Genomic DNA, 46,726 nt, shown 5'->3' on the forward strand with positions numbered 1-46,726 from the left:
TCTATCCCTTTTATAAAGGAATAACCAATTGCTAGACACAATCACGGCATTCTTTTACAGTTGAGCTTACTAATAAGGGATACAAAAAACATATCTAGTTTTATACTTACAGAGGTTAGCTTCAAAAATAAATTCTTAAGTTTAACATAATCAAAAAAAAAAAAAAAAAAAAAAGAAAAACCTTAACTAAAAAAAAACACCTATGAAATTATTATTAAGAGTACTTCTTAGCGCAATTGCCGTAGTTATTTTAGCTAATATTCTACCTGGAGTAGGTGTAAGCAGTTACGGAACCGCTATAATTGTTGCCATAGTACTAGGACTTTTAAACTACATTGTAAAACCCATCCTAGTCATTTTCACCCTACCTGTAACAATCCTTACCCTTGGGCTTTTCCTTCTTATAATCAACGCCATAATAATACTTTTGGCAGACAGTTTAGTACAAGGTTTTACAGTAGACAATATATGGTGGGCACTCCTTTTTAGCCTATTACTATCTTTTCTTCAATCGCTATTTTACAGCCTCCTTAACGACGACAAATAGCTTTATGATACCTTTATGACAATCAGTGGTTTAAAAACTTGTTGAAGATTATAAAATATAGTACTTTTGCGTCCCATTTTATTTTAGCAAAATACAGATAACAAATGAATATCACTAAAGAGCAGATAGACGAACTAAATGCAGTAGTTACAGTTGCGGTAACCAAGGAGGATTATTTCGACAAGGTTGAGTCCATCTTAAAGGATTACAGAAAGCAAGCCAACATCCCTGGTTTCAGAAAAGGTCAGGTTCCTATGGGACTAATCAAAAAGCAATACGGAAAAGCTGTTTTGGTAGATGAGGTGAACAAACTTTTGCAAGACAATTTGAACAAATATCTTACAGAAGAAAAGCTTGATGTCTTAGGAAATCCTATCCCCAAACAACAAGACAATTTTGATTGGGATGCGGAAAATTTTGCATTCGAATTTGAATTGGGACTTGCCCCTAAATTTGAGGTGGACCTAAAAACCAAAGAGGCCATCACACATTACAAAATCACTGCAGACGAAAAGATGATTAACGAGCAAGTTGAGCGTCTTCAGAAGCAATACGGAAAATTGATCAGCAAAAGCGAGGTAAGCGAAAAAGACGAGGTTAATGGAATTTTTGCTAACGAAGCTGAAGAAATTGACAATAAGACCGTTATAGAGATTGAAAATATCAAAAATAAAAAAGCTTTAGAAAGCCTTTTAGGTAAAAAAGTTGGTGATGTAGTTACCCTTAGCACTAAAGACCTATTTAAAGAAGACTATTTATTAGGTAGCGCTTTAGGTGTAGATGCAGATAAAGCCAAGGATTTAGATATAGAGGTTACTTTTACTATTGAGGAAATCAACGAAAAAGAACCTGCTAAATTAGACCAAGAGTTTTTCGACAAATTATTCGGAGAAGGTAAAGTTACTTCAGAAGAAGAATTGAAAACAAGAATTAAAGAAGATTCTGAAAAGCAATTTGAGCAACAATCAGATCAAAAGTTGCTTAATGATATTACAGAGCACTTTATAGAGACCATTAAGTTTGATCTTCCTACGGAATTCTTAACTAAATGGATTCAGACTACTGGCGAAACACCTTTAACAGAGGAGGAAGCGGCAGAAGAATTTGAAAAATCTGAAAAAGGATTACGTTATCAATTGATTGAAGGAAAAATCATTGAGCAAAATGAAATCCAGATTCAATTTGAAGAGCTTAAAGAGTTTGCTAAAGGCTTTATAAAGCAACAAATGGCTCAATTTGGTCAGTTAGATCCAAAAGAAGAGGAGTTAGACAATATAGCTGCTAGGGTTCTTTCTAATCAAGACGAGGTTAAAAGATTAAGCGAGCAACTTATGAGTGAGAAACTATTGGCTCTTTACAAAGAAAAAGCTAATCTAAAGCCAAAAGAAGTTACTTACGAAGATTTCGTAAAAGAAGTATACGGGTAATTCACCTGAATATAGAAGAAAACCAAAGCTGTATTAAGGAGTGGCCATTTATGAAATATTATTTGGCCCTACCTTAACAGCAGTTAAGGTTAAATTACACGAAAAATAAGTATATTTACAGTGTCGGAGAATTTATTTTCGACACTTTTTTTATCTTATAAAACCTCGATTTAAAATATGGATTACGGGAAAGAATTTAAAAACTACGCAATTAAGCATCAAGGGATCAACAGCATGTACTATGACAGTATATTGAATAGCATGTACCCTACTAACCTAACCCCGAATATTATAGAGGAAAGACAACTAAATGCAGTAGCAATGGATGTTTTCTCTAGACTGATGATGGACAGGATTATTTTCTTGGGAACAGGTATTAACGATCAAGTTGCGAATATAGTACAAGCACAATTGCTTTTCCTAGAAAGTACCGATGCATCCAAGGATATCCAAATATATATTAACTCTCCTGGAGGAAGCGTATATGCAGGATTAGGTATCTATGATACCATGCAGTTTATAAAACCAGACGTAGCAACTATCTGTACAGGAATGGCCGCCTCTATGGGCGCTGTTTTATTATGTGCTGGTGAAAAAGGCAAGCGAAGTGGTCTTACGCACTCTAGAGTAATGATTCATCAACCATTAGGTGGTGCGCAAGGACAGGCTAGTGACATTGAAATTACCGCAAGGGAAATTTTAAAATTAAAAGATGAACTTTATCAAATAATTGCCAAACATTCTGGTCAACCCTTAGAAAAAGTTAGCGATGATAGTGATAGAGATTATTGGATGAAAGCCAACGAAGCTAAAGAGTACGGAATGATTGATGAAATCCTAGTAAGGGATTCTCAAGAGTAACGACTAAGTCATCTGAAAAGATGGTGATGCCCAAACTGGCACACCAAAAGAACGAGTAACATCGTTCCTATTATTGAATGTGATATAATGATATGGCAAAAGAAAATTTAGAATGCTCTTTTTGTGGGAGAAAAAAACCGGAGACCAATTTATTGATTGCAGGGTTGGACGCTCATATCTGTGACCGTTGTATAGAACAGGCACATGGTATAGTTGCGGAAGAATCTAAGCAGACAAAAAATCAGGACCTATCTTCGGAGCTAGTCCTAAAAAAGCCTATAGAAATTAAGGAGTTTTTAGACACTTATATAATTGGCCAGGACAGAACTAAAAGAGTAATGTCTGTAGCTGTTTACAATCACTACAAAAGATTGTTGCAGCCTAACAGCAAGGAAGACGATATAGAAATCCAAAAGAGTAACATTATAATGGCAGGGCAAACCGGGACTGGAAAGACCCTAATTGCCAAGACCATAGCTAAAATGCTTAATGTACCTTTAACTATAGTGGATGCAACGGTTCTTACTGAAGCAGGTTATGTTGGGGAAGACGTAGAAAGTATTCTAACCCGCTTATTACAAGCTGCAGATTATAATTTAGAAAAGGCAGAACGTGGTATTGTTTTTATCGATGAAATTGATAAAATTGCTCGAAAAAGCGACAATCCTTCTATTACCAGAGACGTTTCTGGAGAAGGGGTTCAGCAAGGACTTCTTAAATTATTGGAGGGAACTGTAGTTAATGTACCACCAAAAGGAGGTAGAAAACATCCCGACCAAAAATTTATTGAGGTAAATACGGAAAATATCCTTTTTATAGCTGGAGGTGCTTTTGATGGTATTGAGCGTATCATCACTAAAAGGTTGAATATGCAAGCAGTTGGATACAGTGCTTCTAGAGCGGAAGATAAGGTAGACAACGAAAATATTCTTCAATATATAATCCCAAAAGACCTAAAAGACTTTGGATTAATTCCAGAAATAATAGGAAGACTTCCGGTACTTACTCACATGAATCCATTGGATAAGGAAACCTTGAAGGCCATTTTAACGGAACCTAAGAATGCTATCATCAAACAATATGAGAAGTTATTCAAAATGGACGATATCTCTTTTGAAATAACAGATCAGGCATTAGATTATATCGTAGACAAAGCCATTGAATACAAATTAGGTGCTAGGGGACTTCGTTCCTTATGTGAGGCGATTTTTACGGATGCTATGTTTGAGCTTCCTAGTTCGGAAGAAACAACCTTTAAGGTTAGCAAATCTTACGCAGAAGAAAAGCTATCCTATGAAACAATAAACAAATTAAAAGCAGTCTCTTAAGACTGCTTTTTTTTATTCTTACAATACCCTACCCCCAAGACCTGCGTAGATTACCACCACACCACCAATAGCAATAACAACATACACCACCTTTAACTACTGAAAACCTTTGATGGATGTCTAAACATAATAGGACTCCAATTAAAATGATACCATTACGCTTTATAATGTGCGATAACCCTTAGCTGCTGCTCTATAGTTCGCCTAATATTCTCTAAAGTAAATTCCGAATCCATTGCTTGCTCCAAGCTTACTGGATATGGCAATAAGGGTAAAACTGAAAGAAAACCTGCCTCATTCAATTCCTCAACTGCATTTACACTGCCTCCAATTGCTATTACAGGAATTCCTTGCTTTTTCGCAACTTTAAGAATACCTGCTGGAGTTTTCCCCATTCCCGTCTGCGCATCTAACTTTCCCTCTCCAGTTATAATCAGTTCTGCACCTCTTATTAAATCAGCAAATTCTATTGCATCCAAGACCACTTCAATACCAAGTTTTAAACTAGCATTTAAAAACCCAAGAAATCCCCCACCCACACCACCAGCAGCTCCTGCACCAGGTACCGAATTCACATCCTTATTAAACTTTTCCTTAATCACCTTTGCAAAACGACTCAAACCTTTATCCAATTCAAGTATCATTTGGTCATCTGCTCCCTTTTGATGGGCATATACGTGGGCAGCACCATTACTTCCCGATAACGGATTATTTACATCACAAGCAATAGTAAAACTAGCCTCTCTTACACTAGGTAGGACCTCTGTATCATCAATAGCACATATCTCATTTAATATTTGTCCGCCATAACCCAATTCTTCTCCTTTAGTGTCTAAAAATTTAAACCCTAAGGCTTGCAACATCCCCGTACCCCCATCATTGGTAGCACTTCCTCCAACACCAATTAAAAACTTTCTGCATCCTTTATCTAAAGCATCTCTTATTAATTCTCCCGTACCATATGTTGAAGTTAGCATGGGATTACGCTTATCCTGCGGAATTAAAGTTAAACCGCTTGCAGCTGCCATTTCAATAATAGCCGTATAAGAATCCTTAATAATACCGTATTGCGCTAAAACCGGCTCTAATAGCGGTCCATTGACCGTGCAGGAAACCAATTCTCCCTTTAATATACTAACCAAAGCTGTTAAGGTACCTTCTCCTCCATCCCCTACTGGAATTTTAATTACCTCACAATCTGGAAAGACTTTATGAATAGCTAATTCGGAATTTTCAGCAATTTCCATTGACGAGACACTTCCTTTAAAAGAATCGCTAGCTACAACTATTTTATTCATATGCACACGCTATATCACCTTACACCTAGTAGTAAGTGAATTCTTGTTTCTTATGTATCAACGTTATTTAAAGGAGCTACTAATTTGCCCCCTGCTTGTTAACCATTCAATTATACAAAATAATAGCTTAGCGAATTTTCGAGCTACCTCCTAACCCCTCTTAATTTGGTAAAATATTTTTATAGCTCACACTAAACAACTCCAGACATAAACCCAATAATTCATGATCAAAAAAAAGCCACCTCAAAATTTTGAGACGGCTATATTCTATTCTTTTACCACAAGTACAAAAGTCTAGGCTACGAATTCTTTGTCAGCAACCTTAGACAAAAGATCCTGACACACTTTATCAATAATTTTCTCATCGCTATATAGGTCGTGTCCAAAACCTTGGATTATCTCGTTATTTACCCCTACAAGATCCATCCATTCTTGGGAAGGTTTACACTCATCATTCTCCCCGTATAGCAATTTAATATTAACTAGGGGTAGTTGCGTTTCTAATCCCAACCTAGAACTAGATATGGCATATAAGGATTTCATAGGCACTCCTTTTAGCGCAGCTTTCCAAGCGATTGCTCCTCCTGCACCAAAAGTTAAATAATGACTAGGGACTTTTTCATTCTTTAACAAGTGAGCAACTGCAGTAGCTATACCACCACTATCAAACTCGTTACCTACATTCTCATCAGAATTTATCGTTACCTTAATATTTGCTAATTGCTGTGAATCGTAGAAGGCAATATCATAATATTCTCGCAGCCTCCCCAAATAAGATGTAATCCACATTCCCCTTTTTGTACCCCACATGTCCGAAAGTATCACTAATCTTTTACCCATAACTATGTTTTTAGATTATTAAAATGGGGAGAGGTTGACTCAACAATAACAAGGTGCGCATTTTTATGAATACGCACCCTATTTATTTGTTTATGTGAAGTAATTCTTCGATATAATTCCTTTTATTAGAAAGTCTTGGAATCTTATGCTGACCACCTAATTTACCCTTAGACTTTAGCCAATCATAAAATAGGTTTTCCCTAGCAATATGAACCTGGGGCAACCTCAGCGTAATATTATTATATCTTTTAGCTTCGTAATCTGAATTTAAAGATTTTAAAGCATTATCCAGAAACTCAATAAAAATAGCCAATTCTTCTGGTTCCTTTCTAAATTCTATAATCCATTCATGCGCTCCCTTTTCTTTGCCTACCATAAAAATAGGCGCTACAGTATAATCTTTTATCTCTGCACCAGTTTTTTTACAGACCTGCTTTAAAGCCTCCTCTGCATTTTCTATAATTAACTCTTCTCCAAAAACATTAATATGATGCTTTGTTCTTCCGGTAACCTTAATCCTATATGGGTTTATAGAAGTAAAACGCACCGTATCCCCAATCTTATAACGCCAAAGTCCGGCATTGGTGGTAATAACTATAGCATAATTAGTATTCAATTTAACGTTCCATAGGGGAATGGTACTTTCTTCGGGAGTATCATAATTATCCATCGGAATAAATTCATAAAAAATACCATAATCTAGCATCAACAAAAGTTCATCAGAATTATTTCTATCCTGAATAGCGAAAAAGCCCTCAGAGGCATTGTAGATCTCATAGTAGTTAAAACTTTTTCGTGGGAGCAATGCTGAATACTGTTCTTTATACGGAGTAAAGCTGACCCCTCCGTGAAAATAAACTTCTAGATTTTCCCATACCTGAAACAAATGCTGATTCCCAGTTTCCTCCATCACTTTATTCAGAAGCACTAACATCCAAGAAGGCACTCCTGCCAAACTAGTAACATTCTCTTGGATACTCTCTTTTATAATAGCCTCTAATTTAGATTCCCATTCACTCATAAGGGACACCTTATTACTAGGAGTACTACTTAATTCTGCCCAAAAAGGCATATTATCTATAAGGATCGCGGAGAGGTCCCCAAAAGAGGTGCCGTTATCTTGATACATTTCTGTACTACCTCCAAGTCTAAGACTCTTTCCTGTAAAAAGTTGAGAGTTTTCATTATTATTAAGGTACAGACAGAGTAAATCTTTTCCTGATTTAAAATGACAATCCTCTAACGCTTCGGTACTAACAGGAATAAATTTACTTTTAGCATTGGTAGTTCCGCTACTTTTAGCAAACCATTTAATACTCGTTGGCCAAAATATATTTTGCTCCCCTCTTCTAGACCTTTCTATCATAGGCTCTACTTCCTCATAGGTAACTATTGGCACCCGCTCCGCAAAAGTCTCATAATTGGAGATAGTATCAAATTCGTACTTCTTACCAATCTCAGTATCTTCAGCGATGGATAGCAATTGATGCAATACCTCATCTTGGACTTCCTCTGGATATTTCAGAAAAAGTTCAATTTGATGGTATCTCTTTTTTAATAACCAAGATGCAATAGAATTAAATAATGGTATTGGCATTTTTAGGTATCTTTATCCAGATTTTTTACATCGGGAAGTTGTTTTATTTTAGCTAAAAATAGTTTTAATTGACTTCATAATCAAATAGAATTTACATAAGATAATTTATATGCAGTACCAAGGAGTATTAAAAAAAATGGAAACAGAAATAGGAACCCCTATTCAATATTACTTAGTGTTTGAAGGGGATTTCTTAAATGTAAACCAGGTGCTCAATAAGGAGCTTAAGATACAAATACTTGGCTACCAATGCTTAAATTGCGGCGAGGAAAGACCTATTTACCGCCAGGGATTTTGTCAGAGTTGTTTTTTTGACATTCCTTCTGCTGGGGATTGGATTATGCGCCCGGAACTAAGTACCGCACATTTAGGCCAAGAAGACAGGGATCTTGAGTACGAAAAAAAAGTTCAATTGCAGCCTCATATTGTGTATTTAGCCAATTCTAGCACCATTAAGGTAGGGGTAACCCGAAAAACTCAAGTCCCCACGCGATGGATAGACCAAGGTGCACACGAGGCCATAGAAATTGTAGAAGTTCCCAATAGATATTTAGCAGGAATTACAGAAGTAGCCCTAAAAGACCATGTTGCAGATAAAACAAATTGGCGCAAGATGCTTACCAATGATGTAGTAGATGAGGATTTAGCAGAAATGCGGAACCACCTAAAACAATACATTCCTGAGGAAGCATTAGCCTATTATATAGAAAACAACAAGGAAACCCATTTAGAGTTTCCTGTTCTTCAATATCCTACAAAAGTAAAAAGTCTTAACCTTACTAAAACCCCTAATTACCAAGGGGCCCTTAAGGGCATTAAAGGCCAGTATCTTATTTTTGAAGACAATACTGTCTTTAATATTCGCAGTAACGAAGGCACTGTAATCTCTTTAGAAGTTAATTAACAGAATCTTTTTTAGTTTCTTCAGCTTCTTTTTTCTTACCAAAGATTCCGCCTAATATTTTTTTGGCGGCATCTTTTTGGGCCTCTTTTTGCGCTTCTTTACTTCCGGCTCCCACTGAATCTTTTTTAGCAACAGAGTCGGTTTGTTTTGCTCCACCACCAAAAAGTCCACCCAAAACATCTTTCACCTTTTCTGCATTCTCCTTTTTAGTGGAATCAGTTGCCTTTTGATTCTTTGCTAAAATATCTCCTATAACATCCTTAGCCTTGTCTTTTCCTTTATTAATCAATTTTTGTTTTTCTATTTCTACTAATTGGGCCGTTAGATTTTTAATCCCAGAAGTAAGATCAGTAGTAATTTTAGGACTGGTATACGCCCCTCCTATATTCGCTGTAATCGGAATAGTTAATTCCTCTAATGAAGACTCATCTATTCTAGCCATTAACTGATTTACTTCCTTCCCTAAATATTTAGCGGGCACCTGTATGGTAGCCAAATAATTTAAAGTCTCGTCAAAAGAATGGCTTCCCGCAATATCAATAGCAAAATCTTTATAATTAATAGTAAATGGTTTTACTTTTACTACGCCGTCTTCAAAATTAAGGGCAGTTTTTAAATCTTTTAAATTTAAATTTTCCAGATCTAGAAAATTCAACTTACTGTCTAAAGCTGCGAGCAGTGGAGCATCTTTAGCTTCAATTTTACTTGTCATTAGCTCTGCTAATATATTTCCGGTTACCGTTAATAGATTAGGTGTAAAATCGTCATTTAACTTTCCAGAAATATGCACCTCGGTATTCATAGCACCATGAAGTATTTTTGCAATTGGCGCTAAGGTTCTAAACATCTCTAGACCATTAAACGTTTCTGCTATACTAAAGTTACTCATCCCTAAGTCCATAGCAAAGAGTGGAGTTTCTCCTTTTGTAGACACCTCTCCATTAAGTGCTAATTTACCATTAAAAAGAGAAGAGGACATATTAGAAAGGGTGGCTTTCTCATCTTTTATCGCAAGTGTTCCCTTAACATCTTTCAACCTTAGATTATCGTAGACCACTGTATTCGCACTAGCATTTATAATACAGTCTAAAAAGGATGGAATCTTAATTTTCTCTGCAGTTGGTGTTGGCGAATTTGAAGTCGATTTCTCTCCTTCCTTACTTACCTCATCGGTATCTGGAACCATAAAATCTGCAATAGAAAAGGTATTAGAATTTAGGTTGAACCTACCTTCTACCTTTTCATTGTTAAACATAAAGCCCAAAAGGTTATCAATTGTACCCGTAGCATCAAAATCTGTACTTCCTGTCTTGCCCTTAAGTTCTGTTAAACTAACCGTAGTAGGATTAAAAGACACTGCAGTAGACTGCAAAATTACCGGGTTTGGAATTTCATCGGATTTATATTCAAAATCTTTTAGTTGCATCTTACCCGTAGTCTTGGTCTTCTCATACTCCTTGCGTTCTATGGAAGCCATATCAAAAGCAGTCGCGATATCTGCATTTAAAATACCCTTTAAATCCATTCCCGAAGGCACTGGGTAAGCTTTAGAGATATTTGCCAAATTCATTCTTCCATCCAGCTTCGCATCTACTTTAGTATTCCCCATTAGATCACGAATTTTGGCTACCATATTAAATTTATCCTCGTCTATCATAAAGGACAGTCTCCTAATATCTACAAAGGTATCTTCTGTTATTCCTGTAGTATTTGATATTTCCGTATCTATAAAAACATTCCTGACAGATTTTGGTAGATCGGGATATTTAAAAGACGCATTATCAGAATTTATATCAATTTTAAACTTGGGAATATGAAGATCATCTACAATACCCTTAAATTCTCCTGCAACTGTAAAGTTCCCTGTAGTAGTAACATTTTCTATGTTTTTAGAGTAGACCTCTGGAATTACTGCTAAAAAGTTTTTAAAGTCTGATGAGGGAGTCCTAAAAGAAATATCTACTTCTTGATTGTCCTCGTTTAACTTTACAAACCCCTCAAAAACTAAGGGTAATTGATTTACAAGTGCCTCATTCTTTAGAAAAGTATATTTGTTTTCGTTAAGATCTACCCCTATAAGCGCTTTTAGTTTAACAGGATTGCGATTTAAATATTTAGTGCTATCCATCATAAAAGATACCCGACCACTTGTCTCCGTATCTAGCTCGGAGGTATCCAAGGAAAGATCTCCTTTCCCTATATGATCCATTTCATCTATAGTAAGATATATCCCCGAGGAAGCGTCCCCATAAATTATTACTGCGTCATTAATTTCATAAGATTCAAGAGACAAGGTAAATTCACCCGAAGCATCGGTGCTTGCCACCTCCTGCTTTCCATCATCGGCCAAGGCTATATCATAATTAGCATTTTCTTCCTTATCAACTTTTATATTTAAGCGACCACCATCAACCTTAAGACTCTTAAGTATTATAGGTTCAGAAGCATCTTTCAACAATTCTTTTATGGACATGTTAAGAGATACTCCTTTGGCAGCAAACAAGGTGTCTCCCTCAAAAGGAGCCCTATTAATTAAGGTGATATCCTTCATGATAACCCTAGCATAAGGGAAACTAGTAAATAAGGTAAGGTCTGCATCTGAAAAATCGAACGACGCATTAATACTATTATTCACTTTATTCTTAATGATGTCCGCAATTTTACCCTTTAAGAAAAATGGGGTTGCCACTAGTAACAATACCACTACCAAGAGAATACCTCCAACAATCTTTAAAATCTTACTTTTCATTCTATAATCTAATTTTTTAGTAATATAAATATCTACCACAGACCTTACGATCTATATCCAATCTTATTTTGGCTCATTCAACTCCCACATCAATCCGTATAGCACCTTCTCTCAACATATTACGTTAATCTTCTTAGCACAAGCAACACTACACGCTATAAGTTTTATTTTCAACTACTTACTAGCAAAAGGATAAAACCTAAAATACTCTAATTTATTATCTTTAGATCTGTATTTCTTGATTTACCGTTAACTTAAATCGCCTTCTAAACAGATATACGAAAAAATAGAGAAAAGGGGTGTCCAAAACAGCAACAATTACCTTAAAAACAAATCCGCTAACTACTAGACCATAAAACATATCCCAAGGGAGGACACCAAAAACACATAAAAGCCCTACTACGGTAAAGGTATCTATAAACTGAGAAAGAAAGGTGGAGAAATTGTTCCGCAACCATAGGTGCTTTCCCTTAGTTATTTTCTTCCAAAAGTGATAGATTCCGATATCTATATACTGAGCAAAGAGATAGGCCATCATAGAGGCAACTACCGCAATAGGAGATAGGGAAAACACCTGATTAAAAATCTCGTCATTTACAGGAGACCCTTCTATAGCAGGCACAAAATTTGCAATTAACACAATTCCCATAGAGAATACAGAGGCGAAGATACCTGCCGTAACCACTTGGTTAGCTTTTTTTCTTCCATAAATCTCAGAGATAAGATCTGTTATTAAAAAGGTAATTGGATAGGGTAATACTCCCACCGAAATCTCAAAAAGTGGTGCACCAAATACGGTAAAGTCTCCAAAGGGATTCCAATAAAAGAACTTCTGAAATATAAGATTGGACACTACCAAGGAGGTAATGAACAAAGCACCTAGATAGAGGTATATTTTAAAGGCCAGTTTTCTATCGCCTTCCTTTAAGATGTGATCCTCCATTACACTAGCAACATTTTTAATACCTGAACTGTTTTTAACACCCATCATTTAATTGGGCATCCGTAATTCTACAATTTAAACAAATGTACACAACCCTAACCAAATAGCTACAATTCACTATTAAGACCACTAATCTACCTCTTCAAAAACCTATTTAAAACAAAAAGTTTAAGCTAGTAACAATTAGTATCCCTAGTCTCCTCTATTGGATACGAAGTGTAAAAGGCATACGTGCCTGCACTCCTTTATTTTCCATAACAGAACGCACCTCTTTTAATATATTATACGCCTCTACCCCTATTTCCTTTTCAATTAGCGCTTCCCTACCTTTTGTAGCTGTACCTCCATAATCTTCCATTAATTTTTCGAAGCCAGATTTATATTTAGGCAAACGCTGTATACTATACTTATCTATTTCTGCCATTTCTGCCGCTGCGGCAATAGCATCATCTAATCCGCCTAATTCATCTACTAGTCCCAAACGTTTTGCATCTACCCCACTCCATACACGTCCTTGTGCCACGCTATCGGCTTGGGCAATAGTAATACCTCTACCTTCTGCCACGCGATCTAAAAACGTATTGTACACCTGTTCTATTTCTTCTTGCACCTTATTCCTAAAAGTATCTTGCATAGGTTTAAATAGGGAATATTCCACCGCATTTTTATTAGTTCCTACCTGCTCTGCATTCACCCCAATATCCTCTGCTAATTCACTTAAATTAGGAACCGCACCAAAAACTCCTATAGATCCGGTAATAGTAGTAGGCTCTGCGTAAATCATATCGGCTCCTGCCGAAATATAATAACCTCCAGAAGCCGCTACATCTCCCATAGAAACAAGTACTGGCTTCACCTTCTTAGTAAGTTCTACTTCCCTCCAAATAATATCGGAAGTAAGTGCACTTCCACCTGGCGAATTTACCCTTAGCACAACAGCCTTAACATCTTCATCTTTCCTTGCTTTCTTTAAAGCCTCATTAATAATCCCTTGTCCAATAACATTAGGACCACCCTCTCCATATATAATCTCTCCTTGGGCATATATTACAGCAACCTTGTCTTTTCCCTTATTAAGTTTTTTCTTATTAGCCACCTTAATATAGTCGCTAATCCCCACATAATTAATATCCTCATCTGCTTCCACCCCTAGGGTTTCTTTCATCATTGTTTCATATTCATCATAATGAGCCACCTGATCTATCAATCCAGAACGTAGTGCAAAATCGGTAGTTCTAGCCCCCAAAGTATCTGCAATTGTGTTTAGATTTTCTACTGCTAGTCCCCTACTCTCAGAAACATCTAAAAGTAAGGAAGCCCAAAGAGCATCTAGGAGTTCTTTTATCTGACTTCTATTAGCATCACTCATTTCATTGGCTAAGAAAGGTTCAACAGCACTTTTATATTTCCCATGCCTGATGACTTCCATTTTAATACCGGATTTCTCTTGTAAATCCTTAAAAAAAAGCACCTCGGTAGACAAGCCTCTAAAGTCCATAGCCCCCACAGGGTTTAAGTAAACATCACTAGCTACACTAGCTAAATAATAATCTTGTTGAGTATAGAAGTCCCCATAGGCATAAACAAACTTTCCACTCTCACGAAACTCTTTTAAAGCATTACGTATAGCATGAGTTTGGGAAAGCCCTGCCATTAAAACACTGTTACTTATGCTAATTCCTTTTATCTTATCATCTTCCTTGGCAACACGAATAGCGTGTAAAATCTCATCTAAACCTTGATTTATATTGAAAAGTCCGGCAAACGGGTCAGATTTATCCATTCCCACATAATCATTAATCGGATATTCCAATTGCAATTCTAAGACCGAGTTGTCTTTCACTGCAACGGTACCATCTGCATTTCCGACCAATGCAGCAAAAATAAAAAACATCACTAACAGGATTCCGAATGCTATTAATCCACCAATAATGGAGGCCAATAAATTTCTTAAAAACTTCATTTAAACAGGAATTAACAATAACTTACAAAGATAGTCAATAGGAGTTTTAAGTTATTACAAATTAATACTTAATATTTCCATGATTATTATTTTTATTTACTGGATACAACCTAACAATACCCTGCATTCTCCAAATACTTTCAGTACCTAAGAGTGCTTCCCACCTTCTAAACTGCAATTTTGTTAATAACATTCCTTTCATCAAGTTGATTACTTTTATTTACTTTGCCATCTCATTATGATCGCAAGCGCAATAGCACATTTATCTTTAGGAAGTAATCTAGGAAACCGACTTAATCACCTACAAGAAGGCATCTTCCAAATCAATACTCGTATTGGGAAGGTTACTAAGACTTCTCACGTATACGAAACTCCAGCTTGGGGTTTTGAAGGAGAACCCTTTTACAATGCTTGTGTTACCGTAGAAACTCAATTACCCCCTTCCAAAGTATTGGAGGAGTTGTTGCAAATTGAAGTTTTATTAGGCAGGGAAAGAAAACAAAGTAGCGGTTATGCTTCTAGAACTTTAGATCTTGATATTCTGTACTATAATCGGGATATTATTAAAACAGACAGCCTAGAAATTCCCCACCCCAACCTTGCTAAAAGAAGGTTTGTACTTAGGCCGTTAGCGGATATAGCACCACAATTTTATCATCCTATATATAATAAGGACACAAGAAACCTGCTTCAGGAATGCCCGGATAAAAGTGAAATAATACGGACTCCCCATAAACTGTACACCAGCAGGCTGCAGCTTTTCTCTCAGCTCCATTTTATCTCCATTGAAGGAAATATTGGTGCCGGGAAGACTACACTAGCCACTATGATTGGACAAGATTACAATGCAAAGTTGGTTTTGGAGCGATTTGCAGACAACGCTTTTCTACCCAAATTCTATGAAGATCAAGCGCGATTCGCTTTCCCTTTAGAGATGTCTTTCCTGGCTGATAGATACCAACAGTTTATGGACGACACTTCTCAATATGATTTGTTCAAGAATTTTATGGTAAGTGATTACGACATCCATAAATCATTAATTTTCGCTAAAGTTACCCTCCAAGAGGAGGAGTTTAAACTGTACCGAAAGCTGTTCAATATGATGTACAAAGAGGCTCAAAGACCTAGAATGCTGATTTATCTACACCAGAATACCGAAAGGCTAATTGAAAACATCAAGAAAAGGGGAAGAAGTTATGAACAGAATATAGAAACTGTTTATTTAGATAAAATAAACCGTGGATATTTAGATTACATCAAAAGCTTCCCCGAACAGAACAATCTGATAATCGATATCAGCGAAATGGACTTTGTTAAAAATAAAGAGGATTACGAAAAAATATTACAAAAAATTCAGGCTTCAGCCTTACAACTCCCCCTTTAAGCAATCCAAGAAATTACTTTTGTAATTTTGCCCAAAGATCCCAAACCACTACTCCTACACTTACCGATATATTAAGGGAGTGTTTTGTTCCATATTGAGGAATTTCTAACACTCCATCGCTTTGTGACACTACTTTTTGAGAAACCCCTTTCACCTCATTCCCAAACACCAAGGCATATCTTTTTTCTTTATCACCTTTAAAATCGTTCAGCATTTGCGCATCCTCTGCTTGCTCAACAGAATAAACATCATACCCTTCCTTCTGTAAGTCTTGCACCACCTGAAGGGCATCTTCGGCATATTCCCAAGCTACGCTATCCGTAGCGCCAAGAGCTGTCTTATGAATATCTTTATGTGGAGGTGTTGCTGTAATACCACAGAGATAGATTTTTTCGATTAAAAAAGCGTCGGCAGTCCTAAAAACAGATCCTATATTATTAAGACTCCTCACATTATCTAATACAATGCATATAGGGGTCTTTTTGTGCTTTTTAAACTCCTCTACATTAAGTCGGTCTAATTCACTATTTTCAAGTTTACGCATTCTAGTTTTTATATTTTCATTCAATTTCACCTCTTAAGCGAGGCAGAAACAATTCCTTTTTTCACAAAATTACCCTCAAAATATCAACAAAAGTAGGCATTCCAATAGATAAACCTTAATTTCGTTTTTCAAGATAAAATGCAAAAATAAGTTAATAAAATCGCTTTTGGGAGACACAAGAAAGACAAAAAAGGTAACACCTTTAATGAAGCAGTACAATAGCATAAAGGTGAAATATCCAGATGCCCTACTATTGTTCAGAGTAGGCGACTTTTATGAAACTTTTGGTGAAGATGCGATTAAGGCCGCACAAATTTTAGGTATCATCCTAACCCATAGAAATAATGGAGGGGACAAAACCGAACTGGCAGGATTCCCCCATCATTCATTAAACACCTACCTACCTAAGTTAGTAAAGGCAGGACAACGGGTTGCTATCTGCGACCAGTTAGAAGATCCTAAGCTTACCAAAACCATAGTAAAAAGAGGAGTAACAGAATTGGTAACTCCTGGAGTAGCTATGAATGATGATATTCTAACCGCTAAAAATAATAACTTCCTTTGTGCAGTACATTTTGGAAGAAAGCGATTAGGTATTGCTTTTGTAGACATTTCTACTGGAGAATTCCTCACCTCTGAGGGTAACGAGGAACAAATTGATAAACTGTTACAGAATTTTTCACCCAACGAAGTACTCGTCTCCAAATCTAACAGAAAGGAATTTGCAGCAGTTTTTGGCTCCCAATACCATACTTTTTTTACCGAAGATTGGGTTTTTCAGGACGATTATGCCCTAGAGTCCCTCACGAATCACTTTAAAACCAAGAGTTTAAAAGGATTTGGAGTAGACCATTTAAGTCATGGAATAGTGGCAGCAGGGGTAATTATGCATTACCTATCTGATACCCAACATAAGCAACTACAACATATAAGCAGTTTACAACGTATTCCGGAAGAGGAGTATATTTGGATGGACCGATTTACCATTCGGAATTTAGAGCTTTACCATTCTAACAACCAGAATGCTGTAACCCTTTTAGACGTTATAGATAAAACGCTTTCTCCTTTGGGTGGGCGAATGCTTAAGCGATGGTTGGCACTTCCCCTTAAAAACATAGAAAAAATAAGAAGAAGGCATCAGGTTATTTCCCATTTAAAGGAGAACGATACCGCGTTGCAGGAACTGAGGAGCACTATTAAAACCATAGGAGATTTAGAAAGATTAATTTCCAAGGTAGCTACGGGAAAAATAAACCCCAAGGAGGTAGTGCAGTTAAAAAACTCCTTAGAAGCTATTGTCCCTATTAAACAGCTTACCACGAAAGCCAAGAATGAATCGCTTGCCTTATTAGGTGACCAGCTTCACAGTTGCGAATTACTACGCAGTAAGATTAAGGAAATGCTGAATGAGGAGGCACCAGTTAACATGTTAAAGGGAAAAACTATAGCCAAAGGATATTCCCAGGAGTTAGACGAGCTAAGGAATTTAGCCTTTTCGGGAAAGGACTACTTAGATAAAATGTTGCAGAGGGAATCTGAACGCACTGGTATTACTTCTCTGAAAATTGCTTCCAACAATGTTTTTGGATATTATATAGAAGTCCGAAATACACATAAAGACAAAGTACCCGAAGAATGGATCCGCAAGCAAACCCTAGTAAATGCGGAGCGATATATTACAGAGGAGCTTAAAGAATATGAAGCCAAAATATTGGGTGCAGAAGAGCGCATTCTAGAATTAGAGCAACAATTATTTTCCCAACTAGTAGTATGGATGCAGGAGTACATTACTCCAGTACAAAATAATGCACAATTAATTGCCCAATTAGACTGTCTATGTGGTTTCACCCAATTGGCGATAGAAAATAACTATATAGAACCGGATATGGATGAGTCTACCGAACTTGCTATTATTGGCGGTAGGCATCCTGTAATTGAAAAACAGCTTCCATTAGGAGAGGAATATATTGCCAACGACCTCGTTTTAAACAGGGAAGAACAACAGATTATTATGATTACTGGTCCCAACATGAGTGGTAAATCGGCAATTCTAAGGCAAACCGCTCTTATTGTACTCTTGGCACAGATGGGTTGTTTTGTTCCTGCCACCTCGGCCAAAATTGGCTATGTAGACAAAATATTCACGCGAGTAGGTGCTAGTGACAATATTTCTATGGGAGAGTCTACTTTCATGGTAGAAATGAATGAGACGGCATCTATCCTTAACAACCTTTCGGAACGTAGTTTAGTACTGTTAGATGAAATAGGTAGAGGTACAAGCACCTATGATGGCATTTCTATAGCTTGGGCCATATCAGAATACCTACATGAACATCCAGCTCAGGCAAAAACGCTTTTTGCTACGCATTATCACGAGCTAAACGAAATGACGAATACTTTTAACCGTATAAAAAATTACAATGTATCGGTAAAAGAATTGGAAGATAATGTGCTTTTCTTACGAAAACTAACCCCAGGGGGTAGCGAGCACAGTTTTGGTATCCATGTAGCTAAAATGGCGGGTATGCCACAACAGGTGATTCATAAAGCAAATAAAATTTTAAAGAAATTAGAAAAATCACATTCTAGTGAAGAGCTCACAGATAAATTGCAATTGGTAGAGAATGAAATGCAGCTTAGTTTCTTTAATTTAGACGATCCTCTTTTGGAACAGATTAAGGAAGAAATTACTCATTTAGACATCAATACCTTAACTCCAGTAGAAGCACTGATGAAACTCAATGAAATTAAACGATTACTTACTAAACAGAAGAATGCTTAAAGTTTCCTAGTGGGATAAGAATAAAAAAAATCACATACAAATCACTCATCCTGCGACAATTATAAATAATAAAATACTTTTTCATAAAAAAGGCTTTGCATTTTAAAGAATTGTATTAAATTTGCTCCCGCATTCGACAAGGATGCGAAGTTCTTAAACCTTTTGCGAAAATAGCTCAGTTGGTAGAGCGCCACCTTGCCAAGGTGGAGGTCGCGGGTTCGAATCCCGTTTTTCGCTCGCATATAATAATTCACATTCTACCAGATGTGAAAACTCTGTATCACACAGAAGCTCGAGTGGTGGAATTGGTAGACACGTTGGACTTAAAATCCAATGGCCATTATGGCCGTGCGGGTTCAAGTCCCGCCTCGAGTACAAAGGGATTAGCCGAGATTTACGTCTCGGCTTTTTCGTTTAAAAATGCCACTTGGTACAACATAGGTACAACAATTTTCACCTCCCATTTACCTGTTTCAATATCATTATCATCTAACCACCCTCTACCCACAGACAATTACCATTCTTTCATCCTTGAGTTTAGGCAGTGGATACGGGAAATACCTTATCCAACATCATACTCTGAATTTCTATTTAGCCTATCCTAAAAGAGTATAAATTGGGTGAAAAGCCCAAAACTTAATTAAGTTGAAATTTTCTACATCGATAGCCAATTGCCCTTGTTTTTGGAATAATCCGTAAGCTCGTCCTTAAAACCGTTATAGGTTTCTTCCTCTTGGGAGCTGGTAGGGCCCATAAGCATATCCAGGGCGTTATAACCTGTCTGGAGTATCCTGGCCTGTGCCTGACGGTCACGCTCCGTGGCAACAGCTGCCAAGGCTTCCTTGAATCCATTTTCCATATGGTGCTCCACTAGTTCGGGCGGCAAATTGGGCAATACACCTTCCAATACGTAACTATACGCCGCTTGTTTATAAAGTCCGCGTTCCATTAAATGCCCCATCCATAAACTTTTTAAATTGTCCTGTCCTTTGGCTATTATATTGTTCAGGATGATCGGCTGGGCGGCGATGGCACTGGGTAGCTCAGGGGACGATTGCAAATAGTCCTGCATTTTCGTTGAAAGGGCGATCGTTACCGAATGTTTGGAGTACATGGAGCCTACCCTTAACTTTCCACCCTGCTGCTCAAAATAAAAGCCCCTAGCATTGAAAAAAGCGATATACTCCCTGGGCGATTTCTCAAAAGGTGCCTGCATCCGTTCAGCATACCGATGGTAAACTTTCAGGGCCAAGGTATCGAACCGCTCCCTAAAGGTTGGGGCCATAGCGTTGTAAAGCTTCGGGAATACCATGGGCAGGAATAGGGCGGTGGGACCCGGTTTTATCTCTTTGGCGGATTTGCCGTGCAGCAGCCCTTCCAACAACTTTTCATTTTCGCGTGCAAATCCAATTGGCATATACGGTTTTACACTCGTCTGGAGTAAGTGACTGCCCAGATCCACCGGTACTTGGTGGAGCTTGGAATTCGCATAGATCAACACTCCCTTATCGTATCGTACGCCCAGACTTTGTACAAGTGTACCAAGGACCTCCCTTTGGTCCAACGTACTGGTGAACAGCCGATCCCTGGCCCGTTGGATAAGGTCGGCCTTCTTTTGCAATTCCTGCTTTTCCTTATTAATGGCGGAGGTATATAGCTTCTCACTAAAAGGATAGTAGTGGGAGGCGATTACCTTCCATAACGTCTGATTATCGGTATGTAGGTATTTCTTAAGGAAGAGAAAGCGATCCGATTTCATCATTTCCCTAACCAAATCATCTAAAGGAGTTTTGAGGATATGCTCAGAGAACAGGGGCTTGTATCGCAATTCTCGATAAGTCTTTTGGAAGGCTTCCCTTAGGCAACGTTGAAATTCCAATTCCAATTGCCTGCTATCCATATACATTTGGGTGTGTTCGGTTTGGAACAATTCGGGGTTCTCATGGATACCAAGGTTGCTCCCAATCTCATCGCTTCGCAGCACATAGCCCGATTTATCATAAATGGTGAAATCCACCACCTGTCCCTGGTCATTGTAGCTTAGCCTGCAATCGAGCTTTTGATGGGCGCCTAGGATCTCGGGGAGGTGCTTGGGGCGGAGGGTCCTGAATAGCTTATAGGTGGTGCGCACTTGCTTTTCCAAGCGTTTTTTTACCATGGGCAATAGGGCCGATTGTTTATTGCGCTCGAAGAGATGTTGGAGTTTGGGACCGGAGAATTGAGGGTGTACGGTATAACCGCCGATAAAACGGGATCGGTACCCTTCCCTGGTAGCAATGCCATAAGCCACCCCTACCCTACCGGAACGCTCCACTACCTTCAGTTGGATATGGTACTTTTCCAGTAGTTTGCCAAGCTCCTCAAAACTCCGCACCTTATGTTTTTGCAGGGTATTGTTCAGTATATCCTGCATATAGAATCGGACCCCGTTACCATCCTGGGGATTAAGCTGAGGCGTTTCCGGTTTGGGAAGCTCCCGGACCGTTCTTTTTTCTGGGGAGGGGGAAAGTCCAAACTGTTTCTCCAGGTGTTTTTGGGCGGCCATGCTCCTTCTATAGTCAAAGGAAAGGTTGATCTGGCTACAGTCTTCCCTGATGGTACTGGAGACAATGTGCACGTGCTCGTGCTCGGTATCGTGATGCCGTACCACCATATAGGGCTGTTCCTCATAGCCCATGTATTCCATATAGGCTTTGGACAGGGACAAGAAAGTTTCATCGTCCAGGTGTTCACCTCGGGGAAGGTTCAGGGTGGCATGTACATAGCGTTTTTCGGAGGCATGGCGGAAGCCCAAAAAGACCAGTACCTGTTCGAAGATCCTGAGGTTGGTATCCGTATCGGAATAGGTATTGTGGAAGCCGAGAATGGTAGATTCCGGTTTCTCCAGGACGTATTTCAGTACGCCTTGAACTTTGTTCCGATATAGGAGTCGTGCGATCATGGCTGGTTCGTATTGTTAATAATCGTGTTCAAGGTAGCAACTAGGGAATTGGCCTTTTCCATCTCCCGCACAAGGCTTGCATTGGGGCTCCGTCTATTCTTGTAATGGGCCACTTTTACCAATTGATTAATATTGGTCCCTATTTTGTTCAGCTGGTACCCGACCTTAGGCGTACTAGCAGGGAGACATTCAACATTCATTACCTCCTTGTTCAGAATGAGGCTCCTTAAAAAGGGGCCCACCGTACCTCTTTTATGGAAATCGACCTGATAGGACCGTAAAAGCGCCTGCACTTTTTCCAGTTCCTCGGTGTTGAACCGGAGCGTAATGGCATGCTTTCGCTTGCTCTCCCCTAACCGTTTTCTGCCGATGTTGCCAGTTGCCATTATTTTTCTTGTTTTTTACTGCCGAGGGCAGCTTTTCACTTCGCTAGAAGTAGGAGTTTTGCGTTGCGCAAAACATAACTTGCTATCCGTTAAAAACGGATAATCCTATATAAACATAACACATCAAAAACCAATCTAAAAGACTTATTTACAGTATTTTACACGTCAAACCAATTAAAGGTAATTAAAGACCAATATAGACCAGCACTGGTTCTTAATGGTCTTTAATTCATTTGAAAAAAATGATGTAAAACGGTAAAAACGGCTCATTTTCATAGCGAGGGAGAAAAAGGGCAAGGGGTTTTTCACCCCTTGTGCTTTGGTGCGGGCCCGAGGCGTTCGGGCAAGACTGCCGGCGAGATCCTCCCCTAACGGATTAGAGGAAATATGGGGAGGGAAAAGAATTGGTTCGGAAGCTTGACCCGATGGCCGCATGGGCTCGGGATAATCTATAAGTAAACTTCTACTGAAAGTCTAATTTCACCTGGGGTTAAGTACACTTTAGAGGTTTAGTATTTTGTTTCTTAAAACATTCCATTTAAGGAACTATCAAAAATTAGACGTTTAACGGATAAACCATAGGAACTACTTGCAAACCGCGAGTTAGAAGCGCTATGCCATAAGGTAAATGTTTAACCTAAAAATGACAGGACGATCCTCCGAACTAGCGAAAAAGTTGGATTGAAGAGACTGAAAACAAGTTGAAAATCAAAAGCCAACACAAATCCACGGCAAATCTGCCGAAATACAACTCCATAAAAAAACGCTAAGAAGAAAGCTCTCCCCATAGAAGGAGACCGGATCCGTCAACAAAATATTCAGGCCTTGCCTATCGGCGGAATACTACTTAGTTATTCTCTGCAGGTTTTATTCCTTCATTATAGTTTCAATCGCTTTTTCAAGTAATTCGTCTTTTCCTTGTCTTATTCCCTCAATTGACGGTTGTACTTCTATGTCAGGTACTATTCCAATTCTTTGAGTCTCTGTACCATCAGGGTAATAAACTCCAATTCCAGAAATCATTGTTCTAAGTCCTCCAGGTAGCATAATTGCTGATACGTCTCCGTCTGCTCCTGCTGTTGTACTTCCAATAATTGTTGTATTATCTCCTGCTCTAAAAGCCATTGACGTATATTCTGCTAGACTTTGAGATAATTCATTGACTAACACAACTAATTTCCCCTTGTAAGTTTTGCCTTGACTCGGAATTTCTAAATTGCTTGTAAATGTAAATTCTCCTGGATTGTCAACATTTCCGTTTGTAAACTTTACAAAAGGTGTCGATGTCGAAACAAAATAAGAGCCCAAACTATAAGGAACAAAGGCTGATGGATAATTGCGAATGTCTATGATGATTCCTTTCGTGTCCTTAAAATCTTTTTTTATTTGGGAAATATCCTCTCCCTTGATTGTTTGAAGCGTTATATACCCTATATTGTTGTCCAACATTTTATAAGATTTGTCATCACTTTTTCTGTACCAACTATAAATATTAAGACTGTCTTTTGGATATAATTTAAGTGTCTTTGTTTGAGGTTCAGAATCTCCTGAAACAAACTCAATTTCAATATTTTCCGAGTTTGAGCGTAGAAGGTCTGCCGAAATATCTCGTAGTCTTGTTGGTTCGTTAGAAGCAGGATAATATGTTGATTTCTCTTTTACGATTTTGTCGATAGGATTTCCATTTATTTTTGTAATTACATCGCCAATTTCCAAACCAATTTCGCTTCTAAGTTCTTCGTTATAATAATCTGTTACAACTAATTTATTTTCAACAAAACGTAGGTGAATAGGTGAATATTTAGAACCTTTCCACTCATCAATTTTGTCCGCTCCGCCCCATAGATTTGCGTGTGAGTCTTGAATATCTCCTATAAGTTGAATAGCAGCCAATTCATATATTAATTCGTTTTCTGCATTTATAAATAGAGGGATGTATTCTTTTAATTTTTTATTCCAATCTTCATCAATTAAGTGTTTGTATGGGAAAAAGTAGTTTATCATATTCCAATATCGATAAAGAGATAATAGTCTAAATCCATCATCGGGGAAAGACATATTTGAATATGGATTTTCATTTTTAAATTCAGGGTTGCCAACATTAGCAGTCATTCCAATGTAATAGTGCTTACCTTGTGAACGGTTGTTGTAAACGTATAACAATTTATTTTTCAAATCTGCACTTTGGTTGTTAATCCATTTTAAATCGGGTTTCAGAAAAGCATTTTTATCGGTTACTTGACATTTTTCACATTCCTTTACTTGACCAAATGAATCAATCCATTCAAGAATAATTTTATCTCTTTCGATAGGGTTTTCCACCATAATGTACTTTGGTAAGAACCTAAAAAGTTCATAGTCCCAATTATAATTTCCATTCGCAATTTCAGGATGATGATATTTCAGAAAGCCCCAAATCCGACCTAACAATTCAAGATTGTCAATATTTTCGGTAGTCAAATTAGAAAATTCAATTAATGACCCGCTATCAAATTCCTTGTCAAGTTGTGCTTTTAATAATTGTTTTTCTACTTTTTTTAAAGTTTGTACATTTTTACCATCAATTGAAAGAGTGAAGTCGTCAAACCAAACTTCTCCTTTCCCTGAAAGTATTCCTGCTATAAAAATATTTTCTGCTTCTTCTGGGTAATTAAGAGAGATAGTATATTTCTGCCAATCTCTTGTTCCTGTTACGTTTTGGTTTTGCATATTGTCAAAAGCCAATGAACTTCCATTCCCATCAACTCGTAATAACAAACCTGCAAATCCATTTTCTACATTTTTGGTTTTCATATAACCATCAAGCTGTATAGTCTTACCTAAATAGTTAGCTGGAATTTTATAGGCAATACTTCCAAAGGAACTTCCTGTTTGGTCGGATGTGATTTTACCTGATTTGTCACCTGAATGAGTAATTGAATCAATTGTCAATTCATAATTACCCCATTTGACCCATCCGTCAGAAAGGGAAGTGTTCTCACTCTGTTTTTCAAAACCGAGATTATATTTTTCTGGTTCTTGGGCTTGACAACTAATTGAAACTATTATCAGTAAAACTATTAGTGTTTTTTTCATCGATTCGTTTTTTTAACTTGCAGAGAAGAAAGACATATGATCATTGATCATATGTCCTTTATACTAAAACCGCCAAATTAATGCTTATTAGTGAAATATAATAGATCCGTAAAACGGCCATTTTACGAATCTGTCCAAATACAATGCAGAAATATCCGTTCCCAGTGCCATTTGTCGTTCTTTTTAGTAGTTCCGGTAATTGACCTTTTACAGAACTAAAAAAGTATATTTAAACGACCCCTGAAATAAACGCCATGGAGGTTTTTTGAAAGTCTAATTGAACGTGGGGTTAATTGCTGTTACTTAAAGCCCCGTCAAACCTATTTTTTAACAATGATTTATTAAAACGCAAGTCAATAATATGTTATTTTACGTATATTGTATGTAAATAAAGCTTGAAATTATGGCCACAATTAGAAAATCATTGACTATTACCACTTCTCAAGAGAAATGGATAAAGCTACAAATTGAAAATGGTGGTTTCGCTAATGACAGCGAATATATGCGACATCTAATACGTTTAGATCAGGAACGCAATAGGGAGTTTTTAATGACCAAAACAGCAATACAAGAAGGCTATGATAGCGGTATGAGCTCTAAAATTAGGTCGGTTGAAGAAATTGTTGAGGCGGCCAAATCTCGCAAGAAAAATAGCGTTCAAACACCCATGGATGAATAGATACAATTTATCATCGAAAGCTGACAAGGATATAGACGATATCGTAGACTATACGTTAGTGACTTGGGGTGAATCACAGACATATGACTATGTTTCCGAGTTAGTTCAATTTTTCCAAAGGCTTGCTGATAGTCCCGAAATTGGGCGTAGTGCTGCTGAATATGCACCTTCACTAAAAAAATATATCTTCAAAGCGCATACAATATTTTATGAGCCGACTAAAAATGGCATCTTCGTCGTTCGAATTTTAGGACAGCGGCAAGACTTTAAGAGACAGCTTTAAGTGCTAATTGTCCGTAGGTTCCAGTAGCAATTTCAAAATAAAAGAGTCTTTTCTTTTATTTATTCCTAGTACTTCACAATTTATCTCCTCACCATCTTTCAAATTATAAACAAACTCTTTTAAGCGAGATATGGAATTAGGATAAATCTCCCTTCTTACTGGAATAATTGCTTTATGCTTTCCTAATACATAAAATTCAGGTTGCCCTTCTTTTCCAATGACAACACTTACATTTTGGATAGTTCCGATAAGTTGATCCGTTTCCCCATTACACCATTTTCCCCGATCACGATTATCCCTAAGTTGAGGGTGTCCATCTTTGTTGAATCCTTGAAAACGAACGACAATAACCTTACCCTCCCTCCAATGGTCATAATCTGATTCTTTAACCAGGGTCGATTTGTGAATTAAGCCCAAAATTGAACCAAATTTCCATTTAAAGTGTACACCTATGTCTACAAAAACGCCATATTTTGTCTTCTGCAGAATAACACCGCGATACCTAGCACCTTCCATCAGTTTCGGATATTCAAAAGTTTGTTGCGTGGCATCTATATGGATTGAAATTGGGTTTTCTTCAAACTTGTAGATTGTACCCCTAAAATAATTTCCAACAAGATAATTGGAAACATTGTGCCAATAATCTAATGAAGGATATGACCAGCTCAATTGTTTGAAAGAAACATATGCAAATAATCCCCCAACTTTTACAGTAAATCCTTTTGCCTTGGCTTCCACAATACGAAATGTTAATCTTTCCTGGTTTGCATAAGCCTTCTTTAAATTCATCAATAATCTTTGAAGATAATCATCATCATTTGAGTCGGCATCTATTTTGATATATTCAGTAGTTTTACTCATAGTTCAAGCATTCGTTCGCAACTGAGGCTACGTCACCGGTATATATGGTGCGGTGGCGAAACAGTAAAAGTTTTGTGGCTTTATAAATATAGGAAAAACTTTAAATTGAACACCAAAGACCACATTGTCTGTAAGTTTTGTAAACGGGTGCACTAAGTCTTTATAACGATCAAAGAAACAATTCTACACGTAAGATCCAATGGATTACTTCCCGTCTTTAGGCAAGCCCCTATGTTCAAATCTTATCTCTGCATATATCCAATTCCATAGGCACTGGATACAATCACTCACACATGAAAATTAATAAGGCAATATGCATTATACCCTAAAAGGTATAATTATCAACCTCGCCCCTTCAACTACACCCAAAAGGGTATATTTTCAAGTTAATTCATTATATTGCACCCTAAAAGGTATAATATAATGAAGTGGGACAGACAAAATGCCATTGCGCAGTTTGTGAGGTCTAGACGTAGAACCGCTAAATTAACTCAGGTTGAGTTATCGGATTTTACAGGGCTAGGCCTACGCTTTGTGCGCGAATTGGAGCAAGGAAAACCTAACCTAAGAACCGATAAAGTTAATCAGCTTTTATTATTTTTTGGACATACATTAACACCAACACCTATTAGTGATGAGACAAGGCGAAATTTGGGTGAATAACACTTTAGCAGGTATTTTAAAGGAGACTGAAAATGGCTATCAATTTAAATACGATAGAACATATCTCCTTAACGACCGAGCCTTAGCGGTAAGCTTAACCCTGCCTTTGCAAAAGAAAGCGTTTGAGTCGGAGTTTTTATTTCCCTTTTTTGATGGATTAATCCCCGAAGGTTGGCTATTGGACATTGTCCATAAAAATTGGAAAATAAATCCTAGAGATCGCATGGGATTATTGCTAACAACCTGTAGGGATTGTATTGGCAACATCAGTATTAAAGAGAAAAAATGAGGAATTGTCTTGCATGTCATAGAACCTTAGAGAATGGAGAAGCCAACTACCATGGAAAGTGCCTAAAGGATTTTTGGCTAGTGGATACGCCTGTATTGAAGTTGGAATACGAGCTGTCACAAATTGAATCTTTGGCCAAAGAAAACATTGCACAACGCATTATTGTTACGGGTGTTCAGCCAAAACTATCTTTGGGATTTACAGAAAACAACAATCAAAACCGCCTCACTATAGTAGGTGCGCTAAACGGGAGATTTATCTTAAAGCCACCCTTTGAGATGTATCCACAAATGCCAGAAATAGAAGCTTTATCTATGGTAATGGCACAATCTTGTGGTATAGCAACCGTACCTTTTTTATTGATCCCTCTACAAGATGGGGCCTTGGCCTATTTAACAAGACGGATTGACCGAGGCTCTAAAAATAAGAAGTACCCCATGGAAGATGCTTGCCAATTCACAGAGCGTTTAACAGAATTTAAATATCGCGGGTCCTATGAGCAGATAGCCAAAGGTATTCTCAATTATACGCAAAATCCTTTATTGGACGTGGTAAAATTTTATGAGCAAGTTATCGTATCGTTTTTAATAGGTAATAACGATATGCATTTAAAGAATTTTTCACTTATAGCTATGGATAGCGTTAACTATTCGTTGGCGCCGGCCTATGATATGCTAGCTGTAAAGCTCCTGATTCCAGAAGATCAAGAAGAGCTGGCGCTACATCTCAATGGCAAAAAACGAAAGATTAAGACCAGGGATTTCAAAGAGGCTATGTTAAAGGGGAATATTCCGGAAAAAGCTATTGAAAATTTGTGGAATCGTATTGAAGCGGGAATGCAACAATGGCCCCAACTAATACATCATAGCTTTTTAACTAGTGAGAACAAAAATAAGTTATTCTCCTTGATCAATAGTAGGGCGAAACAGTTGGGGTTAAAATTTAAAGATGCTGAACCTACCAACTAAATGGATGTTAACCGATGCCTCCCTCCCATAAACTAAAAATTCATCACTTTTTCCAACGCTTCATCCGTATCCTTATGCATAAAATTTGCTTGGTAATTTATGGTGGTAGTAATTGATGAGTGACGATATAATTTTTGAAGCATTTGAATCGAAATCTTATCACCTGCTATATTCCCAAAACTATGTCGGGCAATATGCATTGTGAGCAACTTCTCGATCTTTGCTTTCTTTGCAATTGATTTTAGATATCTATTGAGCTTTTTGGTAGCTGTATTCGTTTTAGCATATACATCCTCATAGCTGTCCATGTTCGCTTTTTTCATTTCTGGAAAAATAAAATCCATGTCACCACGTTTTCCTTCTTCATATTGCTTCAAAATAGGCAATAGTTTCTCTGGTAGTTTTAGGGATAATAATTTATTATTCTTATTCATCCGATAGTGTAAACGATCATCATAAATGTCACTCCATCTTATCTGCAATACATCGCCTACACGAATACCTGCCAAATAAAAACTGAATAACCAAACATTTCGAGCATGGTTTTCTGGTTTACTTAAATTATCTAAACCTTCAATCTCCCTAATTTCCTCTATGGTTAGACCAACCTTTTCGGTTTCTGGAAATTTAATTCGTATTTTATCCGCACCAAAAGGATAATACTTGCGCTCCACCACCCCCTGTTTAATGGCTCTATTATAGATAGTTCGAATGACTACGAGATTATTTACAATGCTTCGTTGTGATAGCTTTTTATTACTTCTCAAATAGCTCATAAAACGTCTTAAAAAGGCTTCGTCAATTTCTTTAAATGTCAGGCTATTATTTTCCGCAAAACGCATTAAATGTTCTACACGAACCTTGTCGGAAGAATAACGAGTTAGTTTCCCGTTTACCTTCATCTCCTGAAGAAAGTTGTCAGACATCTCTTTGAAAGTGGTCTTATATAACGGAGCACTGATTTCTTTTTTAATTTGAATGGAGGAAATATCATTTTGTGTAGATTCAAGCTCCAGTAACACCTTATTTGCTTCCGATAATTTGGCAAGTAAAAGATGGTTCAGACGTGCAGAATTCGGATGGGATTTCCGTACAATCCTTTCAGTGGGATCCCAGTCTTTAAGTTTAACAAATTGGCCCGTATATAGATAGGAAGTTTTTCTATCTTTAGTAATACGTATTGCTAGTGGATACAAACCTTGTGCATTCGGTTTTTTACGTAAAGTCACTTTCACACTAGAAGCCATAATACTTAATGTCTACTTAAAGATACAAAAATATTGGTACAACATAGGTACAACAATTGGTGGTTTAACTTGGTTTTTAATGGTCTTAAAAAATGAAAGCAAAAGCATAAACACCTGATTAAGCGCTATTTAAGACCATTTAAAGCCAATTCTGTCAGGACTTAAAATCCAATGGCCATTATGGCCGTGCGGGTTCAAGTCCCGCCTCGAGTACGAAGACCCTTGTTAATCAACTGATTTTCAAGGGTTTTTTAGTTTAACAAAGTTTTTTTACAATAGCTTACGCTACCTTGATTTTTATCCAAAAAAAAAGAAACTACCTTAAAAACTATTTCTCATAAATCCAATCAGTATTTAATTTTGTAATATCTGTAACTGAAAGGCCTGTACCCGAAGGCCTATCACCTGCACAATACCCGAGTAACGTATTCTCACTCTTTTCTATAAAATAAACTGCGATATAACAGTACCAACCATCGGGGTCATTTTCTATATTTTTCACATATTCCCAACTAGCACCTTCATCATTTGATATTGCTACCGTTAAGGGGGTTCGTTTGCCTTTTAAATTAATATCACTGCCGTCGTTATTATTCCATACCATTAACCAATCTCCTGTAGACGGAACTTTCTCTATTGTTGCAGGCGACAAAGGGGAAGGTATGTTACTGGACTGAATGGGACTCCAAGATTCTCCTCGGTCTAGAGAAAATGACAATTGTTGGACGCCACCACTTGCTCTGATGTACATCATTACTCTCCCATCCTCCAATTCTATTAAACCCGGCTCCTGAGTCACAATATCAGTTGAATTAGGCACTTTCCCACTAGAGTTCCAAGTCTCCCCATTATCATCAGAATAATAAGCATACAAATCCCCCTTTTTCACAAACTCTCCTCCAGGAACATTATGTAGTGCCACTGCCATCATTAGACGACCATCTTTAAGTTGTATTACCCGGTCATTATTAAGAACAAAATACCCTTTTTTATCCTGGATACATTTAATAGGATCACTCCAAGTTTTAGCCTCATCCGTTGAAATTCGCATCATGGGAATACAATCTTCAGTAGAATTCTTTAGCAAGTAAAAAAGAGCTATACTTCCATTTTGTAAACGAAGCAATGAAACCGACATTACATTCATTTCTCCTTCATTCTTCACTATAGTTCTGTCTTCGTTGGACCATGTATTCCCCTGATCTTTTGAATATCTAGCTACCAATGATGCTGGTGCATGATCACTTGTAGATTCTCCATAGTACTTACTATATACAAACATAATCGTACCATCCTTCAGACCAATAAAATCACCTTCACTATTTCGCGGATTATCTAAACCAGGATTTAGGGATAAGACTTTTTTAGGCTTGCCTATTTTTGAAGATTGTGAGCTTGCAGCAAAGGCAAACAATAAACAAATCACTAAACTAAATAGGCTTTTAAATTTCATATTTACAGTGTATAGAGATAACATTAACCCTTATTTTTAGTTTAGAAATTTTTACAGATATATTATCCTTAGTTGGCGCGAGCCTACCTATTTCTGCCAGCAGGAGTTATCCTTGTGCCTAAATACAATTGTAATAAAGACAACTAGACTTTTATTCCTTATTATTAAAATCAGTAAGTTACACAAACTAGGAATCGAATTGATTCACCTTAAGGTATTTACCTTAAATTTAAAGAATCTATTCCTAACACAACCAAATTAATAGCTCAACTAAAAACATGAACTCTTTAAAAACAACTTTTTCCATCACCTTACTAGGCCTTATTCTAATACTTTCTTCTTGCCAAGAAAAACCCTCCAAAAAAGAGAATTTAAAACAGACTATACAGGCTCAAATAGATTCTATAGATGGAACAGTGGCTATTGCATTCTACAACTTATCGGCCCCCAAAGACAGTTTATATATTAATGTTGACGAAAAATTTCATGCTGCCAGCACCATGAAAGTGCCCGTGATGATAGAGTTATTTAAACAGGCCAACGAAGGAAAAATAAACCTGAACGACTCCATCATCTTAAAAAATGAATTTAAAAGCATTGTTGATGGTAGCTTATATAGCATGGATATTAATGAGGATAGTGACGATATTATCTATCAACAAATAGATACCAAAGTAGCGCTTAAAGATTTAATGTATAGTATGATTACCATTAGTAGTAATCTTGCCACCAATGTCCTTATTGAACTTGTTGATGCTAAAAAAGTAACGGCAAGCATGCGAGACTTAGGTGCAGAAAAAATTGAGGTTTTGCGAGGCGTAGAAGACCTAAAAGCGTATGAAAAAGGTTTAAGCAATTCTACCACTGCAAGGGACTTGATGAGTATTATGAAATCTATTGCCAATTACAGTGCAGGAAATAAAAAAGATTGCGAGGCGATGATCGCTATATTAAAAGACCAACAGCACAAAGAAGTGATCCCTTTTTATTTACCCAAGGAAGTAAAAGTGGCTCATAAAATAGGTTCCATAACAGGAGTTCATCATGACGCTGGAATTGTGTATTTACCTGATGGCCGCGCTTATGTATTAGTGCTTCTCTCTAAGAATCTAAAGGATTTTGACAAAGGAACCGATCAATTAGCCAGAATATCTAAAACCCTTTATAATTATGTAAGCAGTAATTAACCACTTTAAACCCAATCCCTACGATAGCTATTGTAGGCAGGGATTAGTTAGTTGGAATTACAAGGAGAAAAATTCTAACCTAATGCCGTATTAAAGCAACATCCAATTAACCTATCTTTGCCGTGTTAAATAATAAGATGGCTCCTACTTTACTTTCATCACCTTTACAAGGTTTTACCGACTTCAGGTTTCGCAATGCCTTTAACCATTATTTTGGTGGCATTGATACTTTTTATGCACCCTACATTAGACTCAATGGAAAGCTAAAGATTAAGCAATCCTATCAAAACGATTTATTGCCAGAAAACAACACCACCTTAGAGGTTATTCCGCAAGTAATTACCAATGATCCAGAGGAGTTTTTATTTGTCGCTAAATACGTGCAAAGTTTAGGCTACAAGGAATTAAATTGGAATTTAGGTTGTCCTTATCCTATGGTAACAAAATCTGGAATGGGCTCTGGATTAATTTGCAACCCCAATAGAATTAACGAAATACTACAGAGAGCGCACAACGAAACCGATATTTTGGTCTCTATGAAAATGAGGATGGGCTACGAAAATGCAGAAGAAATTCTAGACGCCTTTCCTATTTTAGATCAATACCCACTTAAAAATATCGCTATTCATGCCAGAATTGGGAAGCAACTCTATAAAGGACCGGTAGATTTGGATGCTTTTGAAAAGTGTATCAGTAGTACCAAACACAAGCTATATTATAACGGCGATATTACAAGTGTCGCTGCTTTTAAAGACATTCAAAGCCGATTTCCAACGCTTGACCACTTTATGATTGGTCGCGGTTTAATTGCCGATCCCTTTTTACCTAGTATGATAAAAAATAACACAACGGAACATCCCAAAAACCGATGGGCTATATTTTCGGAATTCCATGATACCATTTACAAGGAATATGACGAATATTTGTCGGGACCAACACCTATAAAAATGAAAATGCTAGGGTTTTGGGAATTCTTTTCCCAATCTACGTCAAACCCACAAAAGACCTATAAAGCCATAAAAAAGGCTTCTAATCCAGTAAAATATAGACAAGCGGTTGATCAAATTATTAATACGGAACTAAAGGCATAAAGGGCTTTATAACTGTAAAGCAAAAAAGGTTAACACGATACATTTTGGAGGTTTTATTTTTTAATGGAAGGGATTAGTTTTGGGTCTTAATTAAAAAATATGACCATGAAGAAATCAATTAAATTCCTAAGCTTATTATTTATCACCACTGTTCTAATCGCATCATGCAGTAAAGACAATGACCCTACAGATGACGATTTATTTGTAGGAACCTATAAGGGATCAGTAAGCTACAACAATTCAGATAGCGACAAAAGCATTTCTAGCGACAATGGTAGTGTCACCCTAGTTAAAGTAGGTGATAACTATAATTTTAATTTTTCCGACGGAATTCCAAGCTTAACCGGCATTAAAATGGAAAAAAACCAGAGTGTCTTAATTTCTTTGGACGGAACTATTAAAATTGATGAAGGAACATTAATTATCGGCTACAAAAAAGATAATGAAAATTGGGCAGCCAATTGCGATAGATAATTGCATTAAGGTTTTAAAAAAATAAAAGGGCATAACCGCCAAATAGTGGTTATGCCCTTTTTAATTGCTCTAAATATCCCTATTATCTAATACCCGACGCAAAATATATTCTGCCCAAATTGGATTTAATGGGCATCGTTTTTCGGACAATGATTTTAAAACAGATACCTCCATTTCGTTGGAAGATTATATAGAAAAATATGGTGTAAATGGACATCCAAGAACCTATCTATTAGACCCAGAAGGAATAATTAATGCCTGAAACCTTAGAAGAGAGGAATTGGTAAACAGAGTTAAAAATTTAATTAAGGAGCAATAAAACAAGTATACCAAGAAAGATTATCCGTAGATTTCATAAAAACGAAGACTTTTATGAATCACAGCGCTGCCAATTGAGCTATTTCCAAATAAAAATGATATTTTTATCGATTGGAAAAAATTGCTTTAGGCAAGAAAGAATTAATATAAATTATAACCTTATCCATGAAAAACAAATTGTACCAATCCGTTCCTACACTTTCCTTAATTTTTGTGCTATCCCTCTTTCTACAAAGTTGCGGCACCTCCTCTAATCTAAAGTGGGAGCAAATGTACAACGGGAAGGATCTTAGTAATTGGAAGATAAAGATTAGAAACCATGAATTAGGTGAGAATTTCGCCAATACCTTTAGAGTAGAAGATGGTAACATTCAGGTACGCTACGATGGTTACGATAACTATGATGAGCAGTTTGGACATCTATTTTATGAAAAACCATTTTCGTCCTACCTAATAGGAGTGGAGTACCGTTTTGTTGGCGATCAAGTTAAGGGCGGACCAGGATGGGCCTATAGAAATAGTGGTATAATGATTCACGGACAAGAGCCAGAAGAAATGACTATAGACCAGGATTTCCCTAACTCTATTGAAGTTCAACTTTTGGGAGGAAACGGAAAGAATGAGCGTTCCAATGCTAACCTTTGTACTCCCGGAACTCAATATGAAAAGGACGGGAAGGTAATAAAAAGCCACTGTACCAATTCTAACTCTAAAACCTTCCACGGAGACCAATGGGTACGTGTAGAAGTATTGGTGTTAAATGACTCTCTAATTGTTCATTACGCCAATGGCGAAGAGGTAATGCGCTATAACAAACCTCAACTAGATCCAGTAGACGGAAACGAAAGAGGAGAATTACTTACTGGCGGCACCATTTCTTTACAGAGTGAAAGTCATCCAATTGACTTCAGAAAAGTTGAGATTGTTAATTTGGAAAAAGTGGCAGACGATCCAAAGAAGTTACAGCAAGCTATTGATAAGTTAATGGCTGAAAAACGTATTCCACAACAGTAAACCACGAAGGTATTGCTATAGATTTGATGGTGTTATCATGTACTGATTGCCCCAAATCAAACAAGTTCTTTAAGGGGGTGTTTCGCTAAAATTTTTAGTCTAACACCCCTTATTTATTTCTAAAAATAAGTTCCTCCTTTTCCATCGCCTTTACCAATAACTTTATATAATCATCCATAGTCTTACTAATTTTCTTAGGGTCCTTAATATCTAAGGCTCCTCTCCATATTAACGATCGCTCCTTATCTACGCAAATACAGTACAAAGAGGTTTCTGCATGGTACACTTTAAATTGGTCGTAATAATTCTCATCATAGTAGATATTTTGACTCCCTAAATAATCATCTTTAAAACCGCCATAAAACCTGTTGAGTTCCGACATTGTTTTTCTAAAAGTTTGTTTGCTTTCAGCGCCTGCAACCTTAGTAAATAATATGGCATCAAAATCTTTATCTAGAAGCTGCTCTTCCAATTCATCTAGCTCCTTTTCGGTTTTTTGGGTATTGGTAAAGGCAACATCAAAGAGGTCTATACTCCTCATGGCCTCCACTCCCCTTTTATCGAATTCTTTTTTAAGTCGGGTTTCAAAATCCTCCCTTACCGCACTATCATCGGTCATACCTACAATAAGCACCTTATATGCATCAAACAATACGATGTCTGGATTCTTATAACTTTCTACCATCTCTACGGAAGAACACCCCATTAAACCTACGAATGCAATTAATAGTAGCTTTTTCACATTTTTAAATTTTAAATATTTTCTATTATTCTCCTTCTTCCCTTATTAAATCCACTATAAAAATCTGATAATAATAATCATTTAGGCTATGCTTATACATCTTTTATATAGACAACTCTATCACTTCTTCCAGATGAGGCACATGTACCTGCCATCCTAATGTATCTTTAATTTTAACCCTTAAAGCATCCAAAGCAGTAGGCTCCCCATGTATTAAAAAAATCTTTTCTGGAATATTTTTTATGCCTTGTAGCCATAGCAATAATTCCCCTTGATCTGCATGCGCAGAAAGACTTTCTAGATGATGGATAGTAGCCTTTACCGGTTTATATGTTCCAAACAATTTTATTTCATGAGCTCCTTCTAACAATTGTCGGCCTCTAGTACCTTCGGCTTGGTATCCCACTAACAAAACGGTGGTAGAAGATCTATCTACCATCTGTTTAAGATAGGTAAGCACCCTTCCTCCGGTCACCATTCCGCTTCCAGCAATCACCACTTTTGGCCTAGGGTCGTCTATAGTTTTCCAGGTATCGCCATAAGACGAAATAATATTGAAATGGTCACACATGGCATTGTATTCCTTTGAAGAAAGTTTATGCCATTGAGGATGACTTTCAAATACAGACAATACATTATTCCCCATAGGACTATCGATGAAAATTGGAATATTGGGAATTTTATTTTCCTTATACATCTTCCATAGCAAATACATTAAGGATTGGAGTCGCTCTACGGCAAAAGAGGGTATAATTAAATTTCCTCTAGAGTTGATGGTCTTGTTAATTAAATTTACAAAGATATCCTCTAGGTTCTCTTCGGGGTGTAATTTATTACCGTAGGTACTTTCTAGAAAAAGATAATCTGCCCATTCAGGACGGTCTGGAGGATATAACAGCAAATCCTCACTACGACCTATATCCCCAGAAAAAACAAAGATTTTACCAAAGACGTCCAATTCAATAAAGGTGGCTCCAATGATATGACCGTTATATTTAAATCTAAACCTGATGTTCTCCGATAAGGATAGCCACTCATCCTTCTCCGCGTGCTTAAACATTCCGACCGTTTTTTCCACATCTTTCTCATCATAATAAGGCAGGGCAGGACTATGTTTACTATACCCTTCCTCATTAGCCTTTTTTGCTTCTTCTATATGTATTTTAGCACTATCCCTCATTATGATAGCGGCTATAGACAAGGTTGGAGAGGTGCCTACTATTTCCCCCTTAAAACCTTCCTTCACTAGACGCGGCAAATAGCCCGTATGGTCTAAGTGCCCATGGGTAAGCAGCACGCAATCTACTTTAGAAACATCTATGGGCAAAGCTTGCCAGTTAAGTTCGCGTAATTCCTTAAGACCTTGGAACACCCCACAATCTACCAAAATATTTTGCTCTGGTGTTTCCAAATAAAACTTAGACCCTGTAACCGTACCTGATGCTCCTAAAAAATGAATCTTAACCTTGTTCATGAATTCTGCTTTATTAATAGATTAATCTGTGGTTTTTCTTCTACAAATAGATAGCTTAAGTACATTGTTTACACAGAAGAAAGGATACTGTTACTTATGACCACACAAGTGGTTTATTTCTTTCATTATTTTTTGTTTCCTCGTTTCGGATACCCCTAAATGATCTAAGAAAAAATGGTCTTCAATTAGTTGTCTACAGAGTACTACATCCCTACTTAATAAGAATTGTTTTTCTCTATTGGTTAGCAGTTGAGATACGGTGATAGGATAAAGCCCTAGCCGATAAATTCGGTCTTTAATTCCATTATCCTTTGGATAGTCCCAACTTAGCAGGAACAATCCCATACACTTACCGTATGTAATGGCATCTTCTGTAAATCGGGTATTCGTCACTACCCCACCACTTACTTGCACACCAGCTATCTTATTATTTTTTTCTAAATGTTGTTTAACATCCTGAAAACGGGAATTTATATATAAAGGAACCTGCACATTACAATTACGCCCTTCCTCCCCATGAAATTTACATTCCAAAAGATACACATTGTCATTTTTCTCCGCATACACATCAATATCATGTGGCACACACACGCCATGCATTTGTTTACCTACTGTAGTTTTGTAACCAGAATACTCCAAAATAGCCGCAACTAATTTTTCAAAAGGAAATCCTGTAGGCCCCAACTCATAAATTGCTTTTTTAACCTTATACTTAGCAGCAAAAATGGACTTCTTACTCTTTAACAAAGCAAAGGCACGATTGTAAATTTCTTTACTCGTTATCCCGTCATATAGTTCCTCTCGCACTTGCCCTACAATCTGTTCTACCAAAAGATCATCTGCTCCACTCTGTCTTAAAGAGTTTCGCAACTGATCCGTAGAGAACCTAACCTTCTCACCTGAAGATTTAATGATATCTATAAGTGCATCTTCCAAATTTATTTTTTTAGTTAATAATAACAACTAAAGCCTATACTAAGCCTTTTGTAAGATTTCTCTAAACTCTCATAGCATCTCAAGCATCCTAAATATCCATATCATAAGCATAATTAAAAGTATGGTCTAGGACTGAAAACAAACATATAACTACTGCTTCCCATTACGTGTAGTTTTAGGCCGAATCGTGCAATGCCAAAATAGGTATGTCTGAACTATAACTTACTTCCTTAATGAGGGGTTTGGTAAATATATTCTCTAGAAAACCATGCTTTCTATTCACAAATGCAAGCATATTACTTCCCCTTTCAGATATAAACTTTTTAATTTCTGCTGGTATTTTATCTCCTTCTTCAAAACAGAAAACATGCTCCACTTCTTTAAAGATAGTACTTAATAATTTCTTATTCTCTAGCTGCGTCTTATTCAATCCAGATTCCGTTCCAATATGTAAAATCTGCACTTCCGCATGGTGTAGTTTTAGGATATCTAAAAGATATTGCAACTCCCTACGCTTAAAACTGCATTTAAAATCCGTAGGAAAGACAATTTCTTTTGGCGTAATAAATCCAACTTTTTCTGGTACTGCTATTACAGGACACAAGGTAATCTTCTCCATTACCTCAACCGTATTAGAACCAAAAAGTGCCCTTGCAGCACCGCTCTTGCCTTTAGTTCCCATCACCACAATATCTATGTCCTTTTTATTGATAGCTTGCTTTACACCTTCTAATAGGGAATTGAAGACAGAGATAGTATGAAAGGTATGAGCTGTATTTTCTGAGGTAATTTGAAAATGTTGTTGTAACTTATGAAGTTCCTCTTCAGAATAATCCTTAGCGGCCTCATAGGCCAATTCTCCTGGCTCTGGCACCATCATTTTATCTAGACTATAACCACTAAGTCCAAAAACATTAAGCAGATAAAAATCGCAAGGTTGCTCCCTATAAAGTTTTACGGCATAATTAATGGCGTTTTGTGCATTTTGGGAAAAATCTGTCGGCAATAAGACATGTTTTGACATATTTATAATAATTATATTGACATTACTAAATTAAACCAGAAATTCTGGTCTAAGTATGACAAAGGTCAGTTATACACCAATAATACAAGGAAGCAATTGTCCGATACTAGGCCTATTACTTTATAACGAAATCAGCACCGTATTTAAAAAGAGGAGAAGAAAAATTAATGAGAAAATTTAGATTTTACAGGAGGTTAACAGCAGACGGTAATTAAAAAAAACAACTATCCTGGAATTACCATAAAAGGTATCCGCACATACAATCCAACATTTTTAATAACTGGTTCAATAAACAGGCGTTCCAGAAAGGTATGTTTGTTCTGGATCATGGCCAAGAGATTGATTTTATTCTCTACTTGAAAATTATTTATTCCTTCAATAACCCCTTGGTTGGGTAACGTATGGAACAAATGAGAACTATTCTGCAATAAATCTTCCAATTTCCCTTTATTTTCTTTTTGAGTTTCAGACAATTCATAGTCTGTAACAATATGCAACACCTCTATCTGGGACAAATGGTCTGCCTGCAATTGCAACAGCATCTTTAATTGATCTTTGCGATAAGAGACCTCATAATCTGTAGGGAATAAAATTTCTTTGGGGTCGGAATATTGGTATTGGGAGGGGACTGCAATTACCGGAAAGCTTGCTCTTTTTATTAATTGAATTGTATTAGTACCCAAAAGTATCTCCTGCGCTCCCGTGGCCCCTTGGGTTCCCATAACAACAAGATCTATTTCTTCCCTGGATACCGTCTGCACTATTTCATCTACTAGCGCACTATAAGCAGAATGAATTACAAAATGGTGTTTAGGGTTATTAAACTCATTCTCTAAACGCTCCTTAAGCTTTTCTAAGCCAGTCATAGACCTCAGCTGGTACTTATCCCCTAAACCAATCTGCCCTGGACTATAAAGCAGATATTCTGCCTTATATACTGCTGGAGAATATGTATTTAAAAGATAAAAAGTGCATTCTTTATTTTTAAATAATTGAAGAGCATACTTTATAGCATTAAAGGCATTTTCCGAAAAGTCAGTAGGCAATAAAATACGATTCATAGTACACCTATTATATTATCTAGATACATTTTGAAGTACCATAAATGGAATTTTAACATGCAAACCTAGCTTGTCTATGGTAGACTGGTATAGCATATCTTCCATATAGGAATGTCTAGAATTCACCAAAACTAACATATTAATGGCGTGATGCTCTATGTGTTTAGTGATGGCTAGCGTTTTGTCCTTTTCTAAAGTAGTCCCAAAGGTAAGCTTGGGCTTTCGCAAGCAATTCTTTAAGAACTCCTTATTGTCTTGCTGCCTCCAAGACAGATTAGTAACAGGGTCTATATACAGTAAATGCATAGTAGACCGGAAAGACCCTGTCATATCACAAAGCAGTTTTAACTCTCTTCTTTTGTTTGGCACCATATAATTAGTAGGAAAGAGAATTTCCTTTGGTGGATGGTATACATACCCTTCTGGAATGGCGAGTACAGGACAATGAACATATTTTAAAAGATGAAGGGTGTTGCTCCCAAATGTAAGCTTCCTATCATTGGTAGCCCCTCTTGTCCCCATAACTACAATATCTATATTCTCCTGATTTACCAGATCGTTTACTTCATCTACTAAGTCACCAAAAACAGCTAAGGATTTCACCTTATGATTTGGATTAGGCGAGAAATCCTTTAAACTTTTCAGCACTTTTTTAAGTGACTTCTCCGCTTTTTGCAAGACTGTTTCCTTTAACTCCTCCATATTAACAGTCTCCATCTCCGCGGCTTGCCTATACACCTCATCACCATAAGAATGTACAATTAGAAAGTCACTTTTTTCATACTTAAATACCTGACATGCATATTTTAATGCGTTAAAGGCATTATCCGAAAAATCTGTGGGCACCAAAACTTTTCTCATAAGATCTATAGATTATCAATTATATATACATTTCGTACCAACTGTCTAAAAGGCTATTTTAGGGATTTCTTTATTAAATATGCGCTAACCAACTCCGCTTTAATCTGCATATTGAGACGACCTACTTAACTTTGGCCATTGCGTATTAGAGGAGAATTTTTCATGAAGCACCAAGAAAGGAATTTTAGAATGATAACTTATCTCATCCACTGCGGGCTTAAATAAAATTCTTTGTAGAAAATTTAAATTCTTCGCCACCATAGCAATCATATCAATCCCATTATTCCCAACAAAAGACTCTATAGCCGTTTCTAACTTAGAACCAGTAAGATAATAAAATTCATGCTCAATATCTTTAAAGTAGTCTTTTAGAAACTCCTTATTATTCAATTGCCCCTCACTTAACGGTTCTTTATTTCTAGAAAAATTCACAATCCGTAAGGCAGAGTTATTAATTTGTGCTATCCCTAATATGTTTTCTAGCACATTTACATCATACCCTAGATGGTAATCGGTAGAAAAGGCAATTTCTTTTAGCTTTCTGTACGTAGCTTTTTCGGGAACCGCTAACAAATTACATTTTACCTTTGTAATTACATCACAAGTATTTGCCCCTATTGCCACTTCTTTTAGTCCGGTAGTCCCTTTACACCCCATTACAATAAGATCTATTTTCCTATTATACACCTCACGCTTAATGGCATCCACGAAATAATCGTGAATAGCGATGGGAATATAGGTATGCTTACTATTAGGAAACATCTCTTCTATTCTCTTCACTAGGCTCCTTAATTGTAAGCGACTATCTTCTAACGCCCCATTATTTGCACTAGTTTCGGAGGTTATTATGTTAGAATTACTTTCAGCACTAGTATAGCTAGGAACGGGATTTACATGGAGAATATAAAAGGAACATCTGTACTCTTGAAATAGTTGTAAACTATATTTCAACGCATTAAAGCAATTTTCGGAAAAATCCGTTGCTACTAAAATGTTCTTCATTTCTATCTTTATTTTGCTATACCCCTCAAAAGTAAGTTGCAAAAACCGCAATCAAAATGACTAAAGTCATATAGCGATTAAAACCATGATAAAATGAAAACATTTCGTATCGGGAAACCCTCTAACTCGTAGGTATTAATAAACCCTACTTAAGCCTTCCATATCCAAGATCTGAATATTCCTATCCTCTATCTGTATCAACCCTTCTTTTCTAAAGCTAGATAGGGTCCTTATAAGGGTCTCTGTTGCCATTCCGGCAACACTTGCAAGGTCGCTACGTAAAATATGTAATCTGCCCTCAGAATCCGCTTCTAATTTACTAGCAAACCTCAGTATTGTTGTTGCAGTCTTTCTTCTCACGGATCCATAGGCCATTTCCAATAACTGCTCCTTGGTCTCAGACAGATTTTCGTTTAACAACGTAATAAGCCCCATGGATAGTTGTGGGTTTTCTTGTAACACCTCTTTAAATCTATCTTTTGCAATCCCAAGCAGTTTTACCTCCTCCATTGCAGTGGCTGACTCTTGATAAGGAAGATTCCTTGTAAAACAGGTAAAACCAAAAAAATCATTGGCTTTATAGATTGCAGTAATCAATTCTTTACCCCGTTCATCTAACTTATGTGTTTTAACCACTCCGGAACTCACTAAATAAATTAAGTTAGAATTACCCCCTTCGTTATAAATTAATTCTCCAACTCCAAACTCATATAAGCGACCCTGCTCTGCAACATATTCTTTAAGTTGCTCTATAGTCTGTAAACCAAAATTTGTATTATTCGGTTTAGAACTAGGTATTTCCCTACTCTCCTTAATAATAGTCATTCTCGCTAGTCTGCTCTTAATAGCTCCAAGAAGCTCAGACTCCATAAAAGGCTTGGTAATATAATCATCTGCCCCGAGTTCCATACCTTTGCGAATATCCCGTTTTTCAGTTTTAGCAGATAAAAAAATAAACGGAATATGATTAGTCTCCTTCAATTGGGATAAGGACTCCAATACGCCATAACCATCTAATTCCGGCATCATTATATCACAAATAATAACATCTGGTAGGTGTTTTTTTGCTAGCAGCACCCCACTATTCCCATTAGATGCAGTTATTACCTGGAAATCGGACAATTCCAATAGTTCAGCTGTATTTTCTAGCAATATTGGATCATCCTCTATGATTAACACTCGTTTCATCTGCGTCTGTTTTAAAATTCTACCCTTAATATATAAAACCCTTTTGGCTTTAATCGTTTATTATCCCGAGGGGAAGCACCACTGAAAATACCGTTCCTTTACCGGGGGTGCTTTTAAAGGATACAACTCCTCCAATATTTTCTAAATGGGCTTTTACAATATTCAACCCTATTCCAGAACCTTGGATGAGCAATGCATTTTCTGCCCTAAAATAGCGTTTAAAAATATGCTTCTTACTCTCTTCTGGTATACCGATCCCTTGATCTATGATATGAAAAACTATCTCATCTGCCTTTAATTCCACCTTAATATCGATATCCGTATCTTCTGGGGAATACTTAATTGCATTGTGTAATAAATTAGTGAGGACCAAAGAAAGTATTCTTTCATCTTGAATAATTTCTACCTCGTCAATATTATCAGGGTAAATAATATTCTGACCGTCCTTTAATTGCATATTAGCATTATATACTACCTCGTTTACCACTTTACTTAGCGAGAATTTAGTATATCTATAAACTTCTTTTCCCTTTTCTAGGCGCTCCAAGGATAAGAAATCCTTTAATATTCCAGTAAGATGATGAACCCCGCCTATAATAGTATTTAAATGTTTCTCCCGTTTATCTTGTTGATTTTCTCCTTTATACTTTCCCACTAAAGTTGCAGAGGTAAGTATACCACTCAAAGGGGTTTTAAATTCATGGGAAACTAAAGATAAAAACTCAGTTTTAAGGTGATTAAGTTCTCGCTCTTTTTGTAGGGCGCTCTTAATTTTAGACTCAGCAACTTTTCTTAGTTTTATTTCTTCAGTTAGTTTGGCTATGGTTTGCTTTAATTCATTGGTACGCGCCTCTACCTTATGTTGCAACTGGATATTCAGTTCTTTAATTTGTCTTTCCTGTTCTTTTTTTAATGTAACATCTATAATAAGAGCCATCACATAAGACTCTCCGTCCAAACTAAACGGATTTAAACCTACTTCAATGGGAAACTGTTCGCCGTTCTTCCGCTTCCCATACAGCGTTCTCCCATGAGCCATTCTTCTTTGGCCACTACTTTTATTGAAACTTTCCACATACTCATTATGCACTTTGTGGAAGCTATCTGGAATTAATAGGTTTAGATTTTCTCCATTGATATTACTATCCTCATAACCGAACATTTCATTGGTACGATGGTTGGTTGCTATAATTATTCGGTCCTGGTTTATTACCAAAATTCCTTCGGATACCGCTTCGGACAATAGATTAAAAATCTTCTTATTTTTTTCAAATCCACGCATTGTATAAAGTTACATTAATTTCTTAATTTTTTTTGGTTTAGAGTTGCAGATCCAGTTGCTAATACCCATTAACATTTTCCTTTAGGGATTAAACCTTTCTGCCAAGTCAGGTTCGAAATTATTCCCAAAATCGAGGTAATATGGATACTTATTCACAGATAACTAGAGATAAATTTTGTAATTTTAAAAGAATTGGACCATTTTCTAAGGTACTTTAGCCCCAGATAAGTTCGGAGTGATATTTTAAATTTCAAATTTATACATTTGAGATATGAAATATAAGAAATGGACCTTAGCGCAGAAGTTGGAAATATTATCCAGTTCGGAAGAAATAGGTATTGTAGAAACCTGCCGTAAATATGGTGTCAGCACTGGCACTTTTTATTCCTGGAAGAAGAAGTTCGACCATAAAGGGGAAGCAGGTTTAAAAGTGCCCTATGACACTAAGAGCAAGGAACTGAAAGAAGCAGAAGAGGAAAATCGTGTGCTTCGCAAGTTGCTTAGTGACAAGGAAATTGAACTGGAAGTGCAGCGCGAGCTTTTAAAAAAAAAGTTTGGGACATCAGATCCAAGAAAGATCTAGTGGATAGGATGCACGCCAAACACAAAATCAGCAAGACCAAACTAATAGATATGGTGGGAATGGTTCATAGCAGTTACTATAGAAAGCCCACCAATGGCAAGAAGGGGAATAGACCAAGCAAGTTTACCTATCACAGTAAAAAAGGCCCGATTAGCCAGGATGGTGTAATTGAGTCGGTAAAATCAATATTAAAACATCCATTTATAGATTGTGGATATCGGTTAATGACTTCATACCTAAAGCGGGATGGCTATACTATAAACCATAAAAAGCTTTATAGAATAATGAAAGAAGCAAACCTATTAAAACTAGAAGACCGGATAGATAGAAGTGGTTCGGGACGCAAGTTTGTTAAGTTTAGAAAAGTAAATACCTCTAGACCTTTTGAATGTCTAGAGATGGATATAAAGATGGTTTGGATTCCTAGTGCCGGGAAAAACGCTTATTTGCTATCTGTAATAGATGTACACACCCGTA

The 46,726-nt window shown here is 36.9% G+C and carries 41 protein-coding genes and 2 tRNA genes (1 of these 43 cut by a window edge); 21 read left to right on the top strand and 22 right to left on the bottom strand.

All coding sequences use genetic code 11. The features are described from left to right. From H344_RS0100730 to clpX, 5 genes are all read left to right on the top strand, one after another. Window positions 1-24 carry the 3' end of an alpha/beta fold hydrolase gene (locus H344_RS0100730; RefSeq protein ID WP_026808530.1) on the top strand. 747 nt of this gene lie to the left of the window's left edge, so the window shows 24 of its 771 coding nt (coding positions 748-771); the start codon falls outside the window, past its left edge; it ends in the stop codon at window positions 22-24. A 178-nt stretch (window positions 25-202) separates the two neighbouring features. Beyond that, complete coding sequence (locus H344_RS0100735; RefSeq protein ID WP_026808531.1) at window positions 203-547, top strand: phage holin family protein; 345 nt, start codon at window positions 203-205, stop codon at window positions 545-547. Between the two features lie 104 nt (window positions 548-651). Next, window positions 652-1,974, top strand: a complete 1,323-nt coding sequence (tig, locus tag H344_RS0100740) for a trigger factor (RefSeq protein ID WP_026808532.1) — start codon at window positions 652-654, stop codon at window positions 1,972-1,974. Between the two features lie 177 nt (window positions 1,975-2,151). Continuing rightward, window positions 2,152-2,835, top strand: a complete 684-nt coding sequence (gene clpP / locus H344_RS0100745) for an ATP-dependent Clp endopeptidase proteolytic subunit ClpP (protein WP_026808533.1) — start codon at window positions 2,152-2,154, stop codon at window positions 2,833-2,835. 92 nt (window positions 2,836-2,927) lie between these two features. Continuing rightward, the gene (clpX, locus tag H344_RS0100750; RefSeq protein WP_026808534.1) at window positions 2,928-4,163 is read left to right on the top strand and encodes an ATP-dependent Clp protease ATP-binding subunit ClpX; all 1,236 of its coding nucleotides are present in this window, start codon (window positions 2,928-2,930) and stop codon (window positions 4,161-4,163) included. Window positions 4,164-4,318: 155 nt separating this feature from the next. Here the strand turns inward: clpX and H344_RS0100755 are convergent, their stop codons facing one another. The 3 genes from H344_RS0100755 to H344_RS0100765 form a co-directional block, all read right to left on the bottom strand. Next, window positions 4,319-5,461 (bottom strand): glycerate kinase family protein, encoded by a 1,143-nt coding sequence (locus H344_RS0100755; RefSeq protein WP_026808535.1) that lies wholly within the window; start codon window positions 5,459-5,461, stop codon window positions 4,319-4,321. 294 nt (window positions 5,462-5,755) lie between these two features. After that, window positions 5,756-6,301, bottom strand: coding sequence for a hypothetical protein (locus H344_RS0100760; protein ID WP_026808536.1), 546 nt, complete (start codon window positions 6,299-6,301; stop codon window positions 5,756-5,758). An 82-nt stretch (window positions 6,302-6,383) separates the two neighbouring features. Continuing rightward, complete coding sequence (locus H344_RS0100765) at window positions 6,384-7,898, bottom strand: GH3 auxin-responsive promoter family protein (protein WP_026808537.1); 1,515 nt, start codon at window positions 7,896-7,898, stop codon at window positions 6,384-6,386. A gap of 109 nt (window positions 7,899-8,007) precedes the next feature. Here H344_RS0100765 and H344_RS0100770 point away from each other — a divergent pair, with 109 nt between their 5' ends. Further along, the gene (locus H344_RS0100770; protein WP_026808538.1) at window positions 8,008-8,802 is read left to right on the top strand and encodes a DUF2797 domain-containing protein; all 795 of its coding nucleotides are present in this window, start codon (window positions 8,008-8,010) and stop codon (window positions 8,800-8,802) included. Here the strand turns inward: H344_RS0100770 and H344_RS0100775 are convergent. The 3 genes from H344_RS0100775 to sppA all read right to left on the bottom strand — a co-directional run bounded on the left by H344_RS0100775 (window position 8,795) and on the right by sppA (window position 14,457). Then, window positions 8,795-11,551: an AsmA-like C-terminal region-containing protein gene (locus H344_RS0100775; RefSeq protein ID WP_026808539.1), complete on the bottom strand. Its 2,757-nt coding sequence runs from the start codon at window positions 11,549-11,551 to the stop codon at window positions 8,795-8,797. The two genes, H344_RS0100770 and H344_RS0100775, sit on opposite strands and share 8 nt — an antisense overlap. Before the next feature lie 223 nt (window positions 11,552-11,774). Next, the gene (locus H344_RS0100780) at window positions 11,775-12,494 is read right to left on the bottom strand and encodes a queuosine precursor transporter (protein WP_026808540.1); all 720 of its coding nucleotides are present in this window, start codon (window positions 12,492-12,494) and stop codon (window positions 11,775-11,777) included. Window positions 12,495-12,696: 202 nt separating this feature from the next. After that, entirely contained in the window at window positions 12,697-14,457 is a 1,761-nt protein-coding gene (gene sppA, locus H344_RS0100785) for a signal peptide peptidase SppA (RefSeq protein ID WP_026808541.1), read from the bottom strand. A 238-nt stretch (window positions 14,458-14,695) separates the two neighbouring features. Here sppA and folK point away from each other — a divergent pair, with 238 nt between their 5' ends. Further along, window positions 14,696-15,841, top strand: coding sequence for a 2-amino-4-hydroxy-6-hydroxymethyldihydropteridine diphosphokinase (gene folK, locus H344_RS0100795; protein WP_026808542.1), 1,146 nt, complete (start codon window positions 14,696-14,698; stop codon window positions 15,839-15,841). 13 nt (window positions 15,842-15,854) lie between these two features. Here the strand turns inward: folK and H344_RS0100800 are convergent, their stop codons facing one another. Beyond that, window positions 15,855-16,385 (bottom strand): RNA methyltransferase, encoded by a 531-nt coding sequence (locus H344_RS0100800; RefSeq protein ID WP_026808543.1) that lies wholly within the window; start codon window positions 16,383-16,385, stop codon window positions 15,855-15,857. 205 nt (window positions 16,386-16,590) lie between these two features. Here H344_RS0100800 and mutS point away from each other — a divergent pair, with 205 nt between their 5' ends. The 3 genes from mutS (at window position 16,591) to H344_RS0100815 (ending at window position 19,542) form a co-directional block, all read left to right on the top strand. Further along, a complete protein-coding gene (mutS, locus tag H344_RS0100805) occupies window positions 16,591-19,167 on the top strand; it encodes a DNA mismatch repair protein MutS (protein WP_034255918.1) in 2,577 nt (858 codons plus the stop codon). Between the two features lie 164 nt (window positions 19,168-19,331). Further along, window positions 19,332-19,404: transfer RNA gene (locus H344_RS0100810), tRNA-Gly, on the top strand. 53 nt (window positions 19,405-19,457) lie between these two features. Further along, window positions 19,458-19,542 (top strand) — tRNA-Leu (locus H344_RS0100815). Window positions 19,543-19,822: 280 nt separating this feature from the next. On the opposite strand, the gene H344_RS0100825 is transcribed toward H344_RS0100815, so the two are convergent. The 3 genes from H344_RS0100825 to H344_RS0100840 all read right to left on the bottom strand — a co-directional run bounded on the left by H344_RS0100825 (window position 19,823) and on the right by H344_RS0100840 (window position 25,569). Then, complete coding sequence (locus H344_RS0100825) at window positions 19,823-21,961, bottom strand: relaxase/mobilization nuclease domain-containing protein (protein WP_169514941.1); 2,139 nt, start codon at window positions 21,959-21,961, stop codon at window positions 19,823-19,825. A gap of 143 nt (window positions 21,962-22,104) precedes the next feature. Then, window positions 22,105-22,494, bottom strand: coding sequence for a plasmid mobilization relaxosome protein MobC (gene mobC, locus H344_RS0100835; RefSeq protein ID WP_026808547.1), 390 nt, complete (start codon window positions 22,492-22,494; stop codon window positions 22,105-22,107). Between the two features lie 867 nt (window positions 22,495-23,361). Next, entirely contained in the window at window positions 23,362-25,569 is a 2,208-nt protein-coding gene (locus H344_RS0100840) for a S41 family peptidase (RefSeq protein WP_026808548.1), read from the bottom strand. A 403-nt stretch (window positions 25,570-25,972) separates the two neighbouring features. On the opposite strand from H344_RS0100840, the gene H344_RS19490 reads away from it, so the two are divergent. Beyond that, entirely contained in the window at window positions 25,973-26,248 is a 276-nt protein-coding gene (locus tag H344_RS19490; protein ID WP_034255921.1) for a ribbon-helix-helix domain-containing protein, read from the top strand. Beyond that, window positions 26,241-26,531, top strand: coding sequence for a type II toxin-antitoxin system RelE/ParE family toxin (locus H344_RS0100850; RefSeq protein WP_026808549.1), 291 nt, complete (start codon window positions 26,241-26,243; stop codon window positions 26,529-26,531). The genes H344_RS19490 and H344_RS0100850 overlap by 8 nt, the downstream gene beginning before the upstream one ends. A 3-nt stretch (window positions 26,532-26,534) precedes the next feature. Here the strand turns inward: H344_RS0100850 and H344_RS0100855 are convergent, their stop codons facing one another. Beyond that, complete coding sequence (locus H344_RS0100855) at window positions 26,535-27,392, bottom strand: S1 RNA-binding domain-containing protein (RefSeq protein ID WP_026808550.1); 858 nt, start codon at window positions 27,390-27,392, stop codon at window positions 26,535-26,537. Window positions 27,393-27,815: 423 nt separating this feature from the next. Between H344_RS0100855 and H344_RS0100860 the strand changes: the two genes are divergently transcribed. The 3 genes from H344_RS0100860 to H344_RS19495 are packed head-to-tail and all read left to right on the top strand — an operon-like array spanning window position 27,816 to window position 29,312. Then, entirely contained in the window at window positions 27,816-28,055 is a 240-nt protein-coding gene (locus H344_RS0100860; RefSeq protein WP_026808551.1) for a helix-turn-helix domain-containing protein, read from the top strand. Then, window positions 28,027-28,344 carry a HipA N-terminal domain-containing protein gene (locus H344_RS0100865; protein ID WP_026808552.1) on the top strand — a complete coding sequence of 106 codons (318 nt, stop codon included), beginning with the start codon at window positions 28,027-28,029 and terminating at the stop codon, window positions 28,342-28,344. The genes H344_RS0100860 and H344_RS0100865 overlap by 29 nt, the downstream gene beginning before the upstream one ends. Then, window positions 28,341-29,312 carry a HipA domain-containing protein gene (locus H344_RS19495; RefSeq protein ID WP_034255923.1) on the top strand — a complete coding sequence of 324 codons (972 nt, stop codon included), beginning with the start codon at window positions 28,341-28,343 and terminating at the stop codon, window positions 29,310-29,312. The genes H344_RS0100865 and H344_RS19495 overlap by 4 nt, the downstream gene beginning before the upstream one ends. Window positions 29,313-29,344: 32 nt before the next feature. Here H344_RS19495 and H344_RS0100875 read toward each other — a convergent pair whose 3' ends face one another. Then, window positions 29,345-30,559 carry a site-specific integrase gene (locus H344_RS0100875; RefSeq protein WP_026808553.1) on the bottom strand — a complete coding sequence of 405 codons (1,215 nt, stop codon included), beginning with the start codon at window positions 30,557-30,559 and terminating at the stop codon, window positions 29,345-29,347. 328 nt (window positions 30,560-30,887) lie between these two features. Beyond that, complete coding sequence (locus tag H344_RS0100880) at window positions 30,888-32,012, bottom strand: sialidase family protein (protein ID WP_026808554.1); 1,125 nt, start codon at window positions 32,010-32,012, stop codon at window positions 30,888-30,890. 278 nt (window positions 32,013-32,290) lie between these two features. Here H344_RS0100880 and H344_RS0100885 point away from each other — a divergent pair, with 278 nt between their 5' ends. The 4 genes from H344_RS0100885 (at window position 32,291) to H344_RS0100905 (ending at window position 36,096) form a co-directional block, all read left to right on the top strand. After that, on the top strand, window positions 32,291-33,199 hold the full coding sequence (locus tag H344_RS0100885) for a serine hydrolase (protein ID WP_026808555.1): 909 nt from the start codon (window positions 32,291-32,293) through the stop codon (window positions 33,197-33,199). Between the two features lie 137 nt (window positions 33,200-33,336). After that, window positions 33,337-34,290, top strand: coding sequence for a tRNA dihydrouridine synthase (locus tag H344_RS0100890; protein WP_026808556.1), 954 nt, complete (start codon window positions 33,337-33,339; stop codon window positions 34,288-34,290). A 105-nt stretch (window positions 34,291-34,395) separates the two neighbouring features. Then, a complete protein-coding gene (locus H344_RS0100895; RefSeq protein ID WP_026808557.1) occupies window positions 34,396-34,764 on the top strand; it encodes a hypothetical protein in 369 nt (122 codons plus the stop codon). Between the two features lie 483 nt (window positions 34,765-35,247). Beyond that, entirely contained in the window at window positions 35,248-36,096 is an 849-nt protein-coding gene (locus H344_RS0100905; RefSeq protein ID WP_026808558.1) for a 3-keto-disaccharide hydrolase, read from the top strand. Window positions 36,097-36,205: 109 nt separating this feature from the next. On the opposite strand, the gene H344_RS0100910 is transcribed toward H344_RS0100905, so the two are convergent. The 9 genes from H344_RS0100910 to H344_RS0100950 all read right to left on the bottom strand — a co-directional run bounded on the left by H344_RS0100910 (window position 36,206) and on the right by H344_RS0100950 (window position 45,666). Further along, a complete protein-coding gene (locus tag H344_RS0100910; RefSeq protein ID WP_026808559.1) occupies window positions 36,206-36,838 on the bottom strand; it encodes a hypothetical protein in 633 nt (210 codons plus the stop codon). Window positions 36,839-36,941: 103 nt separating this feature from the next. After that, window positions 36,942-38,312: an MBL fold metallo-hydrolase RNA specificity domain-containing protein gene (locus H344_RS0100915; protein WP_026808560.1), complete on the bottom strand. Its 1,371-nt coding sequence runs from the start codon at window positions 38,310-38,312 to the stop codon at window positions 36,942-36,944. A gap of 90 nt (window positions 38,313-38,402) precedes the next feature. After that, window positions 38,403-39,248 carry an ATP cone domain-containing protein gene (locus H344_RS0100920; RefSeq protein ID WP_026808561.1) on the bottom strand — a complete coding sequence of 282 codons (846 nt, stop codon included), beginning with the start codon at window positions 39,246-39,248 and terminating at the stop codon, window positions 38,403-38,405. A gap of 175 nt (window positions 39,249-39,423) precedes the next feature. Beyond that, window positions 39,424-40,272 (bottom strand): universal stress protein, encoded by an 849-nt coding sequence (locus H344_RS0100925; RefSeq protein WP_026808562.1) that lies wholly within the window; start codon window positions 40,270-40,272, stop codon window positions 39,424-39,426. A 224-nt stretch (window positions 40,273-40,496) separates the two neighbouring features. Continuing rightward, window positions 40,497-41,333, bottom strand: coding sequence for a universal stress protein (locus H344_RS0100930; protein ID WP_026808563.1), 837 nt, complete (start codon window positions 41,331-41,333; stop codon window positions 40,497-40,499). A 15-nt stretch (window positions 41,334-41,348) separates the two neighbouring features. Then, entirely contained in the window at window positions 41,349-42,194 is an 846-nt protein-coding gene (locus H344_RS0100935) for a universal stress protein (RefSeq protein WP_026808564.1), read from the bottom strand. Window positions 42,195-42,293: 99 nt separating this feature from the next. Beyond that, window positions 42,294-43,196, bottom strand: coding sequence for a universal stress protein (locus tag H344_RS19500; RefSeq protein ID WP_051253993.1), 903 nt, complete (start codon window positions 43,194-43,196; stop codon window positions 42,294-42,296). A gap of 135 nt (window positions 43,197-43,331) precedes the next feature. Beyond that, complete coding sequence (locus H344_RS0100945; RefSeq protein WP_026808565.1) at window positions 43,332-44,384, bottom strand: response regulator; 1,053 nt, start codon at window positions 44,382-44,384, stop codon at window positions 43,332-43,334. A 49-nt stretch (window positions 44,385-44,433) separates the two neighbouring features. Then, on the bottom strand, window positions 44,434-45,666 hold the full coding sequence (locus H344_RS0100950; protein ID WP_026808566.1) for a PAS domain-containing sensor histidine kinase: 1,233 nt from the start codon (window positions 45,664-45,666) through the stop codon (window positions 44,434-44,436). Window positions 45,667-45,937: 271 nt separating this feature from the next. Between H344_RS0100950 and H344_RS0100955 the strand changes: the two genes are divergently transcribed. Beyond that, window positions 45,938-46,249, top strand: a complete 312-nt coding sequence (locus H344_RS0100955; RefSeq protein ID WP_026808567.1) for a transposase — start codon at window positions 45,938-45,940, stop codon at window positions 46,247-46,249. Window positions 46,250-46,257: 8 nt separating this feature from the next. Next, on the top strand, window positions 46,258-46,726 hold a 469-nt coding region (locus H344_RS21620; protein ID WP_240484924.1), incomplete at its 3' end, for an IS3 family transposase.

The sequence above is a fragment of the Arenibacter latericius DSM 15913 genome (assembly GCF_000424985.1).
GTDB classification, from domain to species: domain Bacteria; phylum Bacteroidota; class Bacteroidia; order Flavobacteriales; family Flavobacteriaceae; genus Arenibacter; species Arenibacter latericius.

What these genes read in the sequence shown, in the direction of transcription:
- H344_RS0100735 (WP_026808531.1), top strand. Translation starts at nt 203, where the DNA reads ATGAAATTATTATTAAGAGTACTTCTTAGCGCAATTGCCGTAGTTATT.
- tig (WP_026808532.1), top strand. Translation starts at nt 652, where the DNA reads ATGAATATCACTAAAGAGCAGATAGACGAACTAAATGCAGTAGTTACA.
- clpP (WP_026808533.1), top strand. Translation starts at nt 2,152, where the DNA reads ATGGATTACGGGAAAGAATTTAAAAACTACGCAATTAAGCATCAAGGG.
- clpX (WP_026808534.1), top strand. Translation starts at nt 2,928, where the DNA reads ATGGCAAAAGAAAATTTAGAATGCTCTTTTTGTGGGAGAAAAAAACCG.
- H344_RS0100755 (WP_026808535.1), bottom strand. Translation starts at nt 5,461, where the DNA reads ATGAATAAAATAGTTGTAGCTAGCGATTCTTTTAAAGGAAGTGTCTCG.
- H344_RS0100760 (WP_026808536.1), bottom strand. Translation starts at nt 6,301, where the DNA reads ATGGGTAAAAGATTAGTGATACTTTCGGACATGTGGGGTACAAAAAGG.
- H344_RS0100765 (WP_026808537.1), bottom strand. Translation starts at nt 7,898, where the DNA reads ATGCCAATACCATTATTTAATTCTATTGCATCTTGGTTATTAAAAAAG.
- H344_RS0100770 (WP_026808538.1), top strand. Translation starts at nt 8,008, where the DNA reads ATGCAGTACCAAGGAGTATTAAAAAAAATGGAAACAGAAATAGGAACC.
- H344_RS0100775 (WP_026808539.1), bottom strand. Translation starts at nt 11,551, where the DNA reads ATGAAAAGTAAGATTTTAAAGATTGTTGGAGGTATTCTCTTGGTAGTG.
- H344_RS0100780 (WP_026808540.1), bottom strand. Translation starts at nt 12,494, where the DNA reads ATGGAGGATCACATCTTAAAGGAAGGCGATAGAAAACTGGCCTTTAAA.
- sppA (WP_026808541.1), bottom strand. Translation starts at nt 14,457, where the DNA reads ATGAAGTTTTTAAGAAATTTATTGGCCTCCATTATTGGTGGATTAATA.
- folK (WP_026808542.1), top strand. Translation starts at nt 14,696, where the DNA reads ATGATCGCAAGCGCAATAGCACATTTATCTTTAGGAAGTAATCTAGGA.
- H344_RS0100800 (WP_026808543.1), bottom strand. Translation starts at nt 16,385, where the DNA reads ATGCGTAAACTTGAAAATAGTGAATTAGACCGACTTAATGTAGAGGAG.
- mutS (WP_034255918.1), top strand. Translation starts at nt 16,591, where the DNA reads ATGAAGCAGTACAATAGCATAAAGGTGAAATATCCAGATGCCCTACTA.
- mobC (WP_026808547.1), bottom strand. Translation starts at nt 22,494, where the DNA reads ATGGCAACTGGCAACATCGGCAGAAAACGGTTAGGGGAGAGCAAGCGA.
- H344_RS0100840 (WP_026808548.1), bottom strand. Translation starts at nt 25,569, where the DNA reads ATGAAAAAAACACTAATAGTTTTACTGATAATAGTTTCAATTAGTTGT.
- H344_RS19490 (WP_034255921.1), top strand. Translation starts at nt 25,973, where the DNA reads ATGGCCACAATTAGAAAATCATTGACTATTACCACTTCTCAAGAGAAA.
- H344_RS0100850 (WP_026808549.1), top strand. Translation starts at nt 26,241, where the DNA reads ATGAATAGATACAATTTATCATCGAAAGCTGACAAGGATATAGACGAT.
- H344_RS0100855 (WP_026808550.1), bottom strand. Translation starts at nt 27,392, where the DNA reads ATGAGTAAAACTACTGAATATATCAAAATAGATGCCGACTCAAATGAT.
- H344_RS0100860 (WP_026808551.1), top strand. Translation starts at nt 27,816, where the DNA reads ATGAAGTGGGACAGACAAAATGCCATTGCGCAGTTTGTGAGGTCTAGA.
- H344_RS0100865 (WP_026808552.1), top strand. Translation starts at nt 28,027, where the DNA reads ATGAGACAAGGCGAAATTTGGGTGAATAACACTTTAGCAGGTATTTTA.
- H344_RS19495 (WP_034255923.1), top strand. Translation starts at nt 28,341, where the DNA reads ATGAGGAATTGTCTTGCATGTCATAGAACCTTAGAGAATGGAGAAGCC.
- H344_RS0100875 (WP_026808553.1), bottom strand. Translation starts at nt 30,559, where the DNA reads ATGGCTTCTAGTGTGAAAGTGACTTTACGTAAAAAACCGAATGCACAA.
- H344_RS0100880 (WP_026808554.1), bottom strand. Translation starts at nt 32,012, where the DNA reads ATGAAATTTAAAAGCCTATTTAGTTTAGTGATTTGTTTATTGTTTGCC.
- H344_RS0100885 (WP_026808555.1), top strand. Translation starts at nt 32,291, where the DNA reads ATGAACTCTTTAAAAACAACTTTTTCCATCACCTTACTAGGCCTTATT.
- H344_RS0100890 (WP_026808556.1), top strand. Translation starts at nt 33,337, where the DNA reads ATGGCTCCTACTTTACTTTCATCACCTTTACAAGGTTTTACCGACTTC.
- H344_RS0100895 (WP_026808557.1), top strand. Translation starts at nt 34,396, where the DNA reads ATGAAGAAATCAATTAAATTCCTAAGCTTATTATTTATCACCACTGTT.
- H344_RS0100905 (WP_026808558.1), top strand. Translation starts at nt 35,248, where the DNA reads ATGAAAAACAAATTGTACCAATCCGTTCCTACACTTTCCTTAATTTTT.
- H344_RS0100915 (WP_026808560.1), bottom strand. Translation starts at nt 38,312, where the DNA reads ATGAACAAGGTTAAGATTCATTTTTTAGGAGCATCAGGTACGGTTACA.
- H344_RS0100925 (WP_026808562.1), bottom strand. Translation starts at nt 40,272, where the DNA reads ATGTCAAAACATGTCTTATTGCCGACAGATTTTTCCCAAAATGCACAA.
- H344_RS0100930 (WP_026808563.1), bottom strand. Translation starts at nt 41,333, where the DNA reads ATGAATCGTATTTTATTGCCTACTGACTTTTCGGAAAATGCCTTTAAT.
- H344_RS0100935 (WP_026808564.1), bottom strand. Translation starts at nt 42,194, where the DNA reads ATGAGAAAAGTTTTGGTGCCCACAGATTTTTCGGATAATGCCTTTAAC.
- H344_RS19500 (WP_051253993.1), bottom strand. Translation starts at nt 43,196, where the DNA reads ATGAAGAACATTTTAGTAGCAACGGATTTTTCCGAAAATTGCTTTAAT.
- H344_RS0100945 (WP_026808565.1), bottom strand. Translation starts at nt 44,384, where the DNA reads ATGAAACGAGTGTTAATCATAGAGGATGATCCAATATTGCTAGAAAAT.
- H344_RS0100950 (WP_026808566.1), bottom strand. Translation starts at nt 45,666, where the DNA reads ATGCGTGGATTTGAAAAAAATAAGAAGATTTTTAATCTATTGTCCGAA.
- H344_RS0100955 (WP_026808567.1), top strand. Translation starts at nt 45,938, where the DNA reads ATGAAATATAAGAAATGGACCTTAGCGCAGAAGTTGGAAATATTATCC.